The 57,671-nt window shown below is 63.7% G+C and carries 49 protein-coding genes (1 of these 49 running past the window's edge); 21 read left to right on the forward strand and 28 right to left on the reverse strand.

Annotated elements, in window-relative coordinates; translation table 11 throughout:
- Together KF733_09325 and KF733_09330 are read left to right on the forward strand one after the other, a co-directional pair.
- A protein-coding gene (locus tag KF733_09325) for a hypothetical protein (protein QYK55203.1) crosses the window boundary here: on the forward strand, window positions 1–32 show its final stretch. 334 nt of this gene lie to the left of the window's left edge; the window shows 32 of its 366 coding nt (coding positions 335–366); the start codon falls outside the window, past its left edge; the stop codon is at window positions 30–32.
- Window positions 33–38: 6 nt separating this feature from the next.
- Entirely contained in the window at window positions 39–605 is a 567-nt protein-coding gene (locus tag KF733_09330; GenBank protein QYK55204.1) for a hypothetical protein, read from the forward strand.
- Window positions 606–663: 58 nt separating this feature from the next.
- Here the strand turns inward: KF733_09330 and rpoC are convergent, their stop codons facing one another.
- The 5 genes from rpoC to KF733_09355 all read right to left on the reverse strand — a co-directional run bounded on the left by rpoC (window position 664) and on the right by KF733_09355 (window position 11,018).
- A complete protein-coding gene (gene rpoC / locus KF733_09335; protein ID QYK55205.1) occupies window positions 664–5,364 on the reverse strand; it encodes a DNA-directed RNA polymerase subunit beta' in 4,701 nt (1,566 codons plus the stop codon).
- A gap of 104 nt (window positions 5,365–5,468) precedes the next feature.
- A complete protein-coding gene (gene rpoB, locus KF733_09340; GenBank protein ID QYK55206.1) occupies window positions 5,469–9,425 on the reverse strand; it encodes a DNA-directed RNA polymerase subunit beta in 3,957 nt (1,318 codons plus the stop codon).
- A gap of 259 nt (window positions 9,426–9,684) precedes the next feature.
- Window positions 9,685–9,954, reverse strand: coding sequence for a hypothetical protein (locus KF733_09345; GenBank protein ID QYK55207.1), 270 nt, complete (start codon window positions 9,952–9,954; stop codon window positions 9,685–9,687).
- The gene (locus tag KF733_09350) at window positions 9,955–10,206 is read right to left on the reverse strand and encodes a hypothetical protein (GenBank protein QYK55208.1); all 252 of its coding nucleotides are present in this window, start codon (window positions 10,204–10,206) and stop codon (window positions 9,955–9,957) included.
- A gap of 8 nt (window positions 10,207–10,214) precedes the next feature.
- Window positions 10,215–11,018, reverse strand: coding sequence for a hypothetical protein (locus KF733_09355; GenBank protein ID QYK55209.1), 804 nt, complete (start codon window positions 11,016–11,018; stop codon window positions 10,215–10,217).
- Window positions 11,019–11,099: 81 nt separating this feature from the next.
- Between KF733_09355 and KF733_09360 the strand changes: the two genes are divergently transcribed.
- Entirely contained in the window at window positions 11,100–11,408 is a 309-nt protein-coding gene (locus tag KF733_09360) for a hypothetical protein (protein ID QYK55210.1), read from the forward strand.
- Window positions 11,409–11,512: 104 nt separating this feature from the next.
- Window positions 11,513–12,193, forward strand: coding sequence for a hypothetical protein (locus KF733_09365; GenBank protein QYK55211.1), 681 nt, complete (start codon window positions 11,513–11,515; stop codon window positions 12,191–12,193).
- Window positions 12,194–12,361: 168 nt separating this feature from the next.
- Here KF733_09365 and KF733_09370 read toward each other — a convergent pair whose 3' ends face one another.
- Window positions 12,362–12,958, reverse strand: coding sequence for a GNAT family N-acetyltransferase (locus tag KF733_09370; GenBank protein ID QYK55212.1), 597 nt, complete (start codon window positions 12,956–12,958; stop codon window positions 12,362–12,364).
- Between the two features lie 84 nt (window positions 12,959–13,042).
- Here KF733_09370 and KF733_09375 point away from each other — a divergent pair, with 84 nt between their 5' ends.
- Together KF733_09375 and KF733_09380 are read left to right on the forward strand one after the other, a co-directional pair.
- Window positions 13,043–13,960 carry a WD40 repeat domain-containing protein gene (locus tag KF733_09375; GenBank protein ID QYK55213.1) on the forward strand — a complete coding sequence of 306 codons (918 nt, stop codon included), beginning with the start codon at window positions 13,043–13,045 and terminating at the stop codon, window positions 13,958–13,960.
- Window positions 13,950–15,374: an NAD(P)/FAD-dependent oxidoreductase gene (locus KF733_09380; GenBank protein QYK55214.1), complete on the forward strand. Its 1,425-nt coding sequence runs from the start codon at window positions 13,950–13,952 to the stop codon at window positions 15,372–15,374. Before KF733_09375 ends, KF733_09380 begins: the two co-directional genes overlap by 11 nt.
- 61 nt (window positions 15,375–15,435) lie before the next feature.
- On the opposite strand, the gene KF733_09385 is transcribed toward KF733_09380, so the two are convergent.
- The gene (locus tag KF733_09385) at window positions 15,436–16,761 is read right to left on the reverse strand and encodes a 2-oxo acid dehydrogenase subunit E2 (GenBank protein ID QYK55215.1); all 1,326 of its coding nucleotides are present in this window, start codon (window positions 16,759–16,761) and stop codon (window positions 15,436–15,438) included.
- A gap of 402 nt (window positions 16,762–17,163) precedes the next feature.
- Here KF733_09385 and KF733_09390 point away from each other — a divergent pair, with 402 nt between their 5' ends.
- Window positions 17,164–18,945, forward strand: coding sequence for a hypothetical protein (locus tag KF733_09390; GenBank protein ID QYK55216.1), 1,782 nt, complete (start codon window positions 17,164–17,166; stop codon window positions 18,943–18,945).
- A gap of 204 nt (window positions 18,946–19,149) precedes the next feature.
- On the opposite strand, the gene KF733_09395 is transcribed toward KF733_09390, so the two are convergent.
- The 3 genes from KF733_09395 to KF733_09405 form a co-directional block, all read right to left on the reverse strand.
- Window positions 19,150–21,654, reverse strand: a complete 2,505-nt coding sequence (locus tag KF733_09395; protein QYK55217.1) for an ATP-dependent Clp protease ATP-binding subunit — start codon at window positions 21,652–21,654, stop codon at window positions 19,150–19,152.
- A gap of 234 nt (window positions 21,655–21,888) precedes the next feature.
- Entirely contained in the window at window positions 21,889–22,374 is a 486-nt protein-coding gene (locus KF733_09400) for a hypothetical protein (GenBank protein ID QYK57163.1), read from the reverse strand.
- Window positions 22,375–22,390: 16 nt separating this feature from the next.
- Window positions 22,391–23,488: a hypothetical protein gene (locus KF733_09405; GenBank protein QYK55218.1), complete on the reverse strand. Its 1,098-nt coding sequence runs from the start codon at window positions 23,486–23,488 to the stop codon at window positions 22,391–22,393.
- A gap of 534 nt (window positions 23,489–24,022) precedes the next feature.
- On the opposite strand from KF733_09405, the gene KF733_09410 reads away from it, so the two are divergent.
- Genes KF733_09410 through KF733_09420 form a run of 3 tightly spaced genes read left to right on the forward strand, consistent with a single transcriptional unit; the run spans window position 24,023 to window position 25,795 of the window.
- Window positions 24,023–24,427 (forward strand): response regulator, encoded by a 405-nt coding sequence (locus tag KF733_09410; GenBank protein QYK55219.1) that lies wholly within the window; start codon window positions 24,023–24,025, stop codon window positions 24,425–24,427.
- A gap of 17 nt (window positions 24,428–24,444) precedes the next feature.
- Window positions 24,445–24,828: a hypothetical protein gene (locus KF733_09415; GenBank protein ID QYK55220.1), complete on the forward strand. Its 384-nt coding sequence runs from the start codon at window positions 24,445–24,447 to the stop codon at window positions 24,826–24,828.
- Between the two features lie 31 nt (window positions 24,829–24,859).
- On the forward strand, window positions 24,860–25,795 hold the full coding sequence (locus tag KF733_09420; protein ID QYK55221.1) for a phenylalanine 4-monooxygenase: 936 nt from the start codon (window positions 24,860–24,862) through the stop codon (window positions 25,793–25,795).
- A 118-nt stretch (window positions 25,796–25,913) separates the two neighbouring features.
- Here KF733_09420 and KF733_09425 read toward each other — a convergent pair whose 3' ends face one another.
- Window positions 25,914–26,273: a DUF1896 family protein gene (locus KF733_09425; GenBank protein ID QYK55222.1), complete on the reverse strand. Its 360-nt coding sequence runs from the start codon at window positions 26,271–26,273 to the stop codon at window positions 25,914–25,916.
- 136 nt (window positions 26,274–26,409) lie between these two features.
- Between KF733_09425 and guaB the strand changes: the two genes are divergently transcribed.
- The 4 genes from guaB to recJ are packed head-to-tail and all read left to right on the forward strand — an operon-like array spanning window position 26,410 to window position 31,975.
- The gene (guaB, locus tag KF733_09430) at window positions 26,410–27,888 is read left to right on the forward strand and encodes an IMP dehydrogenase (GenBank protein ID QYK55223.1); all 1,479 of its coding nucleotides are present in this window, start codon (window positions 26,410–26,412) and stop codon (window positions 27,886–27,888) included.
- Window positions 27,889–27,921: 33 nt separating this feature from the next.
- Window positions 27,922–29,514, forward strand: coding sequence for an NFACT family protein (locus tag KF733_09435; protein QYK55224.1), 1,593 nt, complete (start codon window positions 27,922–27,924; stop codon window positions 29,512–29,514).
- A 14-nt stretch (window positions 29,515–29,528) separates the two neighbouring features.
- Window positions 29,529–30,206: a phosphatase PAP2 family protein gene (locus KF733_09440; GenBank protein QYK55225.1), complete on the forward strand. Its 678-nt coding sequence runs from the start codon at window positions 29,529–29,531 to the stop codon at window positions 30,204–30,206.
- A gap of 47 nt (window positions 30,207–30,253) precedes the next feature.
- On the forward strand, window positions 30,254–31,975 hold the full coding sequence (gene recJ / locus KF733_09445) for a single-stranded-DNA-specific exonuclease RecJ (GenBank protein ID QYK55226.1): 1,722 nt from the start codon (window positions 30,254–30,256) through the stop codon (window positions 31,973–31,975).
- Here the strand turns inward: recJ and KF733_09450 are convergent.
- From KF733_09450 to KF733_09470, 5 genes are all read right to left on the reverse strand, one after another.
- Window positions 31,972–32,994, reverse strand: coding sequence for a PDZ domain-containing protein (locus tag KF733_09450; protein QYK55227.1), 1,023 nt, complete (start codon window positions 32,992–32,994; stop codon window positions 31,972–31,974). The two genes, recJ and KF733_09450, sit on opposite strands and share 4 nt — an antisense overlap.
- On the reverse strand, window positions 32,966–33,739 hold the full coding sequence (locus tag KF733_09455; GenBank protein ID QYK55228.1) for a hypothetical protein: 774 nt from the start codon (window positions 33,737–33,739) through the stop codon (window positions 32,966–32,968). Before KF733_09455 ends, KF733_09450 begins: the two co-directional genes overlap by 29 nt.
- Complete coding sequence (locus KF733_09460) at window positions 33,736–34,350, reverse strand: sigma-70 family RNA polymerase sigma factor (protein QYK55229.1); 615 nt, start codon at window positions 34,348–34,350, stop codon at window positions 33,736–33,738. Before KF733_09460 ends, KF733_09455 begins: the two co-directional genes overlap by 4 nt.
- Before the next feature lie 138 nt (window positions 34,351–34,488).
- Window positions 34,489–35,136 carry a PEP-CTERM sorting domain-containing protein gene (locus KF733_09465; protein QYK55230.1) on the reverse strand — a complete coding sequence of 216 codons (648 nt, stop codon included), beginning with the start codon at window positions 35,134–35,136 and terminating at the stop codon, window positions 34,489–34,491.
- Between the two features lie 106 nt (window positions 35,137–35,242).
- Window positions 35,243–35,995 (reverse strand): hypothetical protein, encoded by a 753-nt coding sequence (locus KF733_09470; GenBank protein QYK55231.1) that lies wholly within the window; start codon window positions 35,993–35,995, stop codon window positions 35,243–35,245.
- Window positions 35,996–36,766: 771 nt separating this feature from the next.
- On the opposite strand from KF733_09470, the gene KF733_09475 reads away from it, so the two are divergent.
- The gene (locus KF733_09475) at window positions 36,767–38,113 is read left to right on the forward strand and encodes an amidohydrolase family protein (protein QYK55232.1); all 1,347 of its coding nucleotides are present in this window, start codon (window positions 36,767–36,769) and stop codon (window positions 38,111–38,113) included.
- A 21-nt stretch (window positions 38,114–38,134) separates the two neighbouring features.
- Here the strand turns inward: KF733_09475 and KF733_09480 are convergent, their stop codons facing one another.
- Complete coding sequence (locus KF733_09480; protein ID QYK55233.1) at window positions 38,135–39,178, reverse strand: linear amide C-N hydrolase; 1,044 nt, start codon at window positions 39,176–39,178, stop codon at window positions 38,135–38,137.
- A 7-nt stretch (window positions 39,179–39,185) separates the two neighbouring features.
- Window positions 39,186–39,830 (reverse strand): hypothetical protein, encoded by a 645-nt coding sequence (locus KF733_09485; GenBank protein QYK55234.1) that lies wholly within the window; start codon window positions 39,828–39,830, stop codon window positions 39,186–39,188.
- A 471-nt stretch (window positions 39,831–40,301) separates the two neighbouring features.
- On the opposite strand from KF733_09485, the gene KF733_09490 reads away from it, so the two are divergent.
- Window positions 40,302–40,484 (forward strand): PEP-CTERM sorting domain-containing protein, encoded by a 183-nt coding sequence (locus KF733_09490; GenBank protein ID QYK55235.1) that lies wholly within the window; start codon window positions 40,302–40,304, stop codon window positions 40,482–40,484.
- Window positions 40,485–40,575: 91 nt separating this feature from the next.
- On the opposite strand, the gene glsA (KF733_09495) is transcribed toward KF733_09490, so the two are convergent.
- From glsA (KF733_09495) to KF733_09525, 7 genes are all read right to left on the reverse strand, one after another.
- Window positions 40,576–41,622 (reverse strand): glutaminase A, encoded by a 1,047-nt coding sequence (gene glsA / locus KF733_09495; protein QYK55236.1) that lies wholly within the window; start codon window positions 41,620–41,622, stop codon window positions 40,576–40,578.
- Window positions 41,619–42,842: an ammonium transporter gene (locus tag KF733_09500; GenBank protein ID QYK57164.1), complete on the reverse strand. Its 1,224-nt coding sequence runs from the start codon at window positions 42,840–42,842 to the stop codon at window positions 41,619–41,621. Before KF733_09500 ends, glsA (KF733_09495) begins: the two co-directional genes overlap by 4 nt.
- Window positions 42,843–42,864: 22 nt before the next feature.
- A complete protein-coding gene (gene glsA, locus KF733_09505; GenBank protein QYK55237.1) occupies window positions 42,865–43,977 on the reverse strand; it encodes a glutaminase A in 1,113 nt (370 codons plus the stop codon).
- A gap of 35 nt (window positions 43,978–44,012) precedes the next feature.
- Window positions 44,013–46,181: a glutamine synthetase III gene (locus KF733_09510; GenBank protein QYK55238.1), complete on the reverse strand. Its 2,169-nt coding sequence runs from the start codon at window positions 46,179–46,181 to the stop codon at window positions 44,013–44,015.
- Between the two features lie 169 nt (window positions 46,182–46,350).
- Window positions 46,351–46,998, reverse strand: coding sequence for a response regulator transcription factor (locus KF733_09515; protein ID QYK55239.1), 648 nt, complete (start codon window positions 46,996–46,998; stop codon window positions 46,351–46,353).
- A 3-nt stretch (window positions 46,999–47,001) separates the two neighbouring features.
- The gene (locus KF733_09520) at window positions 47,002–48,330 is read right to left on the reverse strand and encodes a GHKL domain-containing protein (protein ID QYK55240.1); all 1,329 of its coding nucleotides are present in this window, start codon (window positions 48,328–48,330) and stop codon (window positions 47,002–47,004) included.
- A 170-nt stretch (window positions 48,331–48,500) separates the two neighbouring features.
- Complete coding sequence (locus KF733_09525) at window positions 48,501–49,079, reverse strand: hypothetical protein (GenBank protein QYK55241.1); 579 nt, start codon at window positions 49,077–49,079, stop codon at window positions 48,501–48,503.
- 750 nt (window positions 49,080–49,829) lie between these two features.
- On the opposite strand from KF733_09525, the gene KF733_09530 reads away from it, so the two are divergent.
- On the forward strand, window positions 49,830–50,204 hold the full coding sequence (locus KF733_09530) for an aldehyde dehydrogenase family protein (GenBank protein QYK55242.1): 375 nt from the start codon (window positions 49,830–49,832) through the stop codon (window positions 50,202–50,204).
- Here KF733_09530 and KF733_09535 read toward each other — a convergent pair.
- Together KF733_09535 and KF733_09540 are read right to left on the reverse strand one after the other, a co-directional pair.
- Window positions 50,196–50,987, reverse strand: a complete 792-nt coding sequence (locus tag KF733_09535; protein ID QYK55243.1) for a hypothetical protein — start codon at window positions 50,985–50,987, stop codon at window positions 50,196–50,198. The two genes, KF733_09530 and KF733_09535, sit on opposite strands and share 9 nt — an antisense overlap.
- Before the next feature lies 1 nt (window position 50,988).
- On the reverse strand, window positions 50,989–52,137 hold the full coding sequence (locus KF733_09540) for a hypothetical protein (GenBank protein QYK55244.1): 1,149 nt from the start codon (window positions 52,135–52,137) through the stop codon (window positions 50,989–50,991).
- A gap of 353 nt (window positions 52,138–52,490) precedes the next feature.
- On the opposite strand from KF733_09540, the gene KF733_09545 reads away from it, so the two are divergent.
- The gene (locus KF733_09545) at window positions 52,491–53,042 is read left to right on the forward strand and encodes an aldehyde dehydrogenase family protein (GenBank protein QYK55245.1); all 552 of its coding nucleotides are present in this window, start codon (window positions 52,491–52,493) and stop codon (window positions 53,040–53,042) included.
- Between the two features lie 527 nt (window positions 53,043–53,569).
- On the opposite strand, the gene KF733_09550 is transcribed toward KF733_09545, so the two are convergent.
- The gene (locus KF733_09550; GenBank protein ID QYK55246.1) at window positions 53,570–54,493 is read right to left on the reverse strand and encodes a hypothetical protein; all 924 of its coding nucleotides are present in this window, start codon (window positions 54,491–54,493) and stop codon (window positions 53,570–53,572) included.
- Between the two features lie 513 nt (window positions 54,494–55,006).
- Here KF733_09550 and KF733_09555 point away from each other — a divergent pair.
- The 3 genes from KF733_09555 to KF733_09565 all read left to right on the forward strand — a co-directional run bounded on the left by KF733_09555 (window position 55,007) and on the right by KF733_09565 (window position 57,562).
- On the forward strand, window positions 55,007–55,216 hold the full coding sequence (locus tag KF733_09555; protein ID QYK55247.1) for an aldehyde dehydrogenase family protein: 210 nt from the start codon (window positions 55,007–55,009) through the stop codon (window positions 55,214–55,216).
- Window positions 55,144–56,457, forward strand: a complete 1,314-nt coding sequence (locus KF733_09560) for an aldehyde dehydrogenase family protein (GenBank protein ID QYK55248.1) — start codon at window positions 55,144–55,146, stop codon at window positions 56,455–56,457. The genes KF733_09555 and KF733_09560 overlap by 73 nt, the downstream gene beginning before the upstream one ends.
- Window positions 56,458–57,343: 886 nt before the next feature.
- Window positions 57,344–57,562 (forward strand): DUF378 domain-containing protein, encoded by a 219-nt coding sequence (locus tag KF733_09565; protein ID QYK55249.1) that lies wholly within the window; start codon window positions 57,344–57,346, stop codon window positions 57,560–57,562.
- The last annotated feature ends 109 nt before the right edge of the window (window positions 57,563–57,671 follow it).

Here is a 57,671-nt window from a genome sequence, read left to right on the forward strand (position 1 = left end):
AATACCCCCGCTACTGCCCTCCCACTGACTGATGTCCGATGAAGCACGTCCTTAAGCCTCTCGCCTTGAGCGCCCTGACCGCAAGCCTGGCTCTGGCCGGGTTCGCCTTTGGGAGATCGTTGTCAGAGAAGACTGACGCCCTTGGCGCGGGCGACCCCGTCAATGCGGAAGCGGTGGCCCGAGCGATCGCGCTCCAGCTCCGCGCGAACGGCAACCAACCGGTTCGCTTGCCCCGAGGTCTGACCCTGCTTGCGGACCAAAAGTTGGCTTCTGACCGGGAAGACCGCGACAACCCCGTGTCCTTCTGCACGCCGAGGCCCGACCACCCCGTTTTAGGCGAGTTGGCCGCGTACACGAACCTTTACATCCGTTCGAACTTCCAGCGCGGCGAGGGCGACGAGGGTTGGACGAACCCGGAAGGGTTCTATGTCATAGCCTGGCGCGACGGCAGGGTCGAGCGGGTGCCCTTCGGCACTGAGAGGTATGTCTGGGCTTATGAGGGCGAGGCCAGGCTCTACACAGTTTTCCCGGGCATGACCGCTTATGCCAACGCCGTTGACCGGGCGACTGCCCTGGCCGGCCCGCCTTCCCCTCCCCCGCAGTAAGAGCGAAGGGGCGGGCCCCGCTTGGGTGCCCGCCCCGTTTAACGCGCTTCCGCGCGGATCAGTCTTCGATCGCGGGCTCTTCTGCCTGTGCGGCAAGGTCCGCAAGCGACATGCCTTCCAGGCCCGTTGCCATCGGCAGGTCGCCGTCTTCGGCCTCGACGAGCGCGGTGAGGGACTGTTGCGACCAACTCGGCTGGCTGCGGTCCACGTCGATCGCGAGTTCGCGGTAAGGCTTGACGCCCGTACCGGCCGGGATGAGCCGCCCGATGATGACGTTCTCCTTGAGGCCGAGCAGGATGTCGTGCTTTCCGCGGACGGCGGCTTCCGTCAGGACGCGCGTCGTCTTCTGGAACGAGGCGGCCGAAAGGAACGAGTCCGTCGCGAGCGAGGCCTCGGTGATGCCGAGCAAGATCCAGGTCGCGGTGGCCTCTTGCGGCTCGCGCTCCTTCTCCTGGCCGTCGATCGGGTCGATGTACTTGACCTTCTTGCCGCTGGCCTTGGCCGTGCGGACGCGCTCGTTCTCCTTGGCGAACCGGAAGCGGTCGACGATCTGACCCGGCAAGAACGGGGTGTTCCCCGGGTTCTCGACCCGCCGCTTTCGCAGCATCTGGCGGACGATCACCTCCAAGTGCTTGTCGTTGATGTCGACGCCCTGGTCTTTATAGACCGACTGAAGGTTTTCGATGAAGTACTCGTGGACGGCGGCGGCGCCGGCCAGGTCGAGCACCTCGTGCGGGTCGAGCGGGCCTTCGGTGAGCGGGTCGCCCTTGATCACCTTCTGTCCCTTTTGGACCGGCAGGTTGCCGAGCGGCGGGACAAGGATCGTGAAGAAGACCTTCACCCGCTCGATGCCGTACTTTCGCAGGGCCTGGAGGTTTTGGGTGGTCACCTTCTGTCCGACCAGGCGCTCCAAGGCGGCAATGGCTTTCTCGTCCAGCTCGCCGTCCTTGCTCGCCCACCCGTCTGGCTGGGCGATGTAAGCCTGGCGGATCGGGGTGTCAGAAGGCACTTCCGCCTCAACCACGACCCAGCGGCCAAAGCTTGACCGCTTGACGTCCATGACCGTGCCCGTGACCGGGCAGATGATCGCTTTACCGCGCGGCTGCTTTCGCGCCTCGAAGATCTCTTCGACGCGGACGATGCCGCTGGACTCGCCGGTCCAGGAATAGAAGAACGTCTTCCGGCTCCGCTCCCAGAGCTTGCGGCTGTCGGAGTCCTTCTTCTCAGCCGCCTTTTCCGCCGCCTTTGTGGAGCGGGTCGTCTTCTTGGGGGCATCGACCTGCTCGCCGATCGGCTGGCTGAAGAGCTCTCGGACCGTGTTCTCCTGGTCTTGGAGCAGCTTGCCCGGGTCAAAGTTCGAGAGGTCGGTCTGCGTCGCCTGCTGGAAGTCTTCCTGGAACTGGCGGACGAACTTACCAGTCTTGTACTGGTTCGTGCGGGCGATGTTCTTCGAACCCGCGACGCCGCCCGTGTGGAACGTGCGCATCGTGAGCTGCGTGCCCGGTTCGCCGATCGACTGGGCGGCGATGATGCCGACCGCGACCCCTTCCTCGACCACCTTGTGCGAGGCCAGGTCGACCCCGTAGCACTTGGCGCAGATGCCTTGGTCCAACTCGCACGAGATCGGCGACCGCACCAGGATGCCCAGGCGGCCGTGGTCGTCCACCTTGAAGCCGAACGACTCGTAGCGGGCGTTCAGGTTCTCGATCGCCTTGTCGTCGTCTTCCAGCGCCTCGCGCTCATCGGAATACCGGGTCTCCACCGCGTCCAGCTTTTTCCCGTGCACGGAGGTGATGAGCTCGTCGAAGGGCAGGATCAAGTCGCCGGTCTCGGGGTCGCTCACCGTGGTGAGGGACATGCGCCCTTCGGCGCGGTCGGAGATCGTCTCGATGGTCTTGCCTTCGTAGGTAAGCCGGCAGGCGAGGATGCCCTCGGTCGTGCCGCAGTCCTTCTTGCGGATGATCACGTCCTGGGCGACGTCGACGAGGCGACGGGTGAGGTAGCCCGCGTCGGCGGTGCGGAGGGCCGTGTCGGCAAGTCCCTTGCGGGCGCCGTGGGTCGTCACAAAGAACTCGAGCATGCTCAGGCCCTTCTGGAACGAGTTCCGGACGGGCAGCTCGTAGATAACCTCGTTGAACTGGTTGAACATCAACCCGCGCATGCCGGAGAGCTGCGTGAGCTGCTTTATCGAGCCGCGCGCGCCGCTGACGGTGATGATCGAGAGCGGGTTCTCCTGGCGCATCGAGTCCACGATGGCGCCGCCGACTTCGTCGTAGGTCCCGGCCCAGAGCCGCACGAGGCTGTCCTGCATCTCGCGGAACGAGATGAGGCCGCGGCGGAACTGCTCGAGGATCCTATCGGATCGGTTGTCTGCCTCGTCCAACATCTCCTGGCGGCGGCGCGGCGGGTCCATGTCCGTCAGCGCGATGCTGATGCCGTACTTCGTGGCCCACTTGAAGCCGAGCGCCTTCATGTCGTCCAGAAGCTTGATCGTGCCTTCCGTGCCGACCTCTCGGTGGCAGGTGACGATGGTGTCGGCGATCGCCCTCTTCGTCAGCTCGACCTGGAGGAACTTGTCGCTGAAGCGCATCGGGAAGGGCAGCGTCAGGTTGTGGATGAGGCGGCCCGGAGTCGTCGTCGAGATGAACGTCTCGAACTCCTGGGGCAACGGCACGAGTTCCTTGATCTCTTCGTCGAACTCGTTCCGGCTGTAGTGGATCTTGTACTCCACGCCCGTCTGCGGGTCGCGGTAATCGACCTCGTCCTTCGGCCGGAAGATGGGCCTCTTCAGACGGACACGGACGGGGTCGTTCAGACCGATCCGGTCGCTGTTCGGGCTCTCCAGTCGGAAGAGCACCTCGTCCGGCCCGGAATAGACGTAGGGCGCCGGGTTCTTCTCGGGGTCGGCCGCGTAAGCGTCGACCTGGTCCTGCAACCGCTTTGCCGAGGCCTTGTTCGTGTAGGTCAGCGCGTAGCAGCCGAGGACGATATCCTGGATCGGCGAGCACACGGGACGGCCGTCGGCCGGCGAGAACAAGTTCTGCGTCGAGAGCATGAGCACGCGGGCCTCGGCCTGCGCTTGGATGCTCAACGGCACGTGGACGGCCATCTGGTCGCCGTCAAAGTCCGCGTTGTAAGCGTGGCAGACCAGCGGGTGCAACTGGATCGCCTTGCCTTCGACGAGGATCGGCTCGAAAGCCTGGATGCCGAGGCGGTGCAGCGTAGGCGCACGGTTTAGCAACACCGGGTGCTCCTTGATGACGTCCTCGAGGCCGTCCCAGACCGCCGGGTGCATGCGTTCAATCATGCGCTTGGCCGTCTTGATGTTCTGCGTGATCTTGCGCTCGACGAGCGTCTTCATCACGAACGGCTTGAAGAGCTCGAGCGCCATCTCTTTCGGCAGGCCACACTGGTGCAGCTTCAGGTACGGGCCGACGACGATGACAGAGCGGCCAGAGTAGTCGACACGCTTGCCAAGCAGGTTCTTGCGGAACCGGCCTTCCTTACCCTTGAGCATGTCGCTGAGGGACTTCAGCGGGCGCTGGTTGCTGCCGACGACCGGGCGCGAGCGCCTGCCATTGTCGATCAGGGCGTCCACCGCTTCCTGCAGCAGCCGCTTCTCGTGGTTGATGATCGATTCCGGCGCTTGGATCTCGATGATCTTCTTCAGGCGGTTGTTGCGGTTGATGATGCGCCGGTAGAGGTCGTTGAGGTCGGAGGTCGCGAAGCGGCCGCCGTCAAGCTGCACCATCGGGCGAAGCTCGGGAGAGATCACCGGGACGATGTCCAGGACCATCCAGTCCGGCTTGCTGCGCGAGTTGATCAGCGCTTCGACAAGCTCAAGGCGCTTGATCGCGCGGAGCCGCTTCTGGCTGGTCGTGACGACGATCTCATTGCGGAGTTCCTTGACCATGCGGTCGAGGTCGACCGCGTTCAAGAGCTCTTTCGCGGCCTCGGCGCCGATGTTCGCACGGACGAGCGTGGCGAGGTCGGTGCGCAGGCGCCGGCCCACCTGGTCCAGCATCTTGCTGATCGCCCGCCACTTGTCCTCTTCGATCAGCTGGTTGACTTCCAGCTTTCCGATGAGTTCGGCGGCGATGTCCAGGTCGCGGACCCGCTCGTCCGCGTCGCGGTACTCGGCCCGGATGCGGTCGAAGTTCGCCTTCATACGGTCCCGAACGAACGACTCGTCGAAGTACTCGTCCGGGTTGTCGACCATCTCCTGGGAAAGGCGCTGCAGCGAATCCACCTCGAGCTGCCGCATCTGGGCCTGGATGGCCACCTTCTCCTGCTCGACCGCGTCCAGGATGGTCGGCAGCATCGACTGGATCTTTTCACTGTCCAGCTCGATGATGATGAAGCTCGCGAAATAGATGACCTTCTCAAGTTGCCGCGGGCTGATATCGAGGACCAGCGCCAGCGGCGACGGGACTCCCTTCAGGTACCAAATATGGCAGACAGGGGCGGCAAGCTCGATGTGGCCCATCCGCTCGCGCCGAACCTTGCTCCGCGTGACCTCGACACCGCACCGCTCGCAGACGATGCCCTTGTACTTGATCTTCTTATAGCGGCCGCAAGTGCACTCGTAGTCCTTGGTCGGGCCGAAAATGCGCTCGCAGAACAGCCCGTCCCGCTCCGGTTTGAAGGTGCGGTAGTTGATGGTCTCCGGCTTCTTGACCTCGCCGTAAGACCAGCCCTTGATGTCTTCAGGGCTTGCGACCCCGATACGGATTTTATCGAAAAGATTGCTGTCGGCCATATTGGTTAGCGGTTGGTAGTTGGCGGTTGGAAGTTGGCAGTTAGCGGTTCCGTTGGCGGTTGAAGGTCGGCACCGAACGCCAACCCTCAACCGCCAACCGCCAACTAGTTAAAGAACCCCACGCTCCTCGCGAGCCTCACGTCGTCTCCGCCGGTGAGTTCGTCGAGGTCCTTCAGGGTCAATTCCTTGTTCTGCGCGTCCTCGACCGTCACCTTTAGGCAGAGGCTGCGGAGTTCGTTGACGAGGATCTTGAAGCTCTCTGGGATGCCTGGCTCGCTGATCGGCTCGCCCTTGACGATGGACTCGTACGCCTTCACGCGGCCCATGACGTCGTCGGACTTGATGGTCAGCAGTTCCTGCAGCGTATAGGCGGCGCCGTACGCTTCCAGAGCCCAGACTTCCATTTCGCCGAAGCGCTGGCCGCCGAACTGCGCCTTACCACCCAGCGGCTGCTGCGTGACGAGCGAGTAGGGGCCGATCGAGCGGGCGTGGATCTTTTCGTCAGCAAGGTGCTCCAGCTTGAGCATGTAGATCACGCCGACCGTCATTTTGTTCGGCAGTTCGTCGCCGGTGAGGCCGTCCCGCAAGACCGACTTGCACGTGTTCGGGTCGAGGCCCGCGCGCCGGAAGACGTTCACCTGGAGCTTCTCCAAGATTTCCGCGTAGACCTCGTCCGGCGCCTTGAAGGGCTGGCCCGTCGAGACGGAGAGGTCTTCCGGTTCGAACATGTCGGGATCGACCGCGAGCAGCTCCTCCATCGTCCGCGTCGACTTCGCCGCGAGGATGCGGCTGATGCGCTCGAGCGACTCCTGGTCTAGCGAGCGGAGCTTGTCCTCGACCTTCGCCAGCATGGTCTCCAGCGAGTCGTCCGGTCGGAAGCGCATGTTCAGCGCGAGCTCCGAGTTCACGTACGCCTGCAAGGCTTGGACCCGCAGGTGCTCGCCCAGGCGCTGGACCTCGTGGAGGATCTCCTCTTCGGTCGCGCCTTCGAAGGCGGGGCACTCGTAGCGGCAATCCAGGTGCCGGCCGACCAGGCCCAGGTGCGTCTCCAAGATCTGGCCGATGTTCATTCGGCTCGGAACGCCGAGCGGGTTCAGGACGATGTCGACCGGCGTGCCGTCGGCCAGCACGGGCATGTCTTCCACGGGAAGGATGCGGCTGATGACGCCTTTATTGCCGTGGCGGCCCGCCATCTTGTCGCCGACCATGATCTTGCGCTTTTGGGCAACGTGGACCTGCACGGTCATGTTCGTACCCGCCGGCAGCTCGTCGCCCGCGATCTGGAGCAGGGGCTCGTCGGTGCGGTCGCAGATCAAGCGCTCGCGCTTCTTCGACTCTTTGTAGATATAGTTGATCGTCGGCGAAAGGTATTTGAACCGGCTGAAGACCTTGACGTCCACGACCGTCCCTTTCTCGCCGTGCGGCAGCCGGAGCGAGACGTCGCGGGTCTCCTCCGCCTTCTTGCCGAAGATGGCGATGATGAGCCGCTCTTCCGCCGTCATTTCGGTCTGGCCCTTGGGGGCGACCTTACCGACCAAGATGTCCTCGGGACGGACTTCCGCGCCGACCCGGATGATGCCGTTCTCGTCGAGGTCCTTGAGCGCGTCCTCGCCGACGTTCGGAATGTCGCGCGTGATCTCCTCGGGGCCGAGCTTAGTGTCGACCGCCTCCGTCTCATGGCGCTCGATGTGGATCGACGTGAACACGTCCTCCTTCACCAGGCGCTCGCTCAGGACGATCGCGTCCTCGTAGTTGTAGCCGTTCCACGGCATGAACGCGACGAGCACGTTCTTACCCAGGGCAAGGCGGCCGTCGTCGCAGGTGGCGCCGTCGGCGAGCGGGTCGCCGCGCAGCACGCGCTGGCCAGGCACGACCACCGGGCGGTGGGTGAAGCAGGTCGTCTTGTTGCTCTGGTAAAGGTGGGTCAGCTCGTAGGTGTCCTCGGTCCCGTCGTCCCCGACGATGCGGATCTCGTGGCTGGTCACATAGGTGACGAGCCCGTCGCGCCGGGCGCGGATCGAGGCCCCGGAGTCCACCGCGGCCCGGGCTTCGTGCCCGGTGCCGACCAAGGGCGCCTCGCTACGAAGGCAAGGCACGGCCTGGCGCTGCATGTTCGCGCCCATGAGGGCGCGGTTCGCGTCGTCGTTCTCCAGGAACGGGATGAGCGACGTCGCGACAGAAATGATCTGCACCGGCGAGACGTCCATCAGGTCGACGCGCAAGCGCGGCACGATCGGGTACTGGGCACCGCCGAAGTTCTTGTCGCCGCCCGGACAGCGGACCTGGATGGTGTCGCTGAGGATGCGCCCGTCCTCGTCCAGCTTGGTGTCCGCGGGCATGATGCGCTTGTCGAAGTCCTCGTTCGCCGTCAGGTAGACGATCTCCGGCTTGACGACCCCGTCGACGACGCGGCGGTACGGCGTCATGATGAAGCCGAACTCGTCGATGCGCCCGTGGGTGGTCAGCTGGCTGATGAGGCCGATGTTCGGACCTTCCGGCGTTTCGATCGGACAGATCCGCCCGTAGTGCGAGCGGTGCACGTCGCGGACTTCGAGCTTGGCGCTGGTGCGCTGCAGGCCGCCGGGGCCGAGGCTCGAAAGGCGCCGCTTGTTCGTGAGCTCGCTCAGCGGGTTCGTCTGGTCCATGAACGTGCTGAGCTGGTTGCTGCTGAAGAAGCTCTTGATCGAGGCGCTCACCGGCTTGACGCTGAGGATGATCGACGGCAGCAGGTTGTCCTGGTCGGCGCTCGTCATGCGTTCGCGGGCGACCTTCTCCATTCGGACAAAGCCCAAGCGCAGCTGGCTTTGGAGCAGCTCGCCCACCGAGCGGACCCGCTTGTTGCGCAGGTCGTCGATGTCGTCCTTGTCCATCTCCTTGTTCAGGTAGGGGCCCATGCCCAAGATGGTGCTGGTGAGGTCGTCGCTCGTGAGGTTGCGGATCTGGAGCGGGACGTTCAAGCCTAGCCGCTGGTTGAGGAACCGGCGGCCGACCTTGCCCAGGTCGTAGCGCCGCGGGTCGAAGAACAAGCTGTAGACCAGTTGCTTCGCCGCGTCCTCGTTCGCCGCCTCGCCGGGCCGCATCTGCTTATAGATAAAGAGGATGGCCTCGCGGGTGTTGGACGAAGGGTCGTTTGCGAGGGTCGCCTCGACGAGCTCGTCGAGCACGAGCACTTCCAGGGTCTCGACCCCGAGGGTGGCGATCTTCACCGCCGTCTCCTCATCGATGCGCTGAAGCGCGCCGACCAGGGACTTGCCGGTGCCGTCCTTCACCTCGGCAAGCGGGCGGGCGCCGATCAAATCGGCCGCTTCCGGGTTCGTGAGCGTCTGCTGGCGGCCGAAGGCCCACAGCATGTCGTCGCTCGTCCCGAGCGGAGACTCGACAAGAGCCTGGATCTCCTTCTGCTCGTCGGTCAGCCGGTCGAGCACCGCCTTGGTGAGGATCACGCCCTTCTCGAGCACGACCTCGCCCGTGTCCGGGTCGGCCATCGGTTCGCTAAGCTTTTTCTGCAGGCTCTCGCCTACTGGGCGGGTTTGGCGGTCGCGCCCCCGCTCAAAGCCGTGGAGGGCCTTGATCAAGAGGGTGATCGGCAGTTTCTTCGTCTGCGAAATCTGGGTCTTGACGACACCGTTGGCGTCGTTCTCGATCTCGAGCCAGGGGCCTTCGCTGGGGATGATGCGCGCACGGACGATCATCTGCATCGAAGTGTCGACGTCTTCCTCGAAGTAAAGGCCAGGGCTGCGGCTGAGCTGGCTCACGATGACCCGCTCGCGTCCATTGATGATGAACGTGCCTTTATCGGTCATGAGCGGAAGGTCGCCGAGGTAGACCTCGGACTCGATGACCTCCCGGTCCTTGCCGCCGAGCCGCACCATCGCTTTGATGGGCGCCTCGTACGTCATATCACGGTCGCGACACTCGCTCAGGTTGTACTTGGGCTCGCCAAGGACGAACTCGGCGAACTCAATGTAGTTGCTCTGGGTGAAGTCCCAGATCGGGGAGAAAGTTTGAAAAAGCTCCGGAAGTCCTTCCTCAAGGAACCAACGGTACGATTCAAGCTGCAATTCGAGAAGATTGGGAACCTCGAGCGTCCGGCCGATGCGCTTCGAGGTAGGCGTAATAACTCTCATGGGGCGAACCGGGACTGGTCACAATACCCCTTTGCCCCCGAAGCCGGGCACGGACTAGAGAGGCCGGTTGAACCTAAAGTCCGATACCAGCATTGACACTTTTTCTACATTTTAGGGCTAAATGCCCACAAGGATCGCCCCGTCGCTTCCCTATCACCCTCAATTATAGCCCATCTGGCGTTTCCGCGCCAGATCAATTGTTAAGAGACGGCCGCACGTCCGAATTCAGGGCGACCTGGTTCACGCGGTCGCGCAGGTCGGCCACTTCGCCCCGCAGGGCGCGGATCTCCTCCAGCACCATCTGGTCCCCGGCAGAACTTCTCCCGTGGAGCAGCTCGGCCATCTTCCTTTGGTGCTCGGCGAGGTCCCGCATGACCTTCGTCGCGATGCCGCCGACAATGGCGAACACCGGGATCAGGAGGGCAAGGATCGGGATGAAAAGGGCGATCTGGCCTTCACTCATCTATCTGGCCTCCAAGTGCTCTTGCAGGGGCGGCGGTTCCAACTGCCGGTCGAGGCGCGTGTCCAAAGCGATGGCCTGACGGTTCACCGCGTCTCGCAGAGCCCGGACTTCTTCGCGCAGCGCCAAGAGATCCGAGTCGTTCGACTGGCCGTGGTTCTTGTGGATGATCTCCGCCATCTTTCGCTGGTGGCTCGTCAAGATCGCCACGATGGGGATCAACATAAGGAAGATGGCGGGGATCACTCCAAGCATGTCGGACATCAAGTTTCCTCCGAAGATGAATTATGCTCGGTACGGCCCTCGACGAAGATAGGTTGCGAGGTGGCTAAAGAGGCTTCCCCTCTGGGAGCCCGGTTCCGCACTGCGTGGATGATGCCCACGGCGATCATAAGCCCCATCACGCCCCAAAAGACGAGGTGCGGCATCTCTGGGATGGCGAACCCGAGCCGCTCCGGCGCGCTGCGGTTATAGGCAACGATCGCGTTGTGCCCGGCCATCAGCGAGAGCTTCACCCCGACCCAGCCGACCAGCGCATACGCCAGGTGCTCGAGCGACGGGAACTTGTCAAGGAGGCCGATGAAGAAGCCGGCGGCAAACCGCAAAAGGACGACGCCGAATATGGCGCCGGTATAGACCACCCACAGCTTCTCCGGCCCTTTAACGATCGCCACCGCAGCCACGACGCTGTCCACCGCAAAGGCGATATCGGTAAGTTCCACCGCCACCACGGTCGCCCAGAACCCCTTCTGGACGGCGGAGCCCACCGCGTCGTCCCCAACGTGGCGCTGGCGGAAGTGCTTGATCGTGATGTAAAGCAGGTAGCCCGCGCCGATCAACTGCAGCCACCACAGCTGAATGATGTAGGACGCGAGAAGAATGGCTAGCGCACGGAAGACGAAGGCGCCTCCAAGGCCGTAAAGCAGCGCTTTCTTCTGCTCCACGCGCGGCAAGTGCCGCACCATGATCGCCAGGACGAGCGCGTTGTCCGCCGAAAGCAGCCCCTCTAACAAGACCAAGAACCCGATGACGGGAAGGTCGGCGGCCGAGAAGGTTTGCGGCGACATGACGCGAGCGATGTATTGTGCCACGGACAACAGGGGCCCAAGTGGCTTGGCCCCTTCCGACGATAATCATAAACGACAAAGATGCCGACCTACGTGTACGAGTGCAAGACCTGCTCTAAGACCATCGAAGTCGAGCAACGCATCACGGAAGACCCGCTGAAGGACTGTGACTGTGGCGCGAACGGCTCGCTTCGCCGCCTCATCCAACCCACCGCCGTGCTCTTCAAGGGCGCGGGCTTCCACATCAACGACTATTCGGGCAAGCCCACCGCCAATGCCAGCGAGAAGGCGCCCGACAAGGCCCCGAGTGAAGCGTCGTCACCAGCCCCAGCCGCCCCCTGCGGCCCCAGCTGTGCCTGCAGCCCTGGCCCCGCCACGACCTCAGAGTGACCAGGCGAAAGCCCGGCCAGCCCCTGCGCTAAGCGCCGTGACGTCGCAGCCGACCTGGCACCTCAACCGGGCCACTGGGAAGACTTTTGCCTGCAAATGGAGCCATGCTTATCATCGACAACTTCGACGGAGGGGACTTCGAGCGGGTGTTTCGGCAGCCGGGCTCCTATGGCGACATCATCCGGAACATCGATCCTCGCGACACGATCGGGGGGTCGAGGCAGTACGGATTCCGGCTCTTCCAAAACCTCGGCATGGTGGACGTCGTGATGGAAAACCGCGCTGGCCGTCACCAGGTGGCTTGGCCCACCCAGCGGCCGAACGTCCTTTGCGAGTTGTACTTCGACTACGGCGCAGGCGACCCGATGGAGGTGGACATGGGGTTCGCGACCAGCATCCAGGTCGACCGCGACACCACGCCTGACGAGATCAATGCGACCGGGTACACACTGTTTCTCCGCGACGCCGACGGCCGCTCGGCGAACAACATCCATTGGCGGCAAAGGCCTGACCAGGGGATCGAGTTCTTCCGCAGCGACTTCAGCCGCCAGATCGACTGGAGCAGGATCGAGTTCGTCCGGTTCCTGCAGACCTACGACAACTTCTCCGGGACGATCAATGAGTTCCGGACCCTAGAGATCCACGCCGTGCCGGAGCCTGCGACGGTCTGGTTCGTCTCGGTCTCACTGACGCTTGCTTTTAGTCGGGCCCGGAGGAACCGCGCCCGACCCCAAGCGCTGTCCGTCACTTTTTTCATGCCTCGGCACGCCCCGTGCCGAGGCTAGTTGCGACCTGTCGCCATGACGCTGAATGGAATTGCTTGGACCGCCTTCCGCCCAGCTGCTCCATGGCGCCATGTTACCGGCCCAACCCTGCCATGGGCTAACCGCGGCGAGTGCGTCCTTGTTAAGAACTTCCCCGTGTGGCATCCCTGGCCCGATGGCCCTTCGCGCCTAGCCCTGCCCGCCCAAGTGTTCCAGCCGGTTCAACAAGGCCGCTTTCACGTCCGGCCACTCTTCGGGCAGCACACTGAAGTAAGCCGTCTGGCGCCGGTGCCCGTCCGGCATGACCACGTTGTTCCGCAGCACTCCCTCGAACTTCGCCCCCAGCTTCCGGATCCCGGCCTTGCTCCGCTCGTTGCGGTCGTCGCACTTCAGCTGGACACGGATGCAGCCCATCGCCTCAAAGGCGTGCCGGAGCATCAGGAGCTTGCTTTCGGGGTTCACGAACGTCCCGCGCCATTGCGGCGCGTACCACGTGTGCCCGATCTCGAGGTTGCGATGGGCCGGGTTTAAGTCGAACATGGAAGAAGAGCCGACCACCTTGCCACCCTCCCGCAAGACGACGGCATAGCCAAAGGAGCCCGGTGCGGTGCGGTCTTGGACGAGCCGCTCGAACCCCGCGACGGTCATTTCAGGGCGCGGGACGGTGAAGTAACGGAACGTCTCGAGGTCGAAGGCGTCCAGCAGCCCGGGCGCGTGCCGAGCCTCCAGGGGCTCCAACCGGACCCACCTTCCCTCCAGCGTCTGTGGGCGCTCCCAATCGTCCATATCCGCATTTTCCCCGGAGACAGGAAGAGGGCCAGGAAAAATTCTTTAGCGGCCATTCAACTTCCCTTCGGTATTCTTACTATCGTGATAGCAGCGCTAACATTCGTTCTTACCGTTCAAGCCCATCCGGGCGGGGCTCGGTGCGCTGATTTCCGACCGGACGGCAAGGTGCTCGCCACTGCGGGCGACGACGGCTCCATCAAGGTTTGGCTCACAAGCGACTGGTCGCTCCGACGCCAGACCAAGAACGCGCACGGAGGGCACGTCACCCAGATCGCCTTTAGCGGCGACGGCCGCCTCCTCGTCAGCGGGGGCTACGACGGCGTCGTCAACGTTTGGTCCGCCACAGACGGCCGCAAGATCAAAGGCTGGAGGAGCGGGACCTCATACGTCAGCGGGGTGGCCGCCTCGCGCGACGGCAACCGCGTCTACAGTTGCGGTTACGACAACCGCGCTAAGATGTGGGACGCGCGGACGGGCCGCCTTCTCCAAACTTATATAGGACTGCCGAGCGACGCCTACGGCATGGCCGTCTCGCACGACGACAAGGTGCTCTGCGCCGTCGGCCCGAGCAAGGGAGTCGTAGTCTGGGACGTGGCCACCGGCAAGAAACTCTTCAGCGGCTCCTACGAAGGCGATTACGCCGCGGCGGCGTTCAGCCCAGACGGGCGACGCTTGGCCGTCGGTGCCCTCAGCGGGCAGATGCAAATTTTCTCGGTGCCGCGCGGTGAACCGCTCTACAAGGGCCGGCCCGAGCGGACGGGGATCATCAGCCTAAAATGGCTGGACAACGACCGCTTGCTCGTCGGGAGCTACGACCTGACTGCGACGATCTATGACGGCTCCATGAACCAGATCTCGACCTATGGGGTCTCGAAGGACTCCCTCTTCGGGGTGACTGCCACCGAGGATGGAAAGACGGGCGTCTTCTGCTCTTTCGACGGCCAGGTCGTCGTCCGCGACCTAGCCGATTGGCGCGAAATCGCGGTCCTTGGGCGGTAAGCCGTTGGTGCTGGTGGTCGGTGCGGGAGCGGCAGGGATCTTTGCCGCCTGGAACGCGGCCCGCCACGGGGCGCGGGTCGTGCTGCTGGAGAAGACCGACCGCATCGGCACCAAAGTGCTGATCTCGGGCGGGGGCAAGTGCAATGTCGCCCACGACGGCCCGCTGGAGGACGTGCTGAAGGCGTTCCGTCCGAACGAGGCCCGCTTTATCCGCCCCGCCTGCTACCGCCTGCCGAACACGGAGATCGTCCGCATGATGACCTCGCGCGGGTTGGAGGTCTACACCCGCCCGGACGGCCGCGTCTTCCCAGTCGACCAGACGGCCAAGGACGTGGTCGCGATCCTTCAGGGATACCTTTCGGAGGAGGGCGTCGAAGTCCGGCTTGAAACGCCTGTGACCGGGCTGCGGTTCTCTCCGGCGCCCCCTCGCCCCTCCGGGGGAGAGGGGGTTGGGGGTGAGGGGTCGGTCAGCCGCAGGGTCGATGGGGTCGAGACCAGTGAGGGCTTCCTTCCCTGCCGCCACGTCGTGCTCGCCACCGGCGGGAGCAGTTATCCCAAGAGTGGCACGACCGGCGACGGCTGGCCCTGGGCGAGGGACGCCGGGCACACGATCGTCACCGTGCGGGCCGCGCTCGCCCCGATGCACATGCACCTCGACGAATGCCCCCAGCGGCCGGGCGTGGCCGTGCGGGACTGCGTGTTGAAGGCCAGGGTCGTTGGGCGTCAAGCCGCCCAATCCATAGCGGAGTCGAGCCTCCGCACTCCAGCGGAGTCGAGCCTCCGCACTCCAGCGGAGTCGAGCGTCCACACCCCAGGAAAGGAGGTCGCGCGGTGGCGCGGGGACCTTCTCTTCACCCATCGAGGGGTCAGCGGGCCGACCGTGCTCGGCATCAGCCGGGCCGTCGCCGAAGTTATAGATGGAGCATCCGTCAACCTGGAGGTCGACCTCAGGCCCGACGAGGGCTTCGAACAAGTCTCCGAAAGCCTGCGCCGCTGGTGCGCGGAAAACCCGCGCCGCGGCCTCGGCGCTTATGTGGGCGGGTTCGTGGCCGAGAGCCTGGTCGAGGACGTGTGCGGGTCGGCAGGGCTCGATCCAGAAGAACGTGGCGGGCAAGCCGGGAAGAAGGCGCTCAACCGGCTGGTCGAAGCGATGAAGGCCTGGCGCATTGGCCGGGTCAAGCGAGTGGACCTAGAGAAGGGCGAGGTCGTCGCCGGTGGCGTGAGCCTCGACGAGGTCGACCCCCAGACCATGCGCTCGCTCCGATGCGAGGGCCTCTATCTCTGCGGAGAGGTGCTCGACGTGGCCGGCCCGGTCGGCGGCTACAACCTCCAAGCCGCCTTCGCAACGGGGTTCGTAGCGGGCGAGACGGCGGCTAAGGACGCCCTCTCCTTCGCTGAAGCAGGGGGTAGGTGAGCGTCGGCGAACCTCACCCCCCCCCTCTCCTTCGCTGGAGGAGAGGGGGGCCTCGGACGGCTTAGCGGTAGAAGTCGAACTTCTCGAGCCGACCCTTGACCGCCTGCAAGAACCGGCCGGCCGTAAGGCCGTCGACGAGGCGGTGGTCGTAGGTCAGGACAAGGTTCATCACCGAGCGAACCGCGATCATGTCGTCGATGATCACCGGCTTCTTCGTGATGCCATAGGCGCCGATGATGCCGCTTTGCGGTGCATTGATCATCGGGGTTCCGAGGACGGCCCCATAGCTGCCCGGGTTCGTAAGGGTGAAAGTGCCGCCTTGGACGTCGGCCACGCCGAGCTTGTTGCCGCGGGCGTTCGCCGCGATCTGCTCCAGGTCCCTCGCGATCTCCACCAGCGACTTGGACTGACAGTCCCGGATCACGGGCACGATGAGCCCGCCCTCACCCCGCTCGCCCAGTGAGACGGCGACGCCCATATGGACGCCTTTATAGAGCGTCACCTGGCCGTCGACCAGCGAGGCGTTGAGGTAGGGGAACTCAAGAAGGCTGTCCGTCAGCGCTTTGATGAAGAACGGCGTGTAGGTCAGCTTCACCCCGAACTGGGCTTGGAACGAGTCCTTATTGATCTCGCGGAACTTGACGAGGTTCGTCACGTCCACCTCGATGAGCGTCGAGACGACCGGCACCTGGCTCGACCGCGTCATCGCCTCGGCGATCATCTTGCGCATGCCGACAAGGGCGTGCGTCTCGCTCGCCCCGGCCACCGCCGAAGCGGGCGCGGCAGCGGCGAACGAGAGGTCGGCCGCGGGAGCCGTGGCCGGGCCGGGCCGACCAGCAACGGGGGTCGCGCCACGCCGGTCAATGAAGTCTTGAAGGTCTTTCTTGTTCACCCGCCCGCCCGCGCCTGAACCTACGATCTGGGCCAACTCAGCCTCCGAGACGCCGGCATCTTTCGCCATCGAGCGGACGAGCGGCGAGAACCACTTGCGCTTCCCGTCGCTACCGGATTGGGCGGCCGCAGGCTCGACGGCCCCGTTCTCGGGAGCCGGGGCCGGGGTCTCTGTCGGCTTGGCAGGCGCTTGGGTCGGATTCGGGGTCGAGGCGGCGGCGCCTCCAACGTCGGCGATCATCTCCTTCGCCTTCGCCTCGTCGGCCTCGATCAGACCCATCGCGTGGAAGACTTCGACCTCGCCGCCCTCCTCCACCATGATCTTCACCAGCACCCCGCTGGAAGGCGCGCCAAGCTCCGTGTTCACCTTGTCGGTCATGATCTCCACGACCGGCTCGTCCTCCTTGACATAGTCGCCGATCTTCTTTAACCAGCGACTCACCGTCCCTTCGTGCACCGACTCGCCCAGTTCGGGCATCAGGATCTCCACGGGCATACGCTTGATTCTAGCCCGGTTCGCTTGCAGTCTTCAGCCCGGAAAGGCCGTGCGGCGCTTGACTCTAGGGCTGTCCGCTTCATCCGTTCGATCCCCCCACCCGGTATTAACCCTGGGCGGCCCGCCCTAGTCGGCGCAGGAATGGGCCCTTATGCCCAAGCAACCTCGGGGAGTTTTCCACATGGAGGTCGCCACGCTCCCTACGGCCCTGCGCGGTCCCTAGCAGGACTACCAGACCGGAGGCAGATCACCGCATATCGTGATAGCCAGGGGGCGCGTTCCGGTGCTAGAATGATGGCATTACGGAGTGCATTCAACTTCTTGGAGAGGGGTGCAAGGAGAGATTTTTCCTTGTCGCTTCGAGTGCGCTTTCGTAAGATCCACGCTAAGAGAGTCAAGCATATGAAGCGACTTGCGCTAATCGCTGGAGTTGTTGCTTGTGTGACCGGAGCGTTCGCTCAGACGAACCTCTTCCGCAACGACTTCCAATACACAAACTCGTACGGTCCCGCAGGCCCCACCGGTGCCTGGAACGGTCAGCCCGCCTACACGCAGTGGGTTCGCTGGCCTGAACGAGGCTCGGGTGTCAGACTGTCCTCCGCCGCTACGCTCACCCAGATGACCTTCTGGACGCTTCACGTTATCAACGACGGCCTTGCCGGCGGCGAGAACGTGACGGTTCAGATCTATGCCAACGACGGCGCCAACACCACCGGCACCAACGGCACGGTCCTGGCCAAGCCGGGCACGCTCCTCTGGACGAGCCCCGCGATCCCGGTGCAGCAGGGCGACCGCGTTCTGAACATTCCGATTCCGAACATCGCGGCTCCGGCTAACATCACGTTCACCTACAAGTACCAGGGCGGGCAGCTCGATCCGGGCCCCTATGACCCGAACATCAACCCGAACCTGGCTGGTGGCCGCTTCCTCGGTAAGGCCGTCCTCGGCAACTCCGTGGGCCCGACGGGCGTCACTTGGCGCCGCGTCTTCACCACGAGCGGCGCTTCGGACTGGGGCGCCCAGGAGAACCCGGGCGGCACCTTCCCGACGAACATCCCGTTCAACATCGGCGCCTCCTTCTGGAGCGGTTCGGTCAACGTCGGCGCCATCGGTGCTCCGTACGACAACCAGACCAACGCCAGCCCGGTGGCCTTCTTCTATGGCCTTCCGGACGACACGGGTTACACCGAAGCCGGCAACACCTGCACGGTGGAAGGCACGGCTCGTCAGATCTCGAACATCGACATGAACATTTATGCTCAGACCGAGAACGAGAGTGGCAACCCGACGGCGAAGATCCGCATCTGGAACGTGAACGGCACGTCCGTCTTCGGTGGCGGAGCCGGCACCCCGACGACCCTGATCTGGGAGAGCCCGGCTCAGGCCATCCCCAAGGGCCTTGGTAACGCGCTCACCGGCGAAGGCGAACTCGTGACCCTGTCGATCCCGGCCAACTTCACGTTGCCGGCGAACGGCGAGTTCTGCTGGTCGATCCTCGTCCAGGGCATGGTCGCCGACGGTGTCGCCGGCCCGGCCGCCCGATGGCGCGCTGAGACTGCCCCGGCTGACGCTGGCGGCACTCCGAACGGATTCTTCCAAACCGTTACCCCCGGTACCGGCTGGGAAGGCCCGTTCATCTTCCAGAACAACCCTCCTGGAAGCGGCACCTTCGTGTACCAAAACCCGGCGATCTTTGACATCAAGTTCACCGCCGGTTCGACGAACCAGGAGCTCTTCCCGAGCGCCTTCCGCGTCGCCCTTGGTCGCCAGACCGCGGGTAACCTCGCCAGCCTCCAGGCCGACGACGGTAACTTCCTTGAAGTCCGCAAGTTCATCGTTCCGAACCAGCAGGTTCCCCCGGTGAACATCGAGGCTGACTTCTCGACGAACATCACCAACCCGACCAGCATCAAGATGGATGTCAAGAGCCGCATGGGCAACACTGGTTCGTTCCAGCAAGCCACCGAGCTCCGCGACTTCACCGGCGCTGCCTGGGTCAACACGAACACTGCCACGATCACCGGTACCTACACGGTTAAGACCGCTACGGGCACCGCGCCGTTCAACCGCTACGTCAGCGGTGGCATTGCTCGAGGCCGCTGGACCGTTCGACAGACCGGCCCGTCCGCCCTCAGCCTCTGGATCGTCCAGACTGACTTCGCCAAGATGACCATCGGCGGCTAATAGCTCCCGATCGTTAACAGATAGGCGAGCCCCCCGCTCCTTTATGGAGCGGGGGGCGTTTCTTTGTGCCCTAGCGCCCACCGCGTAGCCGCAGGCTGTCCGCAGGACGGCGCGAGCCGCGCCGCACCCAACTCCATCCCCAGAAACTAAGAAGGGCCGCCCGGTTTCCCGGGCAGCCCTTCCGTTCAGAACAGCCGTCGCCGACTAGTTCTTGCTCAACTCGACCGTCTCTTTCGAGCGGCCTTTGCCGGTCGGCTTCTTGCGGAAGCTGACCTTGTCTTCGCCGTCCTTCTCCGCGACGATGGTGTCGCCGGGGGTGAAGGTGTTGGTCAAGAGCTCTTCGCTGAGCGGGTCTTCGATGAACCGCTGGACCGCGCGGCGAAGCGGACGGGCGCCAAGGTTCGGATCGTAGCCCTTGTCTACCAAGAGCTGCTTCACCTCTTCGCTCAGCTCGATCGTAATGCCGATCTCCGCCGCCTGCTTGTTCACCCGCTTCAGGTAAAGGTCCGCGATCTGGAGGATCTCTTCCTTCTTCAGGTGCTGGAACACGATGACCTCGTCGACACGGTTGAGGAACTCGGGCCGGAAAGACTTCTTCATCTCGTCCAGCATCTTGTTCTTCATGTTCTCGTAGGTCTTCGGATCGTTCACGTCCATCGCGGTGTCGCGGAAACCCAGGCCCTTCTCGAGCTCGATCGGCCGCACGCCGACGTTGGAGGTCATGATGATGATCGTGTTCCGGAAGTCCACCGTCCGACCTTGCGAGTCGGTGAGCTGTCCGTCCTCCATGACTTGGAGGAGGATGTTGAACACCTCAGGGTGCGCCTTCTCGATCTCATCGAGGAGAACGACGCAGTACGGGTTCCGCCGCACCTGTTCGGTGAGCTGCCCGCCCTCGTCGTAGCCGACGTAGCCAGGAGGCGCGCCGACCAGCCGCGACACCGCGAACCGTTCCATGTACTCGGACATGTCGATCCGGACGATGTTCGACTCCTTCTCGTAGAGGTATTCGGCCAAGGCCTTGGCCAACTCGGTCTTGCCGACGCCGGTGGGGCCGAGGAACATGAAGCTGGCGATGGGCCGCTTCGGATCCTTCAGTCCGCTCCGGGCGCGGCGGATGGCACGGGCGACCGCGCCGACCGCGTCGTACTGGCCGATGATGCGGCCGTGGAGGTCTTCCTCCATCCGCAACAGCTTTTGCTGCTCGCCTTCGACCAGGCGCGTGACCGGGATACCGGTCCAGCTCTGGACGATCTGGGCGATCTCGTGGTCGCCGACGATGGCCTTCGGCTTCTCTTCGGCGTGCCAGGCTTCTTCTCGCTCGGTCACTTCGTTATCGAGGTCGTCGATCGCTTCCTCAAGCTTCTGATAGGCCTCTCCATCGGGATCGTGCCGCCGCAGGTGGTCGAGCTCAGAGCGCATTTTGCTCAAGCGGACCTTGTCCTGGCGGACTTCCAAGGGAGGCAGCGACTGCTGCAGTCGGACGCGACTGGCCGCCTCGTCGATGAGGTCGATCGCCTTGTCTGGCAGGCTTCGGTCACTGATGTACCGCTGGCTGAGCTGCACCGAGGCCGAGATGGCCCCGTCGGTGATCTCAACGTCATGGTGCGCCTCATAGCGCTCGCGAAGACCCTTCAGAATGTCGACCGCCTCTTCCTCGTTCGGTTCGCGGACCTTGACGGCCTGGAACCGGCGTTCGAGGGCGGCGTCGCGCTCGATGTACTTACGGAATTCGTCCTGCGTGGTCGCGCCGATGCATTGCAGCTCGCCGCGGGCCAGCGCCGGCTTCATAATGTTGCTGGCGTCGATGGCGCCTTCTGCAGCGCCCGCCCCCACCAACGTGTGAAGCTCGTCGATAAAGAGGATCACGTGTCCCTCGGACCGTCGGACCTCCTCCATAACCTTCTTCATGCGCTCTTCGAACTCGCCGCGGTACTTAGTACCGGCGACGAGCCCCGCTAGGTCGAGCGCCACCAATCGCTTGTTCTTTAACAAGTCGGGGATGTCGCCACTCACGATGCGGAGCGCCAAGCCCTCGGCGATCGCCGTCTTACCGACGCCGGGTTCACCGATCAGGCACGGGTTGTTCTTTGTGCGCCGAGTCAGGATCTGCATGACCCTCTCGATCTCTTGCTGACGGCCGACGACGGGGTCGAGCTTGCCCTCATGGGCAAGTTCCGTCAAGTCGCGGCCGAATTCGTCCAGCGTCTGGGTCTTGACCCCGCCCTGGGTGCCGGTACCGGACGCCCTTTGCGAGGTGCCCCGGCTCTGCGTGTCGTTGTCTTGCAAGGACATGACTTCGCGACGGGCGCGTTCAAGTTCGACGCCAAGCTTGGCCAGCACTCTGCCGGCCAGGCCGTCACCCTCGCGGATGAGGCCGAGCAACAGGTGCTCGGTGCCGATGTAGTTGTTGTTGAGGTTGCGGGCTTCGTCATAGGCCAGGTCGATGACTCTCTTCGCCCTCGGCGTCAAGGTCATGTCCTGGGTTTGACGCGCTTCCCCGCGGGGAAGCTGCTTTTCGACTTCGGCCCGAATTCGGCTCAGGCTGACCCCGAGCCGGTCGAGAACCCTGGCCGCAACGCTGTCGGTCTCGCGGACGAGGCCCAACAGCAGGTGTTCGGTGCTGACATAGCCCTCACCAAACTTCTGCGCTTCTTCTTGTGCGAAGAAGACGACTTTTCTCGCGCGTTCTGTGAAACGCTGCCACATGTTCTCAGTTCACCTCCGTGATCTTGCCCGCTCCAGGGCCGGTGTCTCCTAGGTACCCGATCCTGCCTCGGCTGTGCCGAGGATGACCGGGCTCCAACTGGGTAGACGAGCCGAAACCCGGCTCGGTGCCCATGGGGTGCACTTTTTCCTTACCGAGCGACACCCTATAGTGTTGTCGGCGGAACGGACGGTCAAGTTGACTTGTCACCGTACCTTTAAGTTCCATTTTTCCCCCTACCGTTCCGGGGGCCCACCCCGGGCAACCATTTCATACCTAGCACCGCCGGGACTTAAGAAACTTTGAAAGAGGACAAGCGAGCCTAGGTCAAATTCGATCTTTGGGAAGGTAGCCGGGATCGTAACCTCGCGCGGCTTACGCAACCTTGCCAAAGTCACGTGCAGGCTCGGAACATTGTTCAGGTGGAACGCAGCGCGCAAGACCTCGGCCATGAAGAAAAGGTCGTCTCCGTCCGCCAAAAGTCGCACGGCAAGGGCCGACTTCCCCGTCTGCGCCCATCCTGCCGCAGAGACCCGCACCGGTCGCCAGCGGACCGTGCCAAGGGCCGTCACCAGGTGCCGGGTCTGGGCCTCGTCGCACTCTCCAAAGAAGGCCAAGGTGGTGTGAAGGGTTTCCGGTGGGACAAGCCGTACCTGACGGGCGTTCAAGACTTCGGCCGCATGTTCAGCAAGAGCACGCGCAGAACCTCTGAGAGAGGGCAGGCTAGGAAGAGCCGCCTCACTCCGCCAAGTCTTGGAGTCGAAAGCCGACCCACCGTTCGACCGGCCCTTGCTTGGTGGAGACCGATGTCACGAGGAATTCCACCATGACTCGTACCCCCGAAGGAGCGGAAACACGGCAGTTCATAAACGCTTGTTCACGATCGCCGCCTACGGAAGAAAGGTTAAGCTGGCTCAAAAGCGTGTCCGCGTTCCTTCCCAATATCCCCTTGACGGAGTTGGGCAAACGATCATAGGCAAGGCTTTGGCCAGCCATAAGCGCCGCCCCCGTGGCATCATTGCCAAGCACACCTTCAAAGGCGGCGTGGATCTCGTCTTGCAGCTCGGCCCATTGCCTTTCCCGCCTTTCCTCCAACTTTGACTTGATAAAGTCGAGAAAACCTTTGAAAAGGTCTGCATCGACAGGCGTCGAGAAATCGACGCAGAAGCTGCGGGTCAGCAGACCATAGAGTTCTGGCCTTTCAAGCGCTTGGTCCGGTTTTGAAGATTCAGAAGCGTCGAAGGGTTTCTCGCCCCGATGCGCGTCTGCGGGCATTCCAAGGGCCGAGTACACAGGCTCATCAGGCTTGGCAAATGCCTGTGCGAGCAGCGCAGCGCTAACGGGCAACTTTGCCCGCTTGTCACCGCTCTCCACGGTCAGTTCGATTTCATGGCGGAGTCTGACAGCTTTCATGTCGCTGTTTCTCATCTGGTCGCCCAGCACGCCCCCTACACCCCTATTAGAAAGAAGATGCCGAAGATGCTGCCGAGTCGGGGCATCCAGACGCGAGGAGTCGATGCGCTGGCCGCTTTGAGCTAGGCGGAACAAGGACCGAAGTGATGTGGTGCGGTCTTCAGACCATGCAGGCTTGGGCAAGAAGACCAAAGCTTCTTTGGAGGAGAAGACGTCATAGCCCAGGCTCTCAGCAAGTCTTCGCGTGTCATCGACGCTCAACTGGTCGTTCAGGATTGCCTTAGCCTTCAGATCTCCCGTGTGGACCAAGAGTCGCAATTGAGGAGCGGACGACTGCTGGTCAAAGCCTGCTAAACCGTGTAAAAGACCGACTAAGGCATACAAGGCCGTATTCATCTTCTTACCAAACCGGAATCCATTCATAGTTTGAGGGTGGCGTCACCCCGGGGCACGTTCGCATCTTTATAAAGGTCGTTGTCAACTGAGGGTCGAACGAGCGCAATCGGGATCTGGTTAAAGTCTTTACGACACTCCCGCTTTCTCGACACTCGAATGCTTGCATCCGGCCTCCCTGCATACGACTGAAAAGGTCATTCGACTCAAGCTTTTGAACCCAAGCACCCGGGCAGTTGCAGTCCTGATTTTGCGCAAGGGACATGGCTGCTGCTAGGAGGGCCAGTGTGAGAATTAAGACTTTTTTCATTTCATGGCTTGTACCTGAGAAGCAGGTTCAGGGTGGGTCTTACTCCCTACCTCAAGTCGGGCGTCAGTAAGAACGTTCCTGACGAAGACTTCGCACCATGCCGACCCCCCGATTCGCGCCGGCACAACACCGCGCCACCCTGCGTGCAAAGGATAATCGTGAGGCGTTGCGATGCGAACCGGACTCCCGTCCCACGCCTTGGACGGTTCGGGTAGCATGCCGAAGCCGCACCACGGCGTTAGGAATCGAACTCGATGGCTTTGAAGATCCTCGTTTGCGACGACGAAAGGCACATTGTCCGACTCATCCAGGTGAACCTGGAGAAGCAGGGTTACCAGGTCGTGACGGCCTACGACGGCAAAGAGGGCTTGGAAAAGATCAAGTCGGAAAAGCCCGACCTCTGCGTGCTCGACGTCATGATGCCCTATATGGACGGGTTCGAGGTCCTCAAGTCGCTTCGACGCGAACCTGAGACCGAGTCGCTCCCGGTCATCATGCTCACCGCGAAGGCGCAGGACAAAGACGTCTTTGAGGGTTACCACTACGGCGCGGACATGTATTTGACCAAGCCGTTCAACCCCATGGAGCTCGTGAGCTTTGTCAAGCGGATCGCCGGGGGCCAGGACGGCGGCGACGGGCCCAAGCGGTACGAACTCTAACGCCTCGGGAGACAGCTATGGACGGCCTGTTCCTTTGGACGAACCTTCTTGCGCAAAGCAACTTTGACAGAGGCCCCTTCGAGCCTCTCGAACTCCTGGCGCGCGGATTCATTCCTTTGATCCTCGCGTACGTCATCTTTTCCGTCTGCCTTCGCCTGGAAGGGCGGGGCCTCGCGAAGACCGTGAAGTGGGCCGCGATCATCCCGCTCATCGTCGGTGCCTTCTTGGGCATCGAACCGATCGCCATGATCTTCAACGATCCCACTTACAAGGACCTTTATGGCGGCGGGAACAGGACCAAGTTCCTCCACATGAGCCCGGTCATCGTCTCGGTGCTCGGCGCGATCGCGTTAGTGGTCTGGAACAAGTTGAAGTACAGACAGCACGGCGTAGAAATCTGAACTCGCCGCACGTGGCGTAGAATACAGGTAAATGGCACAACTCGGAACAACGACGTTCGCGCCCGGGATCGGCATGACCACCACGATGGCGCCGTTTATCGAACAGGCCCGCGCCAATGGCCAGCTCTACATCGACCAGCCTTACGAGCTGTACTCGGAAGAGAACCACGAGACGTGGCGACAGCTCTACCAGCGCATGCTTCCCCGCTGGGAAAAATATGCCAACGAGCACTTCCTGAAGGGCATTTCCAACCTTTGCCTGAACCCGGACAGGGTCCCGCGCCTCGACGACGTCAACAAGTTCTTGAACCCGCTCACGGGGTTCAGCGCGAAGGCCGTCAGCGGCTATGTGCCCGCGTTCCTCTTCTTCGACTGCCTTCGGAACCGCGCCTTTCCGACCACGATCACGATCCGGCACATCGATAAGCTCGACTACCTGCCGGAGCCGGACATCTTCCACGACATCGCCGGCCACGTGCCGATGCACACCGACAAGGCCTTTGCGGACACCCTTGTCCGCTTCGGCGATTGCGCGCACACCGCCGCCGAGATCGCCTGCTCGATCCCTGACCCACAAGTGCGCGTGCGCAAGCTCACGAGCATCATCAAGGCGATGGCCCGCTTCTTCTGGTTCACGGTCGAGTTCGGCCTCATGAAGGGTAAGAACGGGGAGACCAAAGTTTATGGGTCTGGCTTGCTCAGCAGCTATGGCGAGATTGAGTACTGCGTCGAGTCGCCCGATGTGCAGCGCTACCCCGCGCAGCTGGAGTGGGTGGTCAACCAGTATTTCGAGATCGACCACTATCAGCCCCTGCTCTTCGTCGTCGATTCGTTCGACCATCTCTTCTCGCTCGTGGACGAGCTGGAGGCCTGGATGAAGGAAGGCAAGCTCGACAACGTGGCCCCGGGAGAGCCGGAGGTCGCCGAAGCCGACCTGGAGAGCTTCTTCCAAGCCCACCAATCCTAACCCGTAAGGCGCAGGCTGTCGGTCGCTGCGCCAGCAAGGAACCGGGCGAGTTTCGCCTGTTCGTCGGCGGTCGCGGCCCTGCCCTCCGATTCGAGCTCCTTGAGTATCTGGACGGCCCTTAGGAGGGCCCTGGCTTTTCCTCCTCCTCCACTTGGCACTGCGTTATCCAGCGAACGAAGGACGGAATTTGCTCCGCCTCCTCGGCCTTCGTCATTCTCATCTCGTCTCGGGGCACCCGAAGGGCCTTCGCCTCTTCGAGGGCGTCCAGGAGCACCCTCGTCCCGAACTCCTGCGCCTCCATCGGCGGCACCCCTTCCACCATCGCCTGCCTGACCTCGTAGTCCGCTTCCTTCGCCAGGGCCGCCGCGAGCTTCTTGTTCGCCGCCATCTTCGGCAGGTGCTTCTCCAGAAACTCCTGGGTCTTCTTCTCCCAGTACGGGCTCGCCTTGGTCCAGGCCGCTCTTCTGCTCGTCGCCATAGTCCTTGTTATCCTTCACGCCATCCTGGCCCGATACCGGTCACCGCACGGCCGGACATACGGACGCGCACAGTTTCACGTTGGCGGCGAATCCGGGGGCCTACGCCCGCTTCCCAGGGGACGGGCACAATACGTCATGAGCAGCTTTCGCGAAGGGCTTTCCTTCGACGACGTGCTGCTTGTTCCCAAGCGGTCTGAAGTGCTCCCCAGTGAAGTGGACACGTCGTCGACGCTCCTTCCCGGGATCAAGCTTCGCGTCCCTATCGTCTCCGCCCCGATGGACACCGTCACCGAGGCGCGACTGGCGATCGCCATGGCCCGCGAAGGCGGGGTCGGCGTCATCCACCGCAACATGCCGGTCGCAGAGCAGGCGGACCAGGTCGACCGCGTCAAGAGGAGTGAGCACGGCGTCATCACCGACCCCTTCAAGCTCTCACCCGACAAGACCATCGAAGACGCGGTGCAACTCATGGCCCGTTTCCGCATCAGCGGCGTCCCGATCACGGACGAGGACGGGCGTCTGGTCGGCATCCTCACGAACCGCGACATCCGGTTCGTCACAGACTTCTCCCAACCCATCCGCGATCGGATGACTTCGACGAACCTGGTCACCACCGCACCCGGGACAAACCTGGAGCAAGCCGAGCGGCTCCTGGGCGAGCACCGCATCGAAAAGCTGCCGATCGTCGATGAAGAGGGGTTCCTTAAGGGACTCATCACGATCAAGGACATCGAGAAGGTCAAGAAGCACCCGCACGCCACCAAGGACGACAAGGGCCGCTTGGTCGTCGGGGCGGCGATCGGACCGCTGCGCGAGCCCTACGAGCGCGCCAAGGCGCTGATGGAAGCGGGGGTGGACTTCGTCGTCATCGACGCCGCGCACGGACAGGCCATCGGCGTCATCAACTGCGTCAAGATGCTCAAGGAGAGGTTGCCGGACCTCAAGGTCGTCGCGGGCAACGTCGCCACGAAAGAAGGCGTGCGCGACCTGCACGCAGTGGGCGCAGACGCGCTGAGGCTCGGCATCGGCGCCGGCTCGATCTGCACGACGCGCGTTGTCGCAGGGGTTGGCATTCCGCAATTCACCGCCGTGCTCGACTGCTGCGAGGAAGCGGCAAAGTTCGGCCTCCCGACCATCGCGGACGGCGGCGTGCGGTCTTCGGGCGACGTCGTGAAGTCCATGGCGGCCGGGGCAAGCGCCGTCATGATGGGCAACATGTTCGCCGGTTGCGAAGAGTCTCCCGGCGAGACGGAGATCTATCGCAACCGCGCCTACAAGGTCTACCGCGGTATGGGCTCGATCGGCGCGATGCGCCGCGGGTCCAGCGACCGCTATTTCGCCGTCAAGGATTCGAACGCAACACTCGTCCCCGAAGGCGTCGAGGGGCGCGTGCCCTTCAAGGGCCCGCTTAGCGACACGGTCGTCCAGATCGTTGGGGGGCTGAAGAGCGGCATGGGCTATGTCGGCGCGGCCACGATCCCGGATCTTCAGGAGAGGGCCGAGTTCGTCCGCATCACCAATGCCGGGTTGCGCGAATCGCACCCGCACGACGTCTGGATCACGAAGGAGCCGCCGAACTACTCCTCGCCCTATACCGGTGGCGAAGGGGAGTAGCCGCGGCCCCATCTGGGGCGTGGTCGAACGGCAATGAAGATCCCGTTCGACGCGCTCTGCCTTGCCGCGGTCGCCGCGGAGCTTCAGCCTCTGATCGGGTCGCGGTTGGAGAAGGTCAATCCAGCCGGGCCTCTCGGCATCCAGGTCTCGCTCTACCTTGACCGGCAGCGCTGGCTCTTGCTGAACGCCGACCCCGTCCACCCACGGGCCTACCTCCTGGGCCGCAGGCCGGAGCGCGACAAGGAGCTGCCGAACTTCGCGCGCGACGTGAAGCGCCTCCTCATGGACGCGCGGCTCGTCTTCGCCCGCCAGCGGGGATTGGACCGCGTCTTGGATTTGGGATTCAGCGGCCCCGAAGGCGACTTCCAGCTCGTCGCCGAGCTCACGGGGCGCCACGCGAACCTGCTTCTGGTGGATTCCGAGCGCCGTGTCGTTTCTGCGGCGAAGTGGGTCGGCCCTGGCAAGAGCACCCGCCCTGTGGTGCCGCGCCGCCCCTATGAGCCGCCCCCCAACCCGTCGCGTCCTTCCCTGCTCGAGGCTGGCCCGGAGGACGACCCGCGCGACTTTGAAGGGTGCTCCCCGTTCCTTGCCAAGCTCATCAAGGCGGGCGCACCGCTCGCGGGGGTCCAGGCGGCCTTCTCCGAAGGGCTGTTCGAGCCGGTCGAGTCCGCCGGGCACGGCGCCTACCCCTTGCCCGTCGCGGCCCTCGGCCTGCCGGAGAAGGCCGCCCCCTCGTATTCGCTGGCGGCGGAGGCGTGGTTCGAAACGCTCATTGACGGGGAGCGTGCAGCGCAGGCGAAAGCTTCGCTCAAGGGCCAGCTCGAGCGCGTGATCCTCGCCCGCGAGGTGGCTCTGCGCGACCTCGAGGACGCCCTAGCTGCAGCACGCGACGCGACAGCGATCCAGCAGAGGGCCGAGCTGATCTTGGCTTACCAGAGCCAGATAAAGCCTGGTGACGCGGTCTTGGAGGCCCGGGGCTATGACGGTGAGCCCGTCTCGATCGCGCTGAAGCCGGACCTCACGGCGGTCGAGAACGCCAACCGTTACTTTGACCGCGCTCGCCGCGCAAAGGACCGGGCCGACCTCGTGGCGGAGCAGTCCGAGCGCTTGGAGGCAGACCGTATCGCCGTCGAGGCCACCCTCGTCCGGCTGGAAGCGGCGGAATCGGCCGAAGAGATCGATCAGATCCGCGAGGAGGCGGACGCAAGGCGGTGGCTCCACCGGTCCGGCCCGCCGATCCCGAAGGAAGACCGTCCCTACGAGGGCCACGCCATCCGCGAACTCCTCTCGCCGGGAGGGTGGCGCGTGCTCTATGGTGAGAACGCGACCTCCAACGATTACCTCACAACGAAGGTCGGACGGCCGAGCGACCTCTGGTTCCACGTCCGCGGCGGCCCGGGCTCGCACGTAGTCCTCCTCACGAACAACCAGCCCCAGCGCGTCCAACAAGCGGACTTAGAGTTCGCCGCCCTGGTTGCGGCGCGGCATTCCTCCGCGAAGCACTCCGCGTTCGTCTCGGTCGACTACACCCAAAAGCGGTATGTGCGCAAGCCGCGCGGGGCCGCCCCCGGGCTCGCGACCTATACCAACGAAAAGACCCTGCACGTGGAGCCGGCCAAGGCCTGAGTATCCTCGGGTCCTTGACGCCCCTTTGGCAAGTTGACGTCGACCTGTTTCGGGAGATCCACGTCGGGTTGCGCCGCGCCTGGCTCGACCCCGTCATGGTCGTCGCGAGCGATACCGGCCTGGGGTATCTGCAGTTTGCCGGCCTCGCGGTGGCCTGGCTGCGCGGCCGCCAAGCGGCATGGGCGCCGTGGCTGCTGGCCGGGATGGCGGTGCTCGCCGCGTTCCTGGTCGAGCGTGACCCCTTGGCGAGCCTTGCCGCCGTCCTCGTCGTCGCCCTGCTCGGCTCCCTGCCCCCATCCTGGGCCGCGCGGACGATCCTCGCCGCAGCCACAGCGGGACTGCTACGGCTTGCCGTAGAGCCGCTGGTCGACCGGCAGCGGCCAAGCGTCTACTTCTTCGCCCACCCGCTGGAAGAGGTGTACGGGAAGTCCAGCTTCCCCAGCGGCCACGTGACGACCACGGTCTCGATCCTCGTGGCCGTGGCGCTTCTCGCGTACTACGAAAGGGACGGCGGGGGGCGGCCGGCGCGCGGCCACCTGCTCGTCCTCGCCCTTTGGGCTGCGCTGGTCGGCCTTTCGCGCGTCTATGTCGGCGTCCACTATCCGCTTGACGTGGTCGGAGGCGCGCTCTTTGGCGCGACCGTCGCCACCTTGGCCGTCTTCCTCTCCAACCGTGCCGCACGCCCGGAGTAACCTGGGATAATGGGGTTCTTCTGGCCAGTACGCCCCGTCTTCAGGACATGACCACCGCCCTCGCAATGGAAGTGCCGCTCTGGATCGTGCCCCCGCGCGACCCGGCCGCGGAGGGGCGGCTCCAGTCCGAGTTAGGGATCCCTTCCCTGCTCGCGGCCATCCTGGTGGCGCGCGGCTTCACGGACCCGGCCGAGGCCGACCGTTTCCTGCACCCTTCGCTCGACCACTTCCACGACCCGTCGCTCCTGCCGGACTACGAGGCGGCGGTGGGCGAGATCCTGGGCGCGAGGGAGCGCGGTGAGACCATCTATGTCCACGGGGACTACGACGCCGACGGCGTCACAAGCGCGGCCCTTTTCACCCGGTTCTTGAAGCGTATCGGCTGTGAGGTCGTGCCGCACGTGCCGCACCGCTTGCGGGAAGGTTACGGCATCCACATGGACGCGGTCGGTTGGGCGCACGAGAAAGGCGCCAAGCTCTTCCTGACCTGCGACTGCGGCGTCGCCGCCCATGAGCAAGTCCGGGCCGCACGCGACTTTTGCATGCGCGTCGTCGTGACGGACCACCACCAGGTCGGCGACACCCTGCCGGACGCCCAGGCCGTGGTCAACCCCCACCGGCGCGACTCCCGTTATCCCTGGCCCGAGATCAGCGGCGTCGGTGTCGCCCTCAAGCTCTGCGCCGGCATCACCCGCGACCTCAAGTTCCCAGTCGAAAAGTTCTATCGCGCCTACCTGGACCTCGCCGTCCTAGGGACGGTGGCGGACGTGATGCCGCTCCTCGACGAGAACCGAGTGATCGCCCGGTTCGGGCTGGACGAGCTGCGCCAGAGCAAAAAGACGGGAGTGCGCGCCCTGCTCCGCGTCTCAGAGCTCGCCGACCAAGAACTCACGGCGCGCCACATCGGCTTCCAACTAGGCCCGAGGATCAACGCCGTTGGCCGCATCGACGACAGCGCCATCGCGCTGGACCTCCTCCTGACGGAAGACGTGCAAGAGGCCGCAAGGCTCGCACGGATCATGGACCAGACCAACACTGAGCGCCGACTTGAACAAGAGAGGTGCATCGAAGAGGCCGTCCTGATGGTGGAAGAGATGGGTGTCGAATCGCGACACGTGATCTATGTCGCCGATCCCACTTGGCACTCGGGGCTGGTCGGCCTTATCGCGGGCCGGCTTGTCGAGCGCTTCCGAAGGCCCGCCTTCGCCGCCACCATTGTCGGCGAGGTGGCCAAGGGTTCGGCCCGCTCGATCGACGGCTTCCATCTGAAGGAGGCGCTCGACGCCCATCGGAGCCATATCCTAGGCGGGGGCGGACATGCGATGGCGGCGGGCTTTAGCCTGGACGTCTCACGTCAAGAGGAGTTCGCGGCCGCGCTCGAGGCCTATGGCGCCGGGTTCCTCACCGCCGAGCATTTCCGGCGCAAGTTGGTGGCCGATTGCGAGATCGACCCCAAGGAGGCTGGCGCGAAGGCGTTCGAAGCGGTGCGGCCCCTCATGCCGTTCGGCACCGCAAACCCGGAGCCGTCTTTCGTCTGTCGCCGGGTGCGCTTCCAAGAGGTCACCGCGACCCGCAAGCCGGAGCACGTGCGGGTCAAGCTCCAGACCACTGACGGGCTCCGTCAGGCGATGGCCTTCCACATCGGCGAGCGCGCCACTCAGAAGCACGGCTGCGACGCCGATATCGTCTTTCACATCGAGGAGAACAAGTACAACGGCCGCACGTCCGTGCGCTGGAAGATCTGTGATCTGCAGGACTGTGCAGACTAGAGTTGGCCGTCTTGGGAGCCGACGACGGCCTCAAGGCTGAGACGGCTCTGCCCTCTCACGACTTGCAGCTTAAGGCTGTCCCCGATCTCGAGATCGAAGAGGATGCTTGCGAGCCCGGCCGGGTCGCGAACGGTCTTGCCGTTCGCCTCGACGATCAGGTCGCCCGGGAGGATCCCCGCTTTCGCCGCACCCGATCCCGGCGTCACCGACTCGACCTGCGCGCCCGGCTTATAGGCCGAGGCGGTGAAGAGAAGGCCGACACTGGGATGGTGGACGACGTGTCCTGGCGACTGGAAGCCTTCCACCACGCGGCGCAGCACCTTCGGCGAGAGCGTATAGGCGACGGTCATGCCCTGCGGGCCGAACCGGGCGATCTCGCTCTGCACGTTCCTGTCGGCAATGTTCTTCGCCCGCGCGGGAGCTGCGTCCATTCCTTCTGCACGTGGGGCGGCCGTCTCGGGCGCCAAAGTCGCGCCAAGCACTCCCACGAGCCTTCCGTCTTCGTCGAAGACCACGGCCCCGCCAACTGGGGCCAGGCCAGATTCCAGCCTGACTTCCGAGAGCGGCGCGAAGCGCCGGGTCTCGGCGAGCACCCCAATCCGCGAACTCGAGACGAGCTGGCCGTGCATCGGCCCCGCAGACGTGGCCGCGATGATCTTGGCCCCGGGAAGCGTGCCAAAGGCGACCTCGACGCCGCGGCCCATGCCCGGGTAGCGGGTATCGATCTGGATGAGGCAAAGCTGGGTCGCGACGTCCGTCTTCAAGATGCGCCCCGAAAGAAGCGCCCCGTCCATGGTCTGCGCGGTCACCGGCCCCGAGGCGGACAGCCCACCAAGGGCCAGGAAGAGCCCTTCCGGCGAGATCTGGACCGCCGTGCCTGCGGCGAGCGAACCGCCCGTAATCCTGATGACGGTGGGCTTCACCCGCGCCCAAAGCGGGTCTTCCAGCGCGGCCGCTTGCTGGCCGGGGCCGGCGACGGCCCCCGCTAGACTAATAACCGCCAAGCAAGTCTTGACCATGCGAAACCTCTGTGGCGACGCGGGCCCCGGTGGCCGGGTTCGGCGTGGTCGTCACGATCACGACCGACTCGTCCGCGCTCGGCTTCTCTTCCGGCACAACCGCCTTTCGCGCCTCGCCCGTGAAATCGTACTTCATCGTCAATGAATCGAGCTCGGCATCGCGCGGCCCGGCGAAGGCCAACATCCCCGTCGCGGGCTCGGCCTGCCCCGTGGGTTCCGGCCGGTTCCGATGGACGGCGCGGCGCGTCTTGGCCGGCGCCTCTCGCTTCACAGCTTGGGGCCGTGACGTCTCGGGCGTGGCTGGCTCAGGAACCGAGGCGACTCCGGGAGCGGAAGAGACGCGCTCCATGGCCATCGTCTCCGGCTCGGCGGGACGAAGGGTCCCCGAAGCCGCGCTGACCTGAGGCGCCTCGTCGTTAAGAGCGACCTGGCCCGGGCTTGACGCCTCCGGTCGGTTCGCAGGATCTGCTTTGATCAAGGCGAAGAGCCCGAAAGCAGCGGCCGCGACCGGGCCAAGGACGAGCCACGGCACAAACCGGCGCCGGGTCCGCTCCTTCGGCAAGCCCCGCTCCAAGATCGCGCGTCGCAGGTGGTCGACGCTCACTTGGCACTCGGGCACCTCGCGCAGGGCGCGGAGGTCGTCCTTCAGGCGGGAGAGGTCTTGCAGCTCGGCCTGCTCGGCAGGCGTGAGGCGGCCCGTGGGCTCCCCGTCAAAGGCGGCGGCGAATAAGCGGTCCTTGTTCAATTCCCCACCTCCTCGTCGAGGAGGGCGGCGACCCGTTCGCGAAGGGCGCGGCGCGCCCGGAGAACGCGGAGCTTAGCCCCGCCGACGGTACACCCTAGAAGGGCAGACATATCCTTGTAGTCCAATTCCTCAATATCTCGGAGCACGACAACCTGGCGGTGGTGTTCCGGCAGGGACACCAGGGCCTTTCGCACCGCTTCCAGCCGCCGCTCCTTTTCAAGGTTCTCCACCGGGTCGTCGGTCGCACCGACCGTCATCCAGGTGAGGGCGCCCCCAGCCTCCTGGGCTTCCAGGTTCGCCCGGCGGTTGGCCATACGAGCACGGTCGGTCGCCAAGTTGGTGGCGATGCGGAGGAGCCAGGTCGTGAACTTGGCCTGGTCACGGTACCGGTCCAAGTTCTGGTACGCCCGGACAAAGACCTCTTGGACCACGTCCTCGGCGTCGTCCCGGCGGTGGGACATCTGGTAGGCGAACCGGTATACGAGGGCCCGGTGGCGCTCAAAGAGCCGTTCAAAAGCGGCAAAGTCGCCTTTCCGCGCCTGCTCTACCAGAGCCTCGTCGCTATCGCGGTCGAGTCGTGATTCAACGACGTCTTGCGCTCGGGCTCCCAAATCTAACCTCAATACGCCCCTCAGAGCCATGTTACACCCCTCAGACGCGCGGTTTTCCCCAATGTTTCAGGCCATTTGGGCCGCGAGGCCGGGGCGGGCCCTTGGGGGAGGGTCTGCCCCTCCCCCAGTAGGGGCCTTTTACTTTCGCTTACGACGCAACAAGCCGGCCAAGCCGAGGCCCAGCAGGCCAAGGGTCGCCGGTTCCGGCACCGTCTCGACTTCGAGCTCGTTGATCACGAAGTTCGGGTTCGTCGGCGAAATGCCGGGGTCGTTGAACACGTTGCCGCCGAGCACGTCCAGCCGAATGCCGGTGATGTCCCCTACGGGAAGGCTCAGCGTGAATGCGATGCTGCCGCTCTCCGCGGGCTCCGTGCCGAAGATCGGGTCCAAGACCAGCCAGTTCCCGCCCATTTCGCCGTCGTTCTGCTCGCCGTTGGCGAAAGTCGAGCGGTCGTCGGTGGTCACCGACCACTGGAAACGATTTGTGAGCTGGCGCAAATCGACCAGGTGGCTGAAGTGCAGCGTGACCCGGATCTGCGGGGCAGTCAAGTCCCGGACGGTCTCGAAGACGGACGTCTGCAGAACGCCCTCGTCCGAGAGTCCATGGACAACGGCCCAGCCATTCTCCGGGCCGAGGTCGCCATCGATCATCTCCGAGGCGTTCCAGACACGGTCGAGCGAGTAGCTCTTGGTGGCAGTCGCGTTCTGAAGTTCAACGTTCAACGCGCTGGCAAAGCCCGGCGCGACAGCAAGGGTGGCGCAGAGCGCCATGACCTGTATTCTCATTTTTTTGACCTCTCAAGTGCAATGGCCCCAATCGGGCCGTAATCGGCTCGCTACTTTCGAGCCGACAAGCGTGACATTGGCTCTTCCAAACGGGCTAAGGGCAATCTCACGCGGGTATCCCAACCGTATAGCAATCCCCGGCGTTGGCCACGATGGACTCGATCTCGTCCATCGAAACGGCGCCGAGAACCTCCCGGACGGCGAGGACCGCTCCACCGGAATCGAACATGCGCTCTAACTCGTCGGACTCGCTTTCGCTCGCCCCGAGCCGAAGTAGTCCTTCCGCAAGCGGCTTCCCTGCCGAATCGCGCCGACCTTCCCCGGCCGCAAGGACCTCGGTCGTCAATGGACCGTCGCCGGCGAGCACGAAGTGCTGCACGACGACTACCGAGAACGGACGCTCGTACTCCCTGTCAAGATCCCGAAGCGTTTCCCCGCCGCCGCGTAACGGGTCGACGGAGCCATGCTCGCGGAATTGGAGGGCGTCCGCGCGCTCTCCCTCGCCGAACGACTCTCCCGAGAGAGGACTGGTGAAGTCCTCGGCCGCTTCCTGCGACTCGTCCATCTCATCCAGGCTTGAGACGCTGTCGTCCCAAGTGCTCGTCGCGATCCCTCCGCCAATCCGGCTTTCGACCAGACCCGGGAGTCCTTCCGCTTGGAGGCGGCCGACGGTGGTCCGGAGCTCCTCCGGATGGTCCTCGTCCGCCTCGATCTCGGCCACCGCCTTGTTGGCCGTGCCCTCTTCCCCGGGCAAGACCAGGCTTAGATCCTCGCTCGGGACGCCGAGGTTCAAGAGTTCAGCGAACACATGCTCGGCGACGGCGGGATCCTGGTAAGCGGCAAAGATCGTTCTTGGCATTTCGGTTCCTACTATCGGAGAACGAAAAAACAGCCGCCAGTGGGGGGCCACCGGCCGTTTGTCCAGGCCATTCCGGCACACGCGACTTGCGGCCACCAGAACGGGACTGCAAGTCGGGCCTACTGACGCCGTGGGCACCCTGAATCCAGGGCATGGCACGGGCAAAGGCTGCTGGGATAGTAGACTAAGGGTGTGAAGCGACCGACGAAAGAAGAGATTCGGGCTGCCGTGGAGAAGCTCAAGGGAACGCAGCCGGGCACGGGGCCAGCACCCGAGACCCCGGTGGCCAAACCACTCACCGAAAAGAAATCAAGCCAGCGGATTAGGAAGCAAGGGGTCTAAGCTATGGGCGACAAGAAGCCTAAGAAGAACTCCTCCGGCAACAGTGACGCCCACAAGGCCAAGCTTGCCAGGGACGAGGCCAACCGACCGATCCTACCCCCCAAAACGGGACAGAAGGACAAGAAAAAGTAAGGTCCGCACCCTAGCCATCGGCGCGGTGAGAAGATCCGGTCGGTGGCAGCCATCCCCTCACGGGGCGGTTGTATCGCTTACCTGTCGCAGCCGACTGTGAGATCTAGCGGAGCCTAAGGGCTGGAGTCATCGGCTCTCGCCAAGTCAAAACCGCGGTCTTCAAAGACCACTACCTCTACCACTAAGAATCGCAAGGACGCAACGTCCATTCCCAACCTTTCCGGGAAGGATTCAGAGCGGCAAGGTTCGTTTTGAACGACCGCTACAAGGGCCCCTAATGAGTATGCTTGCCCAGCCATGGAAAAGGTCATACGGAGTCTGTTTACGTCGGTCGCCCTCTTAACGATTTCCGCCGCGTCGCCTTCCCAGACGAGCCCTCGACAGGCTCCCGCCAGCGTCCTTTTCACGGACGTCCGCGTCTTCGACGGCAAGGCCGACCGCCTTAGCGGGCCGACGAACGTTCTGGTCGTCGGCAACAAGATCGCGAGCATCGGCGCAGGCGCGGGACCGGGCGACGGCACCGTCGTGATCGCGGGAGCGGGCAAGACCCTGATGCCAGGCCTGATCGACGCCCACGTCCACATGATGTTCTCCATGGTGCCACAGATGGCGCTGGCTACGACCGACCTCGCTTATGCCGGCATCGCCGCGGCGCAGGGGTCCGAGGAGATGCTCATGCGCGGCTTCACGAGCGTGCGGGACTTGGGCGGCCCGGTCTTTGGACTGAAGAAGGCGATCGACCAAGGCTTGGCTATCGGACCCCGGATCTACCCCTCTGGCGCGTTCATCTCTCAGACTGGCGGGCACGGGGACTTCCGCTTGCCAGTCGAGATGCCCGCGGAAACGGGCGTCATGAGCTATGCGGAACGGGTCGGCGCCACCGCGATCGCCGACGACGAAGGCACCGTCCGGAAGCGCGCCCGGGAGTTGCTCGCCCTCGGGGCTTCGCAACTCAAAGTGATGGCGGGCGGAGGCGTGTCCTCGAACTATGACCCGCTCGATGTGACTCAGTACACCGAGGCTGAACTGAGGGCGGCGGTCGAAGCGGCTGAGAACTGGGGCACATACGTGACGGTGCACGCATACACCCCTAGGTCGGTGAGGCAGGCGATCGCCGCCGGCGTGAAGTGCATCGACCACGGGCAACTGCTCGACGAGCCGACTGTCAAGCTCATGGCCGAGAAGGGCGTCTGGTGGAGCTTGCAACCGTTCACGGACGACCGGCCGAGCGGCTTTGCCGAGGGATCGGAAAACCGGAGGAAACAACTTGAGGTCGCAACGGGGACCGACGCGGCCTACCGGCTTGCCAAGAAGCACGGGGTCAAAACGGCCTGGGGCACGGACAACCTCTTCAGCGCGGTCAACTCCCGGCTCCAGAGCAACATGCTCGCGCAGATGACGCGCTGGTTCACGCCAGCCGAGACCCTGCGAATGGCCACGTCGGTCAATGCCGAGCTCCTCGCCCTGTCAGGACCGCGCAATCCCTACCCCGGCAAGCTGGGCGTCGTCGAAGAGGGCGCGCTGGCCGACCTGATCCTTGTGGACGGCGACCCGCTCGCTAACTTTGACCTGGTCAAAGACCCGGCCAAGAACTTCATCGTGATCATGAAGGATGGCCGGATCTTCAAGAATGCGCTGCGCTGAAGTGGCTCACTCGATGGCAGCTTAGTCCACAAGGCCCGCGAACACGAACGGCTTCGTCTCGCGGAACTCCGTAGTGACCTCTCCCGACAGCGTGTAGTTGGCGCCAAGGAGGATGCGGCGGTGCGGGGTGCCGGGTTTAAGGTCCAGCTTCTTGAGATCGACCCACACCGTGCTTGGCGAGAAGGCCGACTCGAAGTAATAGATTAGGTTCTTCTGGTCGGACACGACGCGCCATTGGGTGGTGCTGAGATTGATCGTGCCCGTGACGCCGACAGGCACGGAGCAGTTGCGTACAACGCTCAGGGTCATCGCCGCGCCAAGCCTCGGATCGGCGGTCTTGGGCAGGACGCCGAGGTAGTAAGAGGCACGCGCGAACCGGTCGGTCGCCCGGCTCGTGCCGGGGAGCATGGCCTTCCCGTCCACTTCCTTCCAATACTGCGCAATGGCCAGCTGGTCGGCGTAGTCCGGCTCGTTCGTCATGACCACGTAATCTGGGTCATGGTGGATGGTGAGCTTGCCGTTGACGTACTCCAGGATCGCATTGTCCCCGGAAGAGTCGGAGAGCGAAAGGTGGACCGTTGTGATGCGTTGAGTCCCTGGAATCTCTGCGGTCACAACGTCGAAGTCGCCTTTGCGGAGGGCATCGACCGCCTCTTTGACCGTCGCAAAGTTGTCAAGGGCATATTGGGCCCAGAGCGAGACAGCGAGCCCTTTCCTCTTCTGGTCGAAGTCGGGAAACTCGGATGTCGCCAGCCAAAGAATGTTTCCGACGAGGCCCTTCTCATTCATGCCGTCGGTTGTGGCGAACTCGAAGGAACTCAGGACGACGCTGCCGTACTTGGACTTCCAGCGAAGGGAGTTCGGTCCGACCCGCCCCTCGCGTTCGACGCCTGCCGGCATGAGCCAGAGGTTGGCCGGAATGTCGTCGCGAAAATCCATCGAGCGACCGGTGAGGACGAGGCCGTCCGCACCCTTGTAAACGAGACGCGTGCACGCGTCTCCGTTCAACGGAGCGATGGCAAAGCCGATGGCGAGAAGAAGCGAAAGCTGAACGTGTTGTTTCATGATCGATTCAGAACCTCCAGGTCGCACCAAAGAGCAGGCCACTCAGCCGAGCGTCCACTCGCGTGCCTCCACTGCGATAGTCCACGGCCAGCTCGCGATACCCCGCGGAGACGAAGAAGTCTCGGCTGACCCGGTAGTTGACAGTCCCGACGAACTGGCTGGTCTCGTCCGAGCCGAGGTCAAATAGGCCGAGATCGCCGTAAAGCAGGATCGTCCAGTCGTCGCTGAGACGGAAGTTGGCCCTTGCGGCGAGGACGAAGTCCGTGAACGAGCGCTGTGGCGAGAGTTGCACGCCTCCAGCCGGCACTTCGACGTTCGCCTTGATCCACCAGGTGCGGAATCCGCCTAGTACGTCGAAGGTCACCTTTTCCTGAGACGCGACCCGAGCGCCCCCCAGCAACGTGAGCGAGGTCTGGCGAAGACCGCCGCTCGCAGGCACGCCCGGCGGGATAAGCCCCTCTCGCGAGGAATCGGCGTAGCTCATGTCACCCATCAGCACCAAACGCCCCTTGCGAGCATAGGCCGTAAGGAAAAACGCGAAGTCGAGGTCTTCAAAGACTTCTGAGAACGACTTTTCAGTCTTCACATTCGGCGCGCCGCGGAAAGGGCGCACTGAGCCGCTGAAGCCGGCCGTCCAAATGTATGGCGTCACTTGAACGACCCATCGCTCCGACGAATCCCGAGACCGAGGCGTAAACTCTTGGTCTTGCCCTTCTTGGCGCGGTGTGTCGGGCCCGAGCTCCGAAGCAGGCGGTGGGGAAAACTCAACGGCAAAAGCGAAGCTAGAGAACACTAACGAGAGGATCAAGGAAATCGGTCTCATAGGCGGTCAATTTTACCTACGAGCCAAAATTTCATGCCTCAGCACGCGCCGCATAAAGCCACACCCTATGCGCGTCAAAAAGCCTGAAAGTTGATCCTGAATGTATGTTAAGGATCGTGGGCCGAAACGGAGTTCGGGACAGGTTTGCTCAAGGAGTGCTCCACTGGACGTATTGAACGAATCCATGAAACCGTCGTATCGCAGGGCGCTCAGCCGTCCACCGCTGACGCCGAACTGCGAGTCTACGGCACGCGCCGCGCCAAAACGGGTCGGACCGCTTGCGCAGGGCGGGTTGGTGGCATGATCCTGGCCGTCGCAGACATCAGCTTCCGCAACGCCGCCATCGGTAACTCGGTCAACGCGTATTACCTTCAGCCGGACCCGCTCAACGCCGGCCAAGGCCAGCTGACCGCCGTCCCCGAGCCGGCCACCATGCTTGCCGTGGGACTGGGACTTGCCGCCATGGTGCGACGCCGACGCTGAGCCCTAGACGACAATCCTCTCCCGGAGCCTGGCCCTGTTTAGGGCCGGGCCTGCCTGTTTTGATTCCTCGGCAGCCCCCGCCACCCGCCGATTAAGGGTTCGTCGGTTGTGGGGTCGGGGGGTTAAGGGCGGGGGTGGGTTCTTCAGTGAGTCGGTCGGGCTTGCGGTCGACGTCGCACTGGAAGAGGTGGAGGCCGAGGCGTCGGGTGAGCGACTCGCACACCTTCTGGCCGCGGACACTGCTCCCGGAGGAGTCTAGGCGCGGCGAGTAGACCGCGATCCCGAGGACTCCGGGCACGACCGCCATGAAGCCTCCCGAGACCCCGCTCTTGGCGGGCACGCCGACTCGGTACGCCCACTGGCCCGACTCCTCGAAGAGCCCGCACGTGAACATGACCGTGAGCACGTCGCGCAGGGTGGCGGGGTCAAGAGCCCTCTCGAACGTCCGAGGGTTCAGCCCGCCGTTGGCGAGGGTGGCGGCCATCGTGGCGAGGTCGACCGCGTCGACGAGGACGGAGCAGGACTGGAAATAGAGGTCGAGCGCCTCGTCGAGCGTGCCCGCGAGCCTCCCGAAGTTCCGCATGAGGTAGGCGATCGAACGGTTCCGGTCGGCCGTGGTCCGCTCGGACATGTAGACCTGCATATCGACGTCGGGGCGGGTGCCGACGTACCGGCCGAGGTCGTCGAGCACGCGGTTGAGCCGGTCGGTCGGGTCGCCGCCGGGGAGCATCGAGGCGATGGCGATGGCCCCGGCGTTGACCAGGGGGTTCATCGGGCGGTTGGTGCCCTTCTCGAGGACGATCGCGTTGAACGGGTTACCGGTCGGCTCGACCCCGACCTGTTCGAGCACGGCCTGCTTGCCGAGTCTGGCGAGGGCGATCCCATAGGTGAAGGGGGTGACGAGGGACTGCATCGTGAACCGGGCGCTGGCGTCCCCGATGCTGAAGACCTCGCCTTGCACAGTCACGACGGCAATGCCGAAGAGATCGGGGTCGACGCGCTCGAGTTCGGGGATGTAGTCGGCGACCTTGCCAGACCGCAAAGAGCCGAACTGGGCGTGGAGCTCGTTCATGACCGCCAGGACGGCGATGCTCTCCCGGCTCGTCGAAAGGGACAGGTTGGTGGGTCCGTGGTTCATGACGCTTCCTGAACGATCGCTCGTGCGCCGACGGCTTCTCCGTGCTGACTGAGGTCGAGTCCGGTGAGTTCTTGCTCCTCGCTGACCCGGATGCCGACCGTCGCCTGCAGCACCTTGAGGATGGCGAACGTGCCGAGGGCGGCGAACCCGGCGACGGCGACCACGGCGACGAGCTGGCGTCCGAAGACGCCGGGGTTCCCCGCGAGCAGGCCGGCCGTCGTGCTCCCGGGCACGGCGGTGGTGGCGAAGACGGCGGTGAGGACGGCCCCGACGATCCCGCCGATGCCGTGGACGCCGAAGACGTCAAGCGCGTCGTCCACCCGCCCGCGGATGACGACCTCGGTGAAGTAGAAACAGCAGAGAGAGGTGAGGGCCCCGATGAGCAGGGCAGCAGAGGGGGTCACGTACCCGGCTCCGGGGGTGATGGCGACGAGACCAGCGACGGCACCGATGGCCGCGCCGACGACGCTCGGCTTCTTGTGCTTCCACCAGGCGAGCCCGAGCCAGACAATGGCGGCGGTGGCAGCGGCAACGTTGGTCGTGACGAGCGCGTTGACGGCCTGGGCGTTGACGCCGAGCGCGGAGCCGCCGTTGAACCCGAACCACCCGAACCAGAGCAGGGCGGCTCCGAGCACGGTCAGGGTCGCGTTGTGGGGCTCCATCTTATCGACCCCAAAACCGGCACGACGGCCGATGACGAGAGCGCAGACGAGCGCGGAGACGCCGGAGCTGATGTGGACGACCTTCCCTCCGGCGAAATCAAGGACTCCCGAGCCCCCGAAGAGCTCCATGCTCGCGAGCCACCCGCCCCCCCAGACCCAGTGGGCGATCGGGGCGTAGACGAGGAGCGACCAGAGGACGGTGAACCAGACGAAGGCGGAAAAGCGCTTCCTCTCGACGAACGCGCCCGAGATCAGGGCGGGCGTGATCGCTGCGAAGGTGAGCTGGAAGAGCATGAAGAGCATCGACTTGCTCCCTTCCGAGGCGGGGAGCGAAGGGTCGAGCCCATTGAGGGCGAGGAAGTCGGCGCCTCCCACGACACCGCCCACGCTCGTGCCGAAGCTCAGCGTGTACCCGGCGACGACCCAGACAACGCTCACGAGGCACAGCGTGAAGAAGCTGTACATGAGCGTCGAGAGCACATTCTTCTCTCGCACGAGGCCCCCGTAGAAGAGGCCGAGGGCGGGGGTCATCAACAGCACGAGGGCCGTCGAGACCATCACCCAGAGGGCGTCGGTCGGGTTACTCATGCTGGAGGCTGCCATTGGCGTGGGTGGGCTCGAGATCGGAGACCGAGCGCGGGGTTGTCACAGGGACTTCGAGCTGGGACTTGATCGGGAGGGGATGTTTTCGCCCAGCCGTCGCGTCCGTGATGATGGGACCGGCCGCGAGGAACGAGTCGAAGACGTGCATGCCGAAGCCCTGCGAGAGCCCCTCGCACACCTTGATGCCGCGGACGCTGTTCCCCCGCTCGTCGAGCAGAGGGGAGTAGACGGCGATGCCGAGCCGGTTCGGGAAGACGGCGAGGATGCACCCAGAAACCCCGCTCTTGGCCGGGAGCCCGACCGTGTAAGCCCACTGCCCCGCGTAGTCGTACATCCCGCAGGTGTACATGACGGTGAGGATGTCGCGGACGTACTCGCTTTGGACGGCTCGGACGCCGGTGACCGGGTTGACCCCGGAGTTGGCGAGCGTCGCCGCCATGGTGGCGAGGTCGCGGCAGTTCCCGAGGACGGAGCACTGCTGGAAGTAGAGGTCGAGGATCTGCTGGACGTTCTCGCCGATCATGCCGAAGTTCAGCATAAGGTAGGCGATCGCGAGGTTGCGGTTGCCGGTCGTCCGCTCGGACATGAAGACGGACATATCGACGTTGACCTCCCGGCCGAAGTACTTCTCGAAGAGGTCGAGCACCCGGTTGAGCCGGTCCGTCGGGTCGGTGCCCTTGATGAGCCCGGTCGTCGCGATCGCTCCCGCGTTGACGCACGGGTTGTGCGGTCGGTTGGTCGCGTCGAGCTTGATGATCGAGTTGAAGGCGTCCCCGGTCGGCTCGACGCCGACCTTCGTGAGGACGTGGTCTCGCCCGTGGTCCTCCAGGGCGAGACCGTAGACGAAGGGCTTGGAGACCGACTGGATGGTGAACCTCCGGTCGAAGTCCCCGATTTCGTAGACCCGCCCATCGACGGTCACGACGCAGATCCCGAACCAGTCTGGGTTCGCTTTCGCGAGTTCTGGGATGTAATCCGCCACCTGCCCTTCGTCGAGGTTTCGGTAGCGCAAGTGGAGCTCGTTGAGGGCCGCAAGGATGCGGAACTCGGTCGTGCTCGTGCTGACGGAAATGCTTTCGTGGCTCGTCATGGGCGCGTCTCTTTGTGGGCTTGGGGATCGAGGGTTCAGCGGACCGGGAGCATGTCTCGATACTTCGGGAGGCTCCAGTCGGCGTCGGCGCAGTGGGCCTCGAGTCGGTCGCCGAGCGACCGGACGGCCGTCATCGCAGGCATGACCGAGTCCTTCATCGTGACGCCCTCTTCCGCATCGGCCTTCGCGACCTCGTCCCGGAGCTTCTCGACCGCAGCGCCGAACTGGTCCAGGGTCTCCATGAGCACCTTCAGTCGCTTGGTGACCGAGGCGGCGGGCGCGCTGACCCCGGTGGCGACCTCGGTCGCCGCGTAGAGCCGTGACGCGGTGTCGCAGGCGGCCGGGACGATCGTCTCCTCGGCGATCGCGATCATGGTCCGGGCCTCGATGAGCAACTCGGTGCGGTACTGCTCGACGAAGGTCGCGTAGCGCGACTCGAGCTCCCTCTCGTTGAGGACCCCGAAGCGGTCGAAGAGGCTCTTCGCCCGGTCCGACCGGTAGGCCTCGAAGGCCTCTTCCGAGGCGCGCAGGTTCGGCAGGCCCCGGCGGGCGGCCTCGTCGTGCCACTCCTGCGAGTAGTTGTCGCCGTTGAAGACGACCCGGCGGTGCTCGGCGGCGATCCTCGCGAGGATCGGTAGGGCGATCTCCGAGACCTTGGACCGGTCGGTCACGCCCTTCAGAGCGGCTTCCAGTTCGTCGGCCACGTCGGCGAGCGACTCGGCCACGATGACGTTCATCACGGTGCAGGGCCAGCTCACCGAGCAGGAGGCGCCCGCCGCGCGGAACTCGAACTTGTTGCCGGTGAAGGCGAACGGCGAGGTGCGGTTGCGGTCGCCGGAGTGGCGCGGGATCTCGGGGAGGTGGCTGACGCCGAGGCGCATCGTGCCGCCGGAGATCGTGTTCTTGAGGCCTCCGTTGCACATCTGCTCAAGGATGTCCTCGAGCATGTCGCCGAGGAAGATCGAGATGATCGCGGGCGGGGCTTCGTGGGCTCCGAGACGGTGGTCGTTCCCCGAACTGGCGACGCTGGCGCGCAGCAGGTCGGCGTGGCGATCGACGGCCCGGATGACGGCTACGAGAAAGGCGAGGAACTGCACGTTGAGGTGCGTTTCTTCGGTCGGGTCCAGGAGGTTGACCCCGGTCGAAGTGGCGATGGACCAGTTGATGTGCTTGCCCGATCCGTTGATGCCCTTGAACGGCTTCTCGTGGAGGAGGCAGGCGAGACCTCGCTCGACGGCGGTGGACTGGAGCACCTGCATCGTGAGCTGCTGGTGGTCAGCGGCCACGTTCGCAGTCTCGAATTCGGGGGCGATCTCGTACTGGCCTGGTGCGACCTCGTTGTGGCGGGTCCGCACAGGGACGCCGAGGGCGATCAACTTGCGCTCCGCGGCGAGGATGAACTCCTGCACCCGCTCGGGGATCGTGCCGAAGTAGTGGTCGGCCAGCTGTTGGTGCTTCTCGGGCGGGTTACCGAAGAGCGTCCGGCCGCACATGGCGAGGTCGGGCCGGGCCTTGAACTCCTCGGCGTCGATCACGAAGAACTCCTGCTCGGCGCCGCAGGTCGCAGAGACCTTCTCGACCCCCGCGTCGGCCCCGAAGAGCCGGAGCACACGGATGGCCTGGTCGCTGACCGCGTCCATCGACCTCAAGAGCGGGGTCTTCTCGTCCAGGGCCTCGCCGGTGTAGGAAACGAACGCGGTGGGGATGCAGAGGGTCGCGCCGGTCTTCGTCCGGGTGATGAAGGCCGGGCTCGAGGGGTCCCAAGCCGTGTAGCCGCGGGCCTCGAACGTCGCCCTCAGGCCGCCGGAGGGGAAACTCGAGGCGTCCGGCTCGCCTTGGATCAGCTGCTTGCCGCTAAACTCGGTGATCGCGTGGTCGAGGCCGTCCGGAACGAGGAAGCTGTCGTGCTTCTCGGCCGTCGTGCCGGTCAGCGGATGGAACCAGTGCGTGTAGTGCGTGGCGCCCTTCTCGATCGCCCACTCCTTCATGGCGGTCGCGATCGTGTGGGCGATCGAAGCGTCGAGGGTGTGGCCGGTCACCGCGGCCTGCCGGTAGGCGCGATACGTGTCCTTCGGCAGTTTCTCCCGCATCACGCGGTCCGAGAAGACATCCGAGGCGAAGGCCTTTCGATTGTCGCCGTTCGGGTTGAACTGCGAGCGAAGGCCGTCGGTTATGGCGAAATTCGTTGCGTCGCGGGTGGGCACGTATTCTCTCCTAGTGCTCGGATCATAAAATCGGCGACCATTCGCTATACAAGCGCACGCTGAAAACCCTAGTTGGGTATCGGCCGTTTCACATCCGAATGATAGAGGTTACCCGTAGAGAAACCACTATTAAACGGGTCTCACCGAGTCGATCGGGCCCTATGGCCCTTCATGAATCACCAGTGCGATCGAGAAGCGGCGAGGAGAGAGTCGGGTCGTTCGCGTAGAGTTGAGTGACGAGGTTGAGGGTCGAGGTCGCCTTCGTCTTGCCAAGGATCGAGCTTCGGTAGACCTCGACGCTCTTGGGTTGGAGACCGAGTTCCTCCGCGATCTGGGCCGTGCTCAGGCCGCGCACGAGGCCCTGTAGCACCTCGTGTTCGCGAAGGCTCAGGGTCGCGAGCCGGTCGGCAAGCCGCTTGCGGGCCTCGGCGCGCTCGAGGCGAACCTTGTCGCGCTCGATCGCTGCGCGCACGGCGGTAAGGAGCCGCTCGGAGGGACAGGGCTTCTCGAGGTATTCGACGGCGCCGTGCCTCATGGCCGAGACGGCCGAGCCGACTGTCCCGAAAGCGGTGAGTACGACGATCGGCGGCGGGTCGCCCTCCTCGGCCAAGCGTTCGAGCAGGCCGTCACCGCCGATCCCGGGCATGCGGAGGTCGAGGATAAGGCACCCGGGGACGGCCCACTTGTGCTCGGCGAGGAACTCCTCGGCCGAGCGATAGCCCACGACCGCGATGCCCTCGGAGGCGAGGAGGAACTTGAGCGAGTCGAGGACTCCGGGATCGTCGTCGACGATATGGACACAAACCCCTCCCACCATGCTTCAAGCCTCCCTCGGCAGCCGGACGACAAAGGCTGTGGTCCCGTCGCTCCGACTGACTTCGATCCTACCTCCATGCCCCTCGACGATCTCGCGGGCGATGGCGAGCCCCAGCCCGAGCCCGCCCGACTTGGTCGACTCCAGCGCTTCGAAAAGGGAGGCAAGCCGAGTCTCGTCGATCCCCGTTCCGTTATCACGGACGGTCGCGAGGACATGGCCGGTCTCCGCGCGGATCTGGACATGCACGACCCCCGCCCCGCCAAGGTCTTGGCAGGCTTCGATGCCATTGAGGACCAGGTTCACAAAGACTTGCTGGAGCTGGACCACGTCGCCCCGCACGGTCACCGGCCCCCCGAGGTCCTGGCGGAGGGCGACGCGGCTAGACTCTGCTTCGGGCTGGAGCAACCAGAGTGCGGCCCGCAGGACGTCGCGCAGGTCGATCCGCTCCGGCGGCCTCGCGGACGGCTTCGAATAGCTGCGGACGCGGTTCACGATCTGCCCTGCGCGCTGGGCTTGGAGGCTGACGCCTTCGAGGGCTTGGCGGACGATATCCCTGTCCCCCTCGTCCTCAAGGGTCTTGAGCGCCGCGTCGGCGTAGTGAACGATCGCCGCGAGGGGCTGGTTAAGCTCGTGGGCGAGGCCGACGGCGAGCCGCTCGACCGTGTTCTGACGGGTCAGGAGGCTGAGTTCTTGCCGCAACCGTGTCTCCCGCCGGGAGACACGCCGCCCGTTCGCGAGCACGAGGAGGGAGAGTGCGAGCCCGAGAGTCGATCCAATGGAGACCGTCGTCGCCCACGCGAAGGACGCGATGACCTGGCTCTCGGTGCGCTGGGCAACGAGGTTAAGGGAGGCCTGGACCCCCGAGAGGTACTGATTCTTAAGACGGTCGTACTCGGGGCCGAAGACCTGGCGGTAAGCCTCGCCGGACTTACCCCTTTGCGCGAGGTCGATCGCCCGGCGCTCGAGCGCGACGAGGGCCCGGTTCGCCTCGATAGTGGTCCGGATCTGTTCTCGCTCCTTCGGCGAGGCCAGCTCGAAGATCCTCGCGATCGACCCGTCGAGTTCGGTTTCCAGCCGGTCGTAGCGGTTCGTCCAGACCGGATCGGAGGTGAGCGCGGCCATCCGGGCGGTCATTGTCAGGGCCTCGTCGAGGCGCAGAATGTCCTTGGCCGTCCGTTCGAGCTCGACGTCGGTCGTGGCGAGCCGGACGACGGCCGCATGGTTCGACCACGTAAGGGCGAGGATGCCGATGAGGAGCACGCCGGAGACCAGGGTCGAGAAGAGGAGGAGGCGTCCCTCCCGGTCTTGCAGCCTAGGGCCCTGGTACTTCATACGACACGCCGTCGGGCGGGAGACTACCGCGCCGGGCTCGGAAACACTGAAGATTGTGAACCCAACGATGCCGCTCCGACTCGGCCGGCATCGAGGCTGGACGGAAAACCGTACGGATTCGTGCGCGAGTTTTGCCAAGGACGGCTGTCCCGGGAAGAAAGATGGCCCCGTTAACGCTTAAGCTTCTGCCTCGGGTTGTGCCGGTAGTAGACGAAGAAGAGGTACCCGTACACCACTGAGAACAGGGCGACTGTCGCCGCCCCGGCGAGGTCTTCGCCATAGATCCGCACGAGGCAGTAGTGGACGAGGCCAGCCCACGCCAGCACCGTGGCTTTGCCGAACCAATGGGCGGCCAGGAAACTCCCCTTGAAGGGCGCGCTCGCGTCCATGTGGAGGCAAGCGCGCCACTCCTCTGCGCCCGGCCCGACAAACGGCGCGATCCGCTCGAACGGCCCGCTCGCGTCGACCGCCAGGCGCTGTGCGTGTCTGGCGCCGATGATCCCGTACTCGGTGAGCACCGCGAGCAGGACCGAGACGAGCCCGATGACGAGGGCGCTCACGAAGAACGCGTTGGGGTCGACGCTGTTCCGGGCGTTCGCCAGAAGGAGCACGACGGCCGTCACGAGGAACGAGTTCGCGATGAGGAGCGAGGCGAGGCGGCTCTCGATCTGCCGGTCTTCGTGCTCGACAGCCCCGCGCCGGAGCCGGAAAGACTCAGCGTTCCTCTCGAAATCCTCGTCGTGCCGCATCCCGGGAGTGGATTGTGCGACTTCTGGCGACTAACGCCGAGGACTCCGGGTCGTGCGGGACTAGACCCGCTCGGCAGCCGAGGCATGAGAAAGCACCGCCCCACGGCCTCGAACCCAGTTTTCATGCCTCGGCACGCCCCGTGCCGAGGCTATTTTCATGCCTCGGCACGCCCCGTGCCGAGGCTATTCTCGACCGACTACTCCTGCTCGGCCGTGCTGGACATCGCGAGCGCCGGGTGCACAAGACATCACCCCGTCCACGCGCCCGCACACGCATCGGGCCGTTCATGCCTCGGCACGCCCCGTGCCGAGGCTATTCTTTCATGCCTCGGCACGCCCTGTATGGTGTCAAGGCGCGTGGACGGGGTGACGTCCTGCGCAGGCCGCCAGTGGAGGAACCCGAGATTGGGTAGCACCCGTGGGGTCCGAGGGCACGCCCCGCCTTTTCCTTGCTTCGTCCACGCGTCCCGACGCACGGTAAACGCACGGTCAACGCACGGATAACGCAAGGGTCACACGCGCGCGGCACGCGTCGGATCGTCCTCTGCCGAAAGCTCGATGAGGGGCTCACCACCCTGCCGCTGGTCGAGCGCGGGGAGCTGCCACTGGGAGGCCGACGTGCCTCTTTTCATGCCTCGGCACGCCCCGTGCCGAGGCTATTCTTGAGCGGCCGCTCCTGCCCCGCAACGACTAACCCCTGGTGCACCATCTCCCTCGCCTAGCCCCTCGCCCCCAAGCGATCCCTGCGGCGTGGTCACGCCCTCCGGGCAGGCCCTCGCGTTTGACCAGTTTAGCCTCGGCACCGTGCCCCGCACGCCCAAGGAGCAGGTGGACGCGGCCGTCGCCGCCCACGAGGCGTTCCTCACCTGGCGCGAGCAGAGCTGGGTCAAGCGCGGCGAGGTCATCGACGAGCTCGCCCAGCTCATCAAGCGCGACGTCGAGAGCCTGAGCCGCATGGTCACCATCGAGTGCGGAAAGCCCATCAACGAGGGCCGCGCCGACGTGGTCGAGGCGCTGCACATGGCCCAGTACGTGGCCGGCCTCAGCCGCCTGCCCTATGACCACGTCATCAGCAGCCAGATCGCCGCCAAGGACGCCTACACCGTCCGCAAGCGATCAATCTAGAGTGGCCAAGAACTGTTCGTCGACGAACCACTTACCGTTTACGGCAAAAATGGGCTCTTGAAGAGCTTTCGAGTTCTTCCCGACCTTGGCTGACGCTGCTCCGAGCGGCAAGACGACTTGGCCGACACGACTGTCAATTGTCGCGAGCCCAGACGCGTGGTTTTGATTAACAGGCAGCCGACTCGCGCGCGCCCATTCGACGAGGTCGAGGCACGGACGCCCGCCAGGCCCCTCGTAACGCTCGACTTTTTCGCCGTGCACGATTCTATCTACTCCTTTGGTCGCTGTCCTCCCGGTCAAGCCTCCGATAACGGCTCGAGCCAAGCCTTCGACGAGCTCGCGGTCGGCCGCTTGATCGGAGGCGACGACTGTAAACCCATCTTGCCCCTTTACCCTCCGGTAACTCATAAAGCAGCTGACCATTTGCCCCTGGGAACGCCAGTGGACGCTGGCCTCGGAGTCTTGATTGAACGCCGCTTCGCCCGTGATTGGATGTCCGCTAATGAACGTTGCTTTCTGGCCCCGAACACCCGCTCCGATCATAAGGCTCCAATGTGTGTCGGACACCCTTTTGCCATTCGAGAGGTCATAGACCCGTAAGGTTATTTTCGCGTCGTCTGAACCTCGCCTCCAAGATATGGAGAACGGTTGTTCATCTCCCACGAAGCTCTCTTCGTGGAACCCCTTCAACCTGAGCGGAACTAGCGCCGAATAGCTGCGCAGGTCTTCTGTCGATATGGCCGACACTGAAATTAAGGCAGCAAGTGTTATGTAGGCAAGCATTTTATCTTAGCACCTGGATTCGCGCTGTCGTGGTTGTCCGGGCCACGGTCTCACCTTGAGTTCCACCAGACCCAAAGTATTTATTAACTAAGCCAACGAACGACGATCCTTGGCTCGTTGGTGGACTGATCGGCTTCTGCCAATAGGAACTATTGGACGGGGTTTGAGGCCAGGACATTGGCGGATTTCGATAATTTGCCCCGTCAAGGCTGAACAGTTGTGCGGCCGCTGCGTCAAATGCTAAATCGCCTACGACGTTGTGTTGGTGGAAGTTAAAGTCGTATACCTGATAATACGTCAAGAGGGTAGCGTCTCGTCCTGTCCCGCAAAGCCAGTTCGTCCAAAAACCTACGTTGGGATCAGCCCTTTCCTGAATAGCGAGAAGGGGAACTCCTAAACTGCTAGTGCAGATCTGCAGGTAAAAAGAGATGTCTTGACAATCACCACTTACAATGAAATTGTAAGGCGTGCGCTCGGCAAAGAGCTGGGTTAGATTGTATCGGTAGGACACTGGGCCTTCATCGGCCACAGACGTCACTTCTGAGAATCGAGGAGTACTGTAGTCATAGAAAAAAATGGGATAAAGACCGGGATCACAATGGTACCAGAACAAATAGTATGTGCACTTGTTCCTTACGTTTGATGCGCCTGCGAAGCCAGTTGCAAACCGGCATGCGTCTTCTAAGACGTTCGTCCAAACCGGCAACTGTCGCCCATACGGCGAGCCGAGCGGCTTGGCGTCAGTCAGGTAGAGCCTTGTCCCAGCATTGCCAGCTAGGCCGGTGACGGTTGACTGGCAGGAGAACGGGAGGATGAAATCGCCAAGCGTCACGAAATCAGGGATGCCGCTGAGAGCGAACTCGACCGTCGCCTGTCCGCCTGGCGTGAAGTGCACGTTGAACGTCGACGGCGACGCCATAACCGTGAAAGTGCCACTAGCCGTGTGGTACGTGCAAGGGTCGATCGTTACGACGGCGTCGTGCTCGGTCGGCCCCGTGTACCCGAAAGTCATCTTCACTGTCTTACCGCTGCTCCCCCGTATCCAGGAAACGGCTGGCGCACCGCCAATGCCTTCGTGCGCCGGGTACTCAGCCGGAAACAGCCCGGCAGAGGTCAAGCGTTCACTCGCAAGATAATCGACCAGGAGCAACTCGTACGGAGGCACCTCCCCCCCCCCGCAAGCATAGCGGTAAGGCCCGCTACAGCATTTAGAGCCGCCCAAGTCATGTAACTAGTATAAGGCACATTTTGGCGATGCGGGACTAAATGCCCAACAGAAGACCACGAACCCCGGACCCGCTCCCTTGCACCCTAAAGCGTACAATCAAACTCAGGACAAGCAAGAGACATGAGCGCGACATTGATCCATCCCAACGAGACCGGCGTGCAGGTGCGCGCCCTCATCAACAACGAGTGGGTGACGGCCAGCGAGACCTTCCAGAGCCTCAACCCCGCCAACCGTGAGCACATCGTCGGCACCGTGCCCCGCACCCCAAGGAACAGGTGGACGCCGCCGTCGCCGCCGCCCACGAGGCCTTCCTCACCTGGCGCGAGCAGAGCTGGGTCAAGCGCGGCGAGGTCATCGACGAGCTCGCCCAGCTGATCAAGCGCGACGTCGAGAGCCTGAGCCGCATGGTCACCATCGAGTGCGGCAAACCGATCAACGAGGGCCGCGCCGACGTGGTCGAGGCGCTGCACATGGCCCAGTACGTGGCCGGCCTCAGCCGCCTGCCCTACGGCCACGTGATCAGCAGCGAGATCGCGCCTACGTCGTGCGAAAGGCGAGCTAGTTCAGCGTCGCCAAGAACTGTTCGTCGACGAACCACTTGCCGTTTACGGCAAAGATCGGCTCACGAAGCGTCTGGAGTTTGTTGCCGACCTTCGCGGAGGCGGCTCCAAGCGGAAAGACGACGTGGCCAACACGGCTGTCAAGCGCTGCAATGCCCGAGACATGGTTTCGACGCAAGACTAAGCGACGAGCATTCGCCCACCCTTCGAGGTCAAGACAAGGAAACCCCGCCGGGCCGTCGTAGCATTCGACGGTTGCGCCATTGATCGCACGATCCGCTCCCTTCTTCGCGTCTCGACCCGTTAGGCAACCGATCACCGCTCTGGCCACACCTTCAACGAGTAAGGCATCGGTAACGGAGTCATCGGAAAGATGAGTCCATTTTCCACGCGAACCTCCGACTCGGTAACGCATTTTAGCGCTAACAAGTAGCTCTCCAAGTCGCCAGTGAACGGCCGGGACTTGACTTGAGTTAAAGGCGCCTTCGCCTACTACCGCATGCCCACTGAGAAGCGATTTTTTACCGGGCGCTGTTGAAGCCCCGATCACGCTCACCCAGAACTGATGGTCAACTTCCTGACCCTCTAGCTCGTATACGCTGAGTAACAGCTCTGCCGAATCAGAGGGCCTTTGCCAGACAATCCTGGCAGGATTGACTCCAGATTGGCGAGAAACTTTGTACCCGTGTTCGGTGAGCGGCACCGACTTAACGAAGTGGAGCACATCGCCTGTTTGCACGTCTGCGTTAGCAGTTTTGACAGACAGTATGAGAAGCAAGCTACTGAGCATGATGTTATTCAATGGTCAAAAGTTGACCTTGTTTGAGTGAACGCTGGACAATCTCACCCTGAGGATTTTGGGAAAGAACGTAACTGAAAGTAAGGCCGCGATGTAGTGGCCCGATTGGAGGTATCGGAACGACTTCCGTTTGCCAATAAGAGTGTTGCGGAGGTGTCTCAAGGGGCCAAGCGATCGGCGGATTGTAATAGTTGTTGCCCACTAGATCTATTACTTGCGCACATGCGGCATCGTACGTGTCGTTGTCAAAGCTGTTATGCTGGTGGAAGTTAAATCCAAAAGACGTATAGTTACCAGGCAATGTCGCGTCGTTGCCAACCCCGCACAGGGGATTCGTTTGGAATGCCAGGGCTTGAATCGGATAACCCGGAGCAACGGGGAATTCCCTTATCGCCTTGAGTGGAACCCCAAGGGCACTTGTGGCAATCTGAAGGTAAAAGCTAACGTCTTGGCAGTCGCCGTTGACATAGAAATTGTTGGGCGTGCGACCAGCGAAGAACTCGGTCAAGTAGAATTTAAAATAATGAGCTGCAGCGTTTGGCCCCTGGGTACGTTCACACCAGTAAGGCTTATCTGGGTCATACACGAAGATAGGATAGTGCCACGGTTCTAAGGGGTCTTCATGGAACCAGAATAGATTGTAGGTGCAGCGGGCCCTAACGCTCGTTGCACCCGCATAACCCGTTGCAAAGCGGCACGCGTCCTCCAATACGTTTGTCCAAACCGGCAGCTGCCGCCCATACGGCGAGCCGAGCGGCTTGGCGTCGGTCAGATAGAGCCTGGTGCCAGCGTTTCCTGCAAGGCCCGTGACGATGGACTGGCAAGAGAACGGGAGGCTGAAATTGCCAAGCGTCACGAAATCCGGGATTCCACTGAGTGAAAACTGCACGGTCGCCTGCCCGCCAGGCGTGAAGTGCACGTTGAACGTCGACGGCGACGCTGTAACCGTGAAAGTGCCACTAGCCGTGTGGTACGTGCAAGGGTCGATCGTTACGACGGCGTCGTGCTCGGTGGCCCCGTGCCGAAAGTCATCTTCACTGTCTTACGCGCTGCTCCCCGTATCAGAGAAACTGGCGGCGCACCGCCAGCCTTCGTGCGCCGGGTACTCAGCCGGAAACAACCCCGGCAGAGGTCAAGCGTTCACTCGCAAGATAATCGACCAGGAGCACACTCATTGCAGGCACCTCCCCGCAAGCATAGCGGTAAGGCCCGCTACAATTCTCATTTAGAGCCGCCCAAGTCATGTAACTAGTATAAAGGCACATTTTGGCGATGCGGGACTAAATGCCCAACAGAAGACCACGAACCCCAGATACGCTCCCTTGCACCCTAAAGCGTACAATCACACTCCAGGACAAGCAAGAGACATGAGCGCGACATTGATCCATCCCAACGAGACCGGCGTGCAGGTGCGCGCCCTCATCAACAACGAGTGGGTGACAGCGAGACCTTCCAGAGCCTCAACCCCGCCAACCGTGAGCACATCGTCGGCACCGTGCCCCGCACCCCCAAGGAACAGGTGGACGCCGCCGTCGCCGCCGCCCCACAGGCCTTCCTCACCTGGCGCGAGTGGAGCTGGGTCAAGCGCGGCGAGGTCATCGACGGCTCGCCCAGCTCATCAAGCGCGCGACGTCGAGCCTGAGCCGCATGGTCACCCATCGAGTGCGGAAAGCCCATCAACGAGGGCCGCGCCGACGGTCGGGCGCTGCATGGCCGTCGTGGCCGGCCTCAGCCGCCTGCCCCTATGGCCACGTCATCAGCAGCGAGATCGCCGCCAAGGACGCCTACATCGTCCGCAAGCCCAAGGGCGTGGTCGGCGTCATCACCCCCTGGAACTTCCCCTTCGCCATCCCGCTCTGGGGCATCCTGCCGGCCGTGCTGGCGGGCAACACCGTCGTCTTCAAGCCCAGCGAGGAGACCCCCGTCGTCGCCCACCGCCTGGCCGAGCTCTTCCTTGAGGCGGGCTTCCCGAAGGGCGTCATCAACGTCGTCCACGGCTTCGGTGAGGAGACCGGTGCGGCGCTGGTCGGCAACCCGAAGGTCGACGTGATGGTCTTCACCGGCAGCCGCGCCGTGGGCAAGCACATCCAGCGCGAGGCCGCCGCCCAGGAGACGCATAAGTTCGTCGCCACCGAGCTCGGCGGCAAGAACGCGGTCATGGTGCTCGAGGACGCGAACCTCGACATCGCTGTCAACGCCTGCCTCCTCAGCGCCTTCAAGACCAGCGGCCAGCGCTGCGTCTCCTCGAACCGCCTCATCGTCGACCGCAAGCTCATCGACCCCTTCACCGAGCAGTTCCTGGACAAGGTCAAGCGGATCAAGGTCGGCGACGGCCTCGAAGAGGACACCTTCATGGGCCCGCTCATCAACCCCGACGGCGTCACGAAGTGGAAGCACCACAACGAGAAGGCGCGCGAGGAAGGCGGCGAGATCCTGCACGAAGGCAAGGAGATCACCGAGGGCCCGCTGGCCAACGGCAACTTTGTCGAGCCGTTCGTGTACCGGTTCCGGGAGTACAAGGAGGGGACGTACTGCCTGCGTGAAGAGGCCTTCAGCCCCCACACCTGCATCATCGGCGTCGACGGGCTCGAAGAGGCGGTGCGGGTCTATAACGACACCGACTATGGGTTGGCGATGGCCGTCATCACCGAGGACTACCGCAAGTGGCGCTGGGTGCGCGACCACGCCGATTTCGGCCTCGGCTACGTCAACCTGCCCAGCATCGGCGCCGAAGTCCACCTGCCCTTCGGCGGCGTGAAGAACTCCGGCAACGGCCACCCCGCCGCCGAGACCGCCCTCGACTACCTCACCCACCGCGTCGCCTTCACCGTCAACCATGCCGAAGAGATCGTCATGGCCCAGGGCCTCAGCACGAAGGTCTAACTCCGGAGCCCCCTCCTCGTTTTTCAGCGATGCCTCGTGCGCTGGAAAATGAGGAGGGGGTTGGGGGTGGAGATCCCCCCGCCCGCGGGAGAGGCGGTGAGGGTGCAGCGAACGCAAAGCGCCGGGCTATTCCGAGACGAGTGTGAACCAGGGTGGCTGGGCACGATCACCCCGTCACCCTAGCCACCCGCCGCGCGGAATGTTACTTACGAACCGGGGTGCACAAGACATCACCCCGGCCACGCGCCAGACGCCCTCAAGCGAAAACGCAGAATAGCCTCGGCACGGGGCGTGGCGAGGCATTAAAAAAGAGGAGCCAAGATGGCTCGATCCCAAGTCATGAGGAGGGGGTGGGGGGTGGCGATTCCTTCATGCCTCGACACGCCACGTGTCGAGGCTATCGCTCCGGCACATTGGCCCCCTTCAAGCCGAAAGATGACAGCAGCCTCGGCAGGGGCATGCCGAGTAAAAAGAAATGTCGGACTCCTGCAGTCGGGACACATTGAGGCGGGTGGCCAGGCTAACGGTAGCCCCCTCCTCGTCTTTGCCCGATGATCGTGCGGGCGAAAATGAGGAGGGGGTTGGGGGTGGAGACAGGGCGGGTCTGGCCGACCGCGCGGCAGGCTGCCCCTCACCCCCTGCCCCCTCTCCCCCGGAGGGGCGGGGGGGTTCCGGGATCTCCTCCCCGACTGGCGGAAAGGGAATTTAGGATACGTTAGTTATAGAAGCTTTCATATAAACACCAGAAGAATTAGCGCAATCACGCAAAGTTTTGAAGCAGAAAACGCAGGATTTAGGCCCGTGCGCGCGACGTCTGGACGTTCAACACCCTAGACATCGGTGATCTGTCGATGGGCGCGCCCAAAGATGGACCGAGAGAGGAACTATGAAGACCATGAACATCCTGACCCTCGTGCTCTTGATCGTCGGGGGCCTGAACTGGGGCCTCGTCGGCGCCGCGAACTTCGACCTCGTCGCCACCCTTTTCGGTGCCGGCACCGTCCTCGCGAACATCGTCTACATCCTGGTGGGCTTGTCCGCGCTCTACCAGCTGGTGCTGCTCTTCATGCCCGCCCAGCGGCTGAGCCCGGCGGCCGGGCGGTAATCCTGCCCCTTCCCCCTCCCCCTCGGGACGGACGCCCAGTCCGATTCCCGAGGGGCAAGGGTCGTGAAGAACGAGGGGATTTTTTCGGGATAGGCCGCTCGCACGCCCT

The organism is Fimbriimonadaceae bacterium (genome assembly GCA_019454125.1).
GTDB lineage: Bacteria > Armatimonadota > Fimbriimonadia > Fimbriimonadales > Fimbriimonadaceae > JALHNM01.

What these genes read in the sequence shown, in the direction of transcription:
- recJ (QYK55226.1), top strand. Translation starts at nt 30,254, where the DNA reads ATGACCACCGCCCTCGCAATGGAAGTGCCGCTCTGGATCGTGCCCCCG.
- KF733_09515 (QYK55239.1), bottom strand. Translation starts at nt 46,998, where the DNA reads ATGGTGGGAGGGGTTTGTGTCCATATCGTCGACGACGATCCCGGAGTC.
- KF733_09480 (QYK55233.1), bottom strand. Translation starts at nt 39,178, where the DNA reads ATGAAACAACACGTTCAGCTTTCGCTTCTTCTCGCCATCGGCTTTGCC.
- glsA (QYK55237.1), bottom strand. Translation starts at nt 43,977, where the DNA reads ATGACGAGCCACGAAAGCATTTCCGTCAGCACGAGCACGACCGAGTTC.
- KF733_09410 (QYK55219.1), top strand. Translation starts at nt 24,023, where the DNA reads ATGGCTTTGAAGATCCTCGTTTGCGACGACGAAAGGCACATTGTCCGA.
- KF733_09420 (QYK55221.1), top strand. Translation starts at nt 24,860, where the DNA reads ATGGCACAACTCGGAACAACGACGTTCGCGCCCGGGATCGGCATGACC.
- KF733_09350 (QYK55208.1), bottom strand. Translation starts at nt 10,206, where the DNA reads ATGCTTGGAGTGATCCCCGCCATCTTCCTTATGTTGATCCCCATCGTG.
- KF733_09345 (QYK55207.1), bottom strand. Translation starts at nt 9,954, where the DNA reads ATGAGTGAAGGCCAGATCGCCCTTTTCATCCCGATCCTTGCCCTCCTG.
- KF733_09470 (QYK55231.1), bottom strand. Translation starts at nt 35,995, where the DNA reads ATGCCAAGAACGATCTTTGCCGCTTACCAGGATCCCGCCGTCGCCGAG.
- KF733_09415 (QYK55220.1), top strand. Translation starts at nt 24,445, where the DNA reads ATGGACGGCCTGTTCCTTTGGACGAACCTTCTTGCGCAAAGCAACTTT.
- KF733_09535 (QYK55243.1), bottom strand. Translation starts at nt 50,987, where the DNA reads ATGCTTGCCTACATAACACTTGCTGCCTTAATTTCAGTGTCGGCCATA.
- KF733_09500 (QYK57164.1), bottom strand. Translation starts at nt 42,842, where the DNA reads ATGGTCTCGACGGCCCTCGTGCTGTTGATGACCCCCGCCCTCGGCCTC.
- KF733_09405 (QYK55218.1), bottom strand. Translation starts at nt 23,488, where the DNA reads ATGAATGGATTCCGGTTTGGTAAGAAGATGAATACGGCCTTGTATGCC.
- KF733_09520 (QYK55240.1), bottom strand. Translation starts at nt 48,330, where the DNA reads ATGAAGTACCAGGGCCCTAGGCTGCAAGACCGGGAGGGACGCCTCCTC.
- KF733_09330 (QYK55204.1), top strand. Translation starts at nt 39, where the DNA reads ATGAAGCACGTCCTTAAGCCTCTCGCCTTGAGCGCCCTGACCGCAAGC.
- KF733_09395 (QYK55217.1), bottom strand. Translation starts at nt 21,654, where the DNA reads ATGTGGCAGCGTTTCACAGAACGCGCGAGAAAAGTCGTCTTCTTCGCA.
- KF733_09565 (QYK55249.1), top strand. Translation starts at nt 57,344, where the DNA reads ATGAAGACCATGAACATCCTGACCCTCGTGCTCTTGATCGTCGGGGGC.
- KF733_09425 (QYK55222.1), bottom strand. Translation starts at nt 26,273, where the DNA reads ATGGCGACGAGCAGAAGAGCGGCCTGGACCAAGGCGAGCCCGTACTGG.
- KF733_09435 (QYK55224.1), top strand. Translation starts at nt 27,922, where the DNA reads ATGAAGATCCCGTTCGACGCGCTCTGCCTTGCCGCGGTCGCCGCGGAG.
- guaB (QYK55223.1), top strand. Translation starts at nt 26,410, where the DNA reads ATGAGCAGCTTTCGCGAAGGGCTTTCCTTCGACGACGTGCTGCTTGTT.
- rpoC (QYK55205.1), bottom strand. Translation starts at nt 5,364, where the DNA reads ATGGCCGACAGCAATCTTTTCGATAAAATCCGTATCGGGGTCGCAAGC.
- KF733_09390 (QYK55216.1), top strand. Translation starts at nt 17,164, where the DNA reads ATGAAGCGACTTGCGCTAATCGCTGGAGTTGTTGCTTGTGTGACCGGA.
- KF733_09450 (QYK55227.1), bottom strand. Translation starts at nt 32,994, where the DNA reads ATGGTCAAGACTTGCTTGGCGGTTATTAGTCTAGCGGGGGCCGTCGCC.
- KF733_09475 (QYK55232.1), top strand. Translation starts at nt 36,767, where the DNA reads ATGGAAAAGGTCATACGGAGTCTGTTTACGTCGGTCGCCCTCTTAACG.
- KF733_09385 (QYK55215.1), bottom strand. Translation starts at nt 16,761, where the DNA reads ATGCCCGTGGAGATCCTGATGCCCGAACTGGGCGAGTCGGTGCACGAA.
- KF733_09365 (QYK55211.1), top strand. Translation starts at nt 11,513, where the DNA reads ATGCTTATCATCGACAACTTCGACGGAGGGGACTTCGAGCGGGTGTTT.
- KF733_09465 (QYK55230.1), bottom strand. Translation starts at nt 35,136, where the DNA reads ATGAGAATACAGGTCATGGCGCTCTGCGCCACCCTTGCTGTCGCGCCG.
- KF733_09370 (QYK55212.1), bottom strand. Translation starts at nt 12,958, where the DNA reads ATGGACGATTGGGAGCGCCCACAGACGCTGGAGGGAAGGTGGGTCCGG.
- KF733_09360 (QYK55210.1), top strand. Translation starts at nt 11,100, where the DNA reads ATGCCGACCTACGTGTACGAGTGCAAGACCTGCTCTAAGACCATCGAA.
- KF733_09525 (QYK55241.1), bottom strand. Translation starts at nt 49,079, where the DNA reads ATGCGGCACGACGAGGATTTCGAGAGGAACGCTGAGTCTTTCCGGCTC.
- KF733_09355 (QYK55209.1), bottom strand. Translation starts at nt 11,018, where the DNA reads ATGTCGCCGCAAACCTTCTCGGCCGCCGACCTTCCCGTCATCGGGTTC.
- KF733_09490 (QYK55235.1), top strand. Translation starts at nt 40,302, where the DNA reads ATGATCCTGGCCGTCGCAGACATCAGCTTCCGCAACGCCGCCATCGGT.
- glsA (QYK55236.1), bottom strand. Translation starts at nt 41,622, where the DNA reads ATGAACCACGGACCCACCAACCTGTCCCTTTCGACGAGCCGGGAGAGC.